Origin of the sequence: Allocatelliglobosispora scoriae, from assembly GCF_014204945.1 — a bacterium.
Classification (GTDB): Bacteria; Actinomycetota; Actinomycetes; order Mycobacteriales; family Micromonosporaceae; genus Allocatelliglobosispora; species Allocatelliglobosispora scoriae.
In genome coordinates, this window is the sequence record NZ_JACHMN010000003.1 from 807,402 (window position 1) to 865,072 (window position 57,671).

Genomic DNA, 57,671 nt, shown 5'->3' on the forward strand with positions numbered 1-57,671 from the left:
GCGGTCGGCTGGCGCAGCCGGTCACCGGAGGAGAGCACGAGCTGCCCGAAGCGGCCGAGCTGGAAGTGCTCGGTCACGATCAGCGTCTGGTCGAAGCGCACCAGCATGCTCTCGTAGCGCTCCAGGTCGTCCGCGGTGGCCCGGGGCAGGGTCACGTTGGTCGGCGCGACCGCCGCCTGGGTGCCGCAGGGCGACACACCGGCCGGCGAGGTGGTGAGCTGGGTCTGGCCCTGGAACTCCGAGACCGGACCGGTCACCTCGACCACATCGCCGTTGGCGACGAGGTTGCCGCCGTTGTCGAAGACGAAGATGCCGTCCGAGGTCGCCGGGTCGCCGTCGCCCGCGTCCTGGAGGTAGAAGCCCCGCAGCGCCGGGCTCGCCCCCTCGTAGTCGCCGACGACCGTGCCCCGGACCGTGACGGTCTGACCGGCCACCGGGCTGGTCTCGCCGGTGCCCTGGACCGAGCCGATGGTGGCGACGGCGCCGGTGCAGGCGGGCGGGGAGCCCACCGAGACGGTGGCGCTGGTCGACTTGCGCAGCACGGTCGGCTGCTCCTTGGCGATCACGCCGTCGCCGTAGAGGACGGTGTCACCGGAGTCGGTGAGCACCTGCACGGTGGACGTGTTGAGCAGCGGGTTCGGCACCTCGACGATGCTCTCCGGCTTGCCCGGAGCGGCGGCGGTGTCGAGCGAGCCGGACCGCAGCACCGGCTGGTGGGCGCTGTCGCCGTCCCAGCTGTAGAAGCGGAATTCGCCCGCGGCACCGGTCCCGGCGTCGGTCGGGCCGGCGATGATGACGTACTGGTTGGCGGCGTTGCGACGGAGCTCGCGGACGCCCTTGCCGGCCAGGTCCCAGCTGAGCGGGGTGCCGAAGGCCGCCGTGACGCCGGTGGTCGGGTTGCCCGCGACGAGCGCGGCGATGTTGGTGACCGGTACGACGATCGCCTTGCCGCCGGTGGCGAGCGGCCCCCGGAAGCCGAGCAGCAGCGTCGTGCCGTCCGGTGCGAACTCGGCGGCCTCGATGTTGAAGCCGCTGGGGCCGCCGACGCCGTCGCCCTCGGGCGCCCGGGTGGCCGCCGCGGCGAGGCCGAGCACGTTGCCGTTGGCGGTGTCCCACGCGATCAGGTCGTCGCGCAGGTGCTGGTAGCTGCCGCCGAGCGCGATCGTCGTCGCCGTCCCGGTGCCGGTCACCGTGGTGGCGAAGAGCTCCTGGCGGTTGAGGCGGGTGTTGCCCGAGGAGTTCTGCCCCTGCGAGCCGACCCAGTAGATCGTGTTGCCCGAGCGGGCCGCCGCCTCGATGTCGATCTCGCGGGTGACGTTGGCGTCGCGCAGGGCCAGCCCGGCCGCGCGCACGTCGAAGGTGGCCGCCGGGTAGCGGGAGTGGTCCCGGTCGTAGACCCGCAGCACGTTCGTCTCGTCGTCGGCCACGATCATCGCGCCGTCACCGAGGTCGACCGCGGTGCTCGCGTCGCTCGCGCCGTAGTGGTTGTGGGTTCCGGCGGGCAGCGCCGCCGAGACCGCCACCGGGAAGCTGGTGCTCGCGGTGAGGTCGCCGTCGGAGACGGTCACGGTGAGCGTGGCCTTGCCGACCCCGACCGGGTTGACCGTCAGGGTGCGGGTCGCGCCCGTGCCGGTGGTGCCGCCCGTCGCGACCGCCGCGTTGCTGGAGGTCACCGCCACGGTGAGGCTCGCGATCGGGCTCTCGGCGTCGGTGACCGTCACCGTACGCAGGGCCGGCGGGTTGTCCGGGTCGCCGATCGTCACGGCGAGGTCCTCGACCGGCGCGGGGCTGATGCCCGGTGCGGTGTTGGGCGTCGCGGAGACGGTCACGGTGGCGGTGGCGCTGTCGACCTGGCCGCCGGGTCCGGTGACCCGCACCCAGAACGAGACGGTCGAGGTGAGCGCCGGGGTGGTGTAGGACGGCGAGGTGGCGCCGCCGATCGGGTTGCCGGTGTCACCGGCACTGCCCGCGTACCACTGGTAGGTGAGCGGGCCCGTGCCCGTGGCGGTGACCGACAGGGTCGTCGTGGTCCCGGTCGGGATGGTGACGTCCTGCGGCTGCGCGGTGATCGAGGGAGCCACCGTCGCGGCCGACGGGGCGAAGGCCACGCCGCGCAGGGCGGTGTTGGCGGCGGCCGTCAGCAGCACCGTGCCGGTCGCGGCGATCGGCGCGTTGAAGGCGGCGGTGTCCTCGACCTTGACGAGCTGCGTGCCGGTGGCGCTCGTGGTGGCGTAGAGCGTGACGGTGGAGCCGGTGATCGAGCCGGTCACGCCGCGCGCGCCGCTGGCACCCGGGCGGAAGTTGCCGCGGGCGGTCCACGCCGTGCCGTCGAAGGAGTATTTGACGATGCCCCCGTTGGGGCTGCCCGAGTCGTCGGCCACGTAGAGCGTGTCCACTCCGGGCACGCCGGGGTCGCGGTCCAGAGCCGTGAAGGTGTACGGGCTGGTCACCCCCGTCACCAGCGACGGAACCTGCCCGCCGCTAATCGGCAGGCCGGACCCGACGGCGTAGACGCCGGTCGGCGCGCTGCCCGTCGAGGCGTAGAGCTGGCCACCGGCGATGCCGACGGCGCGGATGTTGGTCGGCGCCGCGCTGTTGATCTGCGTCGAGGCACCGGTGCTGCCGAGGGCGGCGAGCCGGACACCGCCGTTGGCGCCGACCGCCCAGAAGCGGGAGCCGTCGTCGCTGACGACGCCCCGGATGTTGTTGCCGCTGAACGTGTCGGTGATCGCCGTCGAGGTGTTGACGGTGGCGCTCGCATCCACCCGACCCGCGACGCGGGCGACGGTGGCGGTGCTGGTGCCGGCGACGGCTGCCGTACCGGGGTCGGTGTCGTAGCCGCCGAGCGTCAGGAAGTGGCCGTCGGCGGAGAGCGTCAGCGTCCCCTCCGAGGTCGCCGACCCGCTCAACGTCAGCCGGCGGTTGGCGCCGACGGTCGCGGTGGGCATCGGCACGGAGCGGACCAGGGTGCCGGACGGGGTGAACTCGTCCAGGAAGACCGGGGTCGCCGCGCTGCTCAGAGCGCCGCTGCCGTCACCGACCCGGAGAACCACGAGGTTGCCGGGGGTGAAGTCGGCTGCGGCTGCCGGCAGCGAGCCGAACGTCGCGGCGGCTGGGATCACCAGTATCGCCGCAAGGGAGCGGATGAGATTTCGGCGGAGCCTGTGACGCACGGGGATTACCTCCGTTGGAGGAAGGGCGGGGGCTAGGGCATGGTGAAGCCCGATCCCCGTCACGTTAGGCGTCCGGGCCCTGCCGACCAAGCGTGGCGCGGCAGGATTCAGCCGATCGCCATCAGCCGGTCAGCCATCCTTCACCCGCCCCGATCTGCGGTTTTCCCCTTACCCCCGCCCGATGTGCGCCGGTTGTGCACACATGTTGATATGCGAATATCTAGCTGATCGGCGGAGGGCTGGGGTGCCGCAGGGTGAAGGCGTGCTCGGTCGGTCCGTGCTGCTCCAGATGGGCCAGCCGATCGGCCGCCTCGGCGAGGTCGGGGATGTGGCCGACCGGGACCCACCAGAGCACGAGGTGCCCGGTGATGTTCTCGTGATCGAGCCATTCGCGGCGGCGGCGCAGATAGTCCAGGTGTCCGCTGTTGTAGGTGTAGTCGCGCAGCGACTCGACCGTCTCCCAGACCGACATGTTGACGATGACGTTGTCGCCGAAGGGCGTGACGATGTCGATCGCACCCTGCTCGGCCTCGCCGATGAGGCGCCACACGTAGCCGGGGCTCGACTCCGCGAGGTCGTTCAGCGGCGCGAGGCCGTCGAGGAAGGATCGGAACCGGGGTGAATCGATCGGGAAGCGGGCGCGGGCGATGTTGAGCTGGGCGAGGTGGTGGGCCATGCCGGTCATGTTAAAACAACACTAGTTAGTTTTAGACTTCAGGGTCACGCAGCAGCGGCCCGGTGCCGGGTCCAGGCGCGCCTCGCCGGGCCAGCCGGCGCCCTCGGTGATGCCCTCCAGCAGGGCCAGGTTCATGCCGCAGATCAACGGGGGGAACTCCCGGGCGGCCGCCGCGAAGGGGCAGTTGCGCAGCGTGATCGTGCCGTCGGGGGCGGTGCTGGGTGCGTACCCCCGCTGAGTGAGGAACTCGACCCGGTCGGCGCCGGGACCGGCCGCACGGCCCGCGACCACCCCCTGGACCCGGGCCACCGCGACCGCGACCAGGTCCGCCCCCGCGCGGTCGAGCGCCTCCGCGAGCAGGACCGAGAGATCGCCATAGGTACGCGGCGGCAGGCCGACGGCGATCTCGCCCGGCGCGATCCGGTAGTGCTTGGCCGGGCGCCCGGCACCGGGACCCGAGCGGCCCTCGGGCCGGGCGAAGCTCACCTCGACCAGGCCCACCTCGGCGAGTTTGTCCAGGTGGAAGGCGGCGAGCGTGCGCCCGATGCCGAGTGCCGCGGCGACCTCGTCCCGGCCGATCGGCCCATCGGCCCGGGTGAGCAACTCGTAGGCCCGCCGTCGGGTCGGGTCCGTCAGCGAGCCGATCGCCGCCACCTGAGCATCGTCCATGCTCGGATTCTATCGTCAACGCCTGTTATCTAAAGCACGACTGACGAGGTGGAAGAAGCGCGCGATCAGGGGATAGGGCATGAGGTCGGCGAGGCGGAGTTCGAGGCGCTCCAGATCGGCGAAGAAGGCCGGGTCGTGCTTGCGCTCGTTGTCGTTGATCAGGTCGCTCACGGCGCGGATGCCGTAATGCCCTTCGGCGCGGTGGCCCAGCGGAGCCAGCCACTCCAGGACCTGGCCGGCGGTGTAGGGCCGCAGGTTCGTCTCGAACGTGCCCGCCCGCGCCTGCTCGGCGTCGACCGCGGCGAGCCCGGCCGCCGGATCGAGCTCCATCGTCGCCTTGCGCAGCGGGATGGCGTGCTTGTTGATGGCGATGACCGAGAGCAGCCCGCCCGGGCGCAGCGCGGCCGCGGCTGTGGCGAGGGTGGCGGCGGGATCGGGCGAATACTGGATCAGGTTGTGGCACAGCACCAGGTCGAAGGTCTCCGCGCTGGTGAAGCCGTCGACATCGGCCTGCTGGACCGTGAGCCGGTCGCTCAGCCCGGCGGCGGCGAACTCCTGCTCGGCGCCGGCGAGCATCTCGGCCGAATAGTCCACGATGGACACCCGGTGCCCCGATCGGGCCAGCCGGATCGCGTCTGCTCCGTCCCCGCCGCCGAGGTCGAGCACCCGCAGCGGCGCCTCGCCGAGGTGGCGGGCGAGGTTCGCCTCCGCCTGGCCGTAGCGCAGCCGCCCCCAGGGTGCGTTGCGCAGATCCTGCCACCGGCTCATGCCGGCGTCGAACGTCTCACTCGGTTCTGGCATCACCCCAATCTATGCGGCGGCGTGAGCCTGTCCGCCCTGCCTGTGGCCCTCGCCACGGCCTTTGCGCAAGCGCGAGTACGTCCCGCCATTTGGTCAATGCATAGTCTCGTGTCAATGGATAACCCCGTGAGGTGGTTCGGATGACAGGACAGATGATCCGGATATCCGGTGGCGCGTTCCTGCAGGGGTCGCCGCCCTGGTTGCTCGACTGGCTCGACCGCCAGGACCAGACCCTGCCCCGGGAGTGGTTCGCCGATGAGACACCGCAGGTCGGCAGGTCCATCGAGCCCTACTGGCTGGACCGCTACCCCGTCACCGTCGGCGAGTTCGACGAGTTCGTCCGGGAGACCGGCTACGTCACCGACGCCGAGCGCCTCGGCTTCGGGCTCGTCTACGGCGAGGGGTCCTGGGAGGAACGGGCCGGTGCCTGCTGGCACGCGCCCGGCGGGACGGGCAGCGGTAAGGACGGCTTCACCGACCATCCCGTCGTGCACGTGTCGTGGAACGACGCCACCGCATACGCCGCGTGGGCGGGCAAACGGCTGCCGACGGAGCCGGAGTGGGAGTTCGCGGCCCGGGGCAGCGGCTTCCGGATCTGGCCGTGGGGCGACGACTGGGACCCCGGCCTCGCCAACACCGCGGAGTACTACGCCGGTGCGCTCACCTCGCTCGACGCCTGGAAGACGTGGTGGAAGGCGACCTACGCAGCCGACGGGCCGCTGCCGAGAACGACGCCCGTCGGCTCCTTCTCGGATCGCGGCGACAGCGTCTTCGGCTGCGGCGACATGGCGGGCAACGTCTACGAGTGGACGTCGACGGTCTCCGAGCTCTACGCCGAGGACGCGACCTGCGATCCGGCCGTGCGGATGGCGCTGGGCCGTTACCGGGTGATCCGCGGCGGGTCCTGGATGAACTTCCGCTATCAGGTCCGCTGCAGCGAGCGCATGCACGGCGACCCCAGCGGGTGGTCCAGCTTCGCGGTCGGCTTCCGCTGCGCCCGCGACTGAAATCATTTGGAGGTACGGTGGTAAAGATCATCTTGCCCGCAGGATGGACCGAGGGACGGCGCACTGTCTTCGAGAGCGCCGACGGCCCGCTATCCGATGTCATCAAGGCGTTCGCGGCCGCCTACCCGGCCTACCGGCACCGGGTGCTCGGCCCCGATGACGAGCCGCTCACCTATGTCAACTTCTGCGTCGACGACGACATCGTGCCCCGGCACCTGCGGGCGACGACCGTGGTCGAGGCGGGCGCCACGATCACGGTGATGCCGCCGATGGCGGGGGGCTGAGCGGTGCTCGACCGTGTCGTCTTCGAGGGGCATGGGCCGCCGGCCGTCATGCGGGTGGTGCACGAGGACCTGCTGCCCTCACCGGGCGACGACGAGGTCCTCGTCCGGGTCGCCTACGCCGGCGTCAACTTCCTCGACCTGTACCAGCGCTCGGGGGCGTACACCGTGCGATTCCCCTTCACGCCGGGGATCGAGGGCAGCGGCGTCGTCGTGGCGGCCGGTGCCGGGGTCACCGGCGTAGCGGAGGGCGACCGGGTCGCCTGGGCGGGCGCACCCGGCTCCTACGCCAGCCACTGCCTCATCCCGGCGGACCGGATCATCCCGGTCCCGGCCGGTGTCGGGCTCGCCGACGCGGCCACCGTCCTCATCCAGGGGATGACCGCGCACTTCCTCGCCGCCGACGTGGTGCCGCTGCGCGCGGGCGACATCTGCCTCGTGCACGCCGCCGCCGGTGGTGTCGGCGGGCTGCTCACCCAGTTCGCCGCGCTGCGCGGTGCGACGGTGATCGGCACGGTGTCGAGCGAGGCGAAGGTCGCGACGGCGCTCGCGGCCGGGGCCGAGCACGTCATCGACTACGGCCGGGAGGACTTCGCCGAGCGGGTCCGGGAGATCACCGGCGGTCGCGGGGTGGACGTGGTCTACGACGCGGTCGGCCAGGAGACCTTCGAACGAGGGCTGGCGAGCCTGCGTCCCCGCGGTACGTTCGTACTATATGGACAGACGGGCGGTGCCGTCGGCGCGGTCGATCCGCAGGCGCTCAACGCGAAGGGCTCGCTCTTCTTCACCAAGGCGTCGCTGAGCCACTACGACCGGACCCGTGCGGCGATGCTGGAACGGGCGGCGGAGGTCTTCGAGCACGTCATGGACGGGCGGTTGCGGCTGCGGGTCCACGGGACCTATTCGCTGGAGCAGGCGGTCGCGGCGCACGAGGCGCTGGAGGCGCGAACCGTGATCGGCAAGGTGCTCCTGCAGCCGTCCTAGACCGGCCGGACTGGTCGGCGCGACACTTCCAGGGTCGCGCCGACCAGCGTGAGCGCGCTCGCCGATGCCGATGCCGGGCTCGCGCGCCCAAGATCGTCGCAACTCTTGAAGAGTTGGTGCTAAAGCGGCGCCGGTCCCTCGTCACGCTTTGCAGCAAAGCGTGGCCTCCCATGAGGAGATGGGCACGCTTTGCTGCAAACCGTGGACCACATCCGGGCGCGCTTTAGCACCAACTCTTGAAGAGTTGCGACGATCGGTGGGCGGCCGCCCACCGCCTCGGCCTGGATGATCGCGTTGTTTCCTGGAAACTAGCCCCTCGCGCACCCTTCGAGCGCCCTGTTTCCGGGAAACAGCGCGATCATGGGGGGCAGCGGCGATGGAGCTCGGCTCAGGGGAAGGGGTAATGGCCCGGCAGAGCGAGCGCAGCAGGGCTGGTGGCGGTCAGGGTCGTGCCGTCGGAACGCCCGAGCAGCCAGGCGAGCAACGCGTGGCCCGGACCCTCGACGACGAAGGCAGCCTCGGCCCGCTCGGCGGCGGGCTGCACGCTCGCCGGAGTGGTGGTCGTGTCGACGGACCAGCCGGTCGCCAGGTCGGTGCTCCACAGCAGCCAGGTCGTGGCCGGTGCCGGACGGTCGGCGGAGGCGCGCCCGGGCAGGCCGTTGATGATGATCGGCAGGGCCGCGCTGACGAAGTTGTCGGGCCAGTCGGTCGGTGCGTAGCCCAGATCGAGGTCCACGTGATGGATCTCGAGCTCCAGCCACCGCGAGGCGACGCCCATGAAGAGGGGTCGCAGCCCGGTCAGCGCCTTGGTGGGTGCCTGCCACAGCGACGGGTCCAACCGGTGCCAGGCCTCGGCGAGACGGGCGCCCGATTCGCGCAGGTCGGCGGCGAGCTCAGCGGCACTGCGCCCCGCACCCGCCTCGATCTCCGCCGCGCGTCCGGCCGCGCCGCCCTCGTAGGCCTCGACCACCTCGCCGCGCGATGCGGCCTCGGCGGTGCGGCGCAGCGAGTCGGCGTGCCGGGCGAGGTGGTTCAGCACATGGCCCCGACTCCAGGTCGGCAGCGCGGAATCGCCGCGGACCGTCGCGTCGTCGAGCAGATCGGCATGCGCCGACAGCCGCTCGGCGGAGTCTGCCGCACCCGCGAGCAGAGCGGGGAGAAGGCCGGCCGGGCCCGGGGCTGTCGTCGTCATGGGCACTCCTCGCGGATCACGTCGGCCACGATCCGATCCTAGGCGGGTCGGATCGGATGCGACAGCCTCAGTCGCGCAGGCTCGCGATGTGACGCATCTTGTTCGTCACATCGAGGACCGCGACCGTGTAGGACTCGGCGGGCGTCGGCTCGACGGCGATCCGGCCCCGAGAGTCGGCGGCGAGGCCCGCCAGCGCGGCACGATGCGGACTCCACCGACCATGTTCGCCGCGTTCGACGATCGCGACCCGACGACCCGGCTTCGCGGCGACGGCGGCCTTCTGCCCGCCCGGGCCGGATCCGATGACAAGCACATCCACATCGCGCATGTCCCGGATCCGCGCGGGGCAGGCTAACGACGGACACCTATGGACGGGCAGAACGACGGCAGCCGGGCGGTGGCTCCCCACCCTGAAGAGGTCCGGGGGATATGGTGAGGGGCATCAACGAGCTACGGGCACGTCCTCACCATGCTTCACCGGGCCGACCTGCCCCCGGTGCGGGCGCGATCTTGCGTTTGCGCCCACTATGAGCTATTCTCGTGGTGGACTTCCCTTGGAGTTGGCAATTGCCCCCAGGAGGTTCGATCCCTACCGGGCCGCATTCTCAGCTCGCCCGTCTCGTCCGCGCCAAGGCTGCTCGCCCGCGCTGAGTGCCATTCGACGGCACCCCGCCCCGCCAGCCCGCGCACCGCACCGTGGCACTTCAACGCCCGGGCGGCCCGTAACCCACACCAGGAGCAACTCTTGACCGAACTGGCAACGCGGCCGCGCAGCGACGCCGCATCCACCCCCCGGCGCAACACGCGCGGCAACAACACCCGCCGCCCCGCCAGCCGGGCACCCCACAGCGCTCAGCCCCTCGTCGACGGCGAGGAGCTCATCTCGGTCGCCGGGATCCTCGACGTCCGCACCGATCACGGCTTCATCCGGGTCGACGGTTACGCACCGGGTCCGGACGACATCTACCTCTCGGTCTCGCACATCCGCCGTCACGACCTGCGCTCCGGTGACCTCATCACCGGCGCGGCCCGACCGGCCGGGCCCAGCGGTGACCGTCGCGACAAGCGCAACCCGCTGGTCCGGCTCGACACCGTCAACGGCAACCCGCTCGACGCGCTGCCCCGGCGAGCCGACTTCACGCAGCTGACGCCGCTCTACCCCCAGGAGCGCATCCGCCTGGAGACGACGCCGAACGTTCTCACGACCCGTGTGATCGACCTGCTGACCCCGATCGGCAAGGGCCAGCGCGCCCTGATCGTGTCGCCGCCGAAGGCGGGCAAGACGACCGTGCTGCAGGCCATCGCCCACTCGATCGCCACCAACTACCCGGACTGCCACCTGATGGCGCTGCTCATCGACGAGCGGCCCGAGGAGGTCACCGACATGCAGCGCACCGTGCGCGGCGAGGTGATCGCCTCCACCTTCGACCGGCCGCCGTCGGAGCACATCGCCGTCTCCGAGCTCGCCATCGAGCGGGCCAAGCGCATGGTCGAGCAGGGCCGCGACGTGGTCGTGCTGCTCGACTCGATCACCCGGCTGGGCCGCGCCTACAACCTGGCCGCGCCCTCCGGCGGCCGGACGCTCTCCGGCGGCATCGACTCCACCGCGCTGCAGGCGCCCAAGCGGCTCCTCGGTGCCGCCCGCAACATCGAGAACGGCGGCTCGCTCACCATCATCGCGACCGCCCTCGTCGAGACCGGCTCGGCCGGTGACAACCTCATCTTCGAGGAGTTCAAGAGCACCGGCAACGCCGAGCTGCGCCTCATGCGCGCCATGGCCGACCGGCGCATCTTCCCGGCGATCGACGTCGACTCCTCCGGCACCCGCAAGGAGGAGCTGCTGCTCGGCCCCGACGAGCTCGCCCTGATCCGGCGGCTGCGCAAGGCCCTGCAGGGGCTCGACGGCAACCAGAGCGTCGAGCAGCTCCTTGACCGGCTGCGCAAGACCGGCAGCAACGCCGAGTTCCTGATGCAGCTGTCGCGATAGGCGGCTACGCCCAGGGTTTGTCAACTACAGGTTGATGACAGGACTTACGCTGCCCGGCTAGTTTCTGCGGATGCGATGGCGCCGCGTGGTTGATGTCGGACTGGTCGCGTGGATGCTGCTGGCCGCGATCCTGCAGGTCGCGTTCCACTTCTACGTGGGCGAACACTGGATCGACATCGACACACTTGGATATGTGCTGATCGTCGCCTTTAATCTGCCGTTGCTGGTGCGCCGCCGCGCCCCGGCGGTGACGCTGCTGATGGTCTGCGTCATCTCGACGATCTACCTTGCTCTCGGCTATTACCACTCGGTCGTGACTTTCCAGCTCGCGCTGGGGATCTTCTCCGTCGCGATGTACAAGCGACGGCGTACCTCGATCTGGCTCAGCATGATCGCGTTTGGCGTCCTCGCGTTCGCCCAGCACCGTCTGCCGTTGGAGCCACGTCTGTTCGGCTATGCCGTCGTCGGTCTGATCGCGGTCATCGCCTGGGCCTACGGCGACAGCACCGGCCGTCTCGCCGATCGGGGCCGCCAGCTCTCCCGGCTCAGTGAGCAGCTCCGCCGGGAGCAGCAGGAGCGCGCCCATCGAGCCGTCTCCCAGGAGCAGCGGCGCATCGCTCGCGAGCTGCACGACGTGGTGGCACACCACATGTCGGTCATCTCCGTCCAGGCCGGCCTCGGTCGCTATGTGCTCAAGACCGATCCCGACACGGCCCGCGCCGCGCTCGAGGTCATCGCGGGGACGGCGCACGAGGCGCTGAGCGAGATGCGGCGCATGCTCGCCGTGCTGCGCGTCGCCGCCGAGGAACCGCAGTCGGACACCCCCTACGACTCCGCACCCGGGCTCTCCCGACTGCCGGAGCTCCTGGAACGCGTACGCTCGGCCGGGGCCACCGTGGACATCGAGGTTCACGGCACCGAGGTCCCGCTCCCGTCGGGGCTCGGCCTCTGCGTCTACCGCGTGATCCAGGAGTCGCTGACCAACGTGCTCAAGCACGCCGACCCGCCGGTCGCCACGGTGGCGCTGCGCTGGCAGCCGCATGAGCTGGCGGTGACCGTGACCGACAGGGGCGCCCCGCTCGCGGAGGTCGCGGCCGATGCGGTCGGCGGGGACAACGGTGGCGTGGTGCGGCACGGGCTGATCGGCATGCGTGAGCGGACCAGGATCTACGGCGGCACGCTGCACGCGGGCGAGCGGCCCGGGGGCGGCTTCCAGGTCGCCCTGACCCTTCCGCTGGAGGAGCGCGTCACATGACCGACATCATGGTGGTCGACGATCAGATCCTGATCCGGGCGGGACTCGTCGCCATGATCAAGGCCATGCCCGGCCTCACCGTCGTCGGCGAGGCCGCGACGGGCGAGGAGGCGGTCAGCGTCGCCGCCTCCGCCCAGCCGGAGGTGATCCTGATGGACATCCGGATGCCGGGTCTCAGCGGCATCGGGGCGACGGAGCGCATCCTCGCCGACGGCGGCGCCGCGCCGCCGAAGGTGCTCATCCTGACCACCTTCGACCTCGACGAGTATGTCTACGCCGCGCTGCGGGCGGGTGCGAGCGGCTTCCTGCTCAAGGACACCAGCCCGGAGCGCCTCTTCGCCGCGATCACGGCGATCGCCGGTGGCGACATGCTCTTCGCGCCGACGGTGGTGCGCCGGCTGATCGAGGCGAACGCGCCCGCCGAGCGGCCGCTGAAACCGGCGCCCGCGCTGGACGTGCTGACCGGTCGCGAGCGGGAGGTGCTGCTGCTGGTGGCGCGAGGCCTCTCCAACGCGGAGATCGCGCTGGAGCTCTTCCTCAGCGAGGCGACGGTGAAGACGCACCTCAACCGGCTGATGAGCAAGCTCGCCCTCTCCAGCCGGGCGCAGGCCGTCGTCGTCGCCTACGAGACGGGCCTGGTGACCCCCGGCAACGCCCAATCATAGATTTTCGGGCATTTCCGAGGTTTGCCGAAATCGGGGGGTGACCAGCGACCTGGGGTTTTGTAAGATCAGCCGATGATTACCCAGCTTGCGCCGCTGTGGCGGGCTCACTCGCACCCGCGGATCAAGATTGCGGTGCTCCGGGTGATCTGTGTGGTCGCCGCCGTCAGCGCCCTCACGGTCGGGGCCGAGGCACTGGCCGGCGTGCCGATGACCTTCTGGGTGCTGACCTGGGTCGCCTGCTGGGTGCCATCGATGATCCTCCTCGCGCAGTGGGTCGGGGTCGACCTGCGGGCTCGCGACCTTCGGGCCAGGGAGATCACGGAGCAGGCCTGGAGCCCGGTCTATGCCGAGATGACGCTCTTCGACGCCGAGGCGAGCATCGTCGCCGTCGCGATCGCCGACCGCCACGCGGCGGTCGCCGGGCTGGGCGAGGAGATCCGGGCCGCGACGGCTCGGGCGGCAGCCCACCATCGGGCGGGTGACTTCGCCGCTCGCAACGTGGCGATCGACGACGCGAGCGTGGCGATGGCGAGCTACGACGCCCTGCGCGCCGAGACCGAGGTGTCGACGGCGGCGATGCTCGCCTCCCTGGAGGAGCAGCGCACCAAGATCCTCAAACTCCACGACGGCGCGACGACGAGCGTGGTCCGCCAGCTGGCCCGCAACGAGGCGGTGACCGCGCCCGCCCTCGTCTCCCTCTCCCTGATGCTGGACACGCCGCAGGATCCGCCACCGAAGTCGGGGTCGACGCCGCGTTAGCACCAACTCTTGAAGAGTTGGTGCTAAAACAACTCTTCAAGAGTTGGTGCTAAACGATGTTCTGACACGCGGAGCGGAGGCGGGCGAACGCGCCGGGGGCCGCCGGGTCGCGGCCGGTGAGGTAATCGCGGATCTGGTGGGCGCACTCCGTGGGCGTCGACCTACCCGTGTCGCACTCCAGGTCGTAGTCGCCGTGCTGGTGGACGGTGGCCAACTGGGCGGCCGCCTGGCCGGGGGTGCGGTCGCCGCGGGCCAGCTCGCGCCGGGCCAGCTCCGCCGGCGGGCAGTGCACCCCGACGAAGACGACGTCGAATCCGGCCAGCACCGCCAGGCAGTCGGGGAGCCGCCAGGGCTCGCTGAGTACGTGATCGGCCACGACATCGTTGCCGGCCGCGGCCATCCCGGCGATCACCCGGTGGAAGCCCGCCCGAGTGCGCCGCAGCACCGCCGCGAGCTCGTCGGGGGAGAGCGCGGCGGTCGCGGGAACCGACCGCATCGCGCCGATCGCGTCCACGCCGATGTGGAAGAAGGGCCGGTCGAGGATCCGCAGCAGCTCCTCGGCGATGCTGGTCTTGCCGGAGCTGGAGACCCCGTTGAGCAGGATGATCACGCTGCCATCGTCGCGCCTACCCGGCCCGCCGGTCCAGCTCGGCGTGGTCGAGCTTGCCGTTGGGGAGCCGGGGCAGCTCTGCGAGGAGTAGGAACCGGGTGGGGATCGCCGCGATCGGCAGCCGTTCGAGCAGGTGGGCCCGGATCTCGGCCCGGTCGACGTCGGCCTTTGCCACCAGCGAGGCGGTCAGCCGGTTGCGGCCCGCGGGGTGGCCGACACCGACGCCTGCCTCCTCGATCCCGGGGAACGATCGCAGCGCCTGCTCGATCTCGGCCCGCTCCACCCGCACCCCGCCGAGCTTGAGCTGGTGATCGGCGCGCCCGTGGAAGAGCAGCTCACCGTCGTCGCGCCGGGAGACGAGGTCGCCGGTGCGGTAGGGGCTCGGCTCGCCCTCGGCGAGGCCCGGCCCGGCGAGGCAGAGCTCGCCGACACCGTCGAGCGACGGGTCGAGCATGACGATCTCGGTGCCCGGGATCGGCAGCCCGATCGGCACGCTCGCCGCCTCGGCGTCGGCCGGTTCGCAGCGGTGCACGGTGCTCCAGACCGTGCACTCGGTGGGGCCGTACTCGTTGTGCAGCTCCGTGTCCGGCAGCGCGGCGAAGTGGGCCGCGACCAGGTCGGGCGGGCAGACCTCGCCCGCCACGATCACCGTGCGCAGCGACGCGAACTGCTCGGCGAGGCCGCCCCGCAGCGCCACGCCGTAGAGCGACGGCACCAGCAGCGCGTGCGAGGGCCGGTGCTCGGCGGCGAAGCGCCCGGCAGCGGCGAGGTCGGAGGGGCGCTCGCTGGGGATGACGATCGTGCCGCCGCACGCGAGCGTCCAGTAGATCCCGGCGACCGAGCTGTCGAAGGAGATCGATGAGCAGAGCAGGAAGCCGGTCACCGGCTCGCGATAGTGGGAAAGCCTCGCGGCCGTGGAGTAGGCGAGCGCCCGTGCCGAGATCGTGACCGGCTTGGGGTGCCCGGTGGAGCCGCTCGTGAAGCAGGTGTATGCGAGCCTTCCCCGGCGTACCCCCATGCGGGTTGGGGGTTGGTCTGCGGAGATGGGCGTCAGCGGCGCGCGCAGCCGGACCGTGAGGCCGGGCTCGCGGACCGTGACGCGCGCCCCGCTCGCCTCGGCCATGAGCTGCTGGCGCTCGTCCGGGAACGCGGCGTCGACCGCGACGTAGCGGGCGCCCGCGCGCAGGACACCGAGCATCCCGACGATCGCCCAGCGCGACAGGTGGGCGTGGACCAGCACCGGTTCGTCGGCCGCGACCCCCGCCGCCAGCAGCGCGGCGGCGAGCCCGACCGAGAGCCGGTCGAGCTCCTGATAGGACAGAACCCCCGCCCGGTCCGCGACGGCCGGGGCGTCGCCGGCGAGTCGCGGTTCCAGCAGGTCGAGAACATGCTCCGGGTACGCCGTCACGCCGCCCCGCCACCGTCCGCCAGCTCGGCCAGGACCATCAGATATCGCTCGATGTGCTCGTCGATCCACTCCGGACTGTAGAGATGGGAGTCGAAGGTGACGTATCCGTTGACCGTCTCGTCGAGCCGCATCGACCAGGCGAGTGACGCGGGCGCGGGGAGCCCCGGCTGCCGGTCCTCCGCGATGGGTTCGAGCACCAGCGTCGGATCGCTGCTCACCGGCCCGATCGGCGATGTCGGGATCACCTGGAACGCCGGGTAGGTCGCCTCGATGACCGGCCTCGGCCGGAACGCCACCTTCGCCAGCCCCGGCGCCTCGCCGAGCACCCGCAGCAGCGGGATGTCATGCGCGTAGGCCTCGCGGCAGGTGCGGTCGGCCCGGCGCAGCGTCTCGCGCAGGTCGGCCGGGTCGTCGCGGGTGACCCGCAGCCAGAGCACATTGATCATCAGCCCGACCGTGTACCACTCCGAGGGCTGCCGGCCCGACGTGATGATCGGCACCACGACATCGCGCTGATCAGGGTAGATCGTCGCCACGAAGGCGGTGAAGAGCATCGTGGCCGGGGTGGTGCGGCTGCGGCGGGCCGCCGTGACCAGCCTCGGCCACAGCTCGGCCGGGATCCGGAACCGGATCGTCGACTGTGGACCGGGCGGTGCCGGCGTCGGCACCGGCAGCATGAGCTGCTCGGTCCCGACGAGCCGCTCCCGCCAGTAGGGCAGCGCCCGGGAGATCGTCGCCTGCCAGTCGTCGGAGAAGTCGTCCTCGGCGACGGACGCATACTGCATGACATCGGCCTCGAAGGGCTCGCCGCCCCGGCTGCGCCCCGTGTAGGCGTCGACGAGGTCCCGGGCGAGCAGCGGCAGCGACCACCCGTCCGCGGCGATGTGGTGGGCCACGATGACGAGGATCGACTCGCCGCCGGTGCAGCGGCCGAGCCGCACCCAGAGCAGCGGCGGCTCGCCGGATGGGTAGTCGTCCTCGCTCGCCCTCGCCAGGAAGGCGTCGACATCGTCGATCTCCTCCACGATGAGCCGTCCCGGCATCGGCGGCAGCACCCGCAGCCCGTCGGCGGTGACGATCGTGCGCAGCGCGTCGTGCCGCGCCACCACATCGCCGACGGCCTGCCGCAGCACCTCCAGATCGATCTCGTGCCGCACCGTGAAGGCGACCCGGACCAGGAACCTCGGGCCCAGCACGCTGCCGGGGGTGCCCTGCTCCAGCCGGAGGACGAGCTGCTGGGCATAGGTGAGCGGGGCCTGCGTGATCGTCGTCATCTAGCGTCTCCTCGGTCGGCCGGCCACGGCCAGCCTGGTGAAGCCGGACAGGAAGGTGGAGCGCACCCGGACCGGCTCGCCGACCACGTCGACCTCGTCGAACATGGCGAAGAGCTCGGTGAAGAGCAGCCGCAGCGCGAGCCGGGCGTGGTGCGAGCCGATGCAGTAGTGGTGCCCGCCGCCGAAGGCGAGGTGCCGGTTGGGCGAGCGGACCGGATCGAAGACATCAGGATCGACGAAGATCGCCGGATCGCGATTGGCCGCGCCGATCCACGCCACCACCGGATCGCCCGCCGGGATCGCCACCCCGGAGAGGGTGACCGGGCCGGTCGCGTGCCGCATGAAGTGGCTCGCCGGGGAGGCCCAGCGCAGCGCCTCCTCGACTCCGCTCGCGAGCGCGTCGGGATCGTCGGCGAAACGACGCCAGGCGGGTGTGCCCGCGGTCGCCAGCACCGCGGCCGTCGGCACGTTGGGCAGGGTCACGCTCGCGCCGAGCAGCAGGCTGTAGCAGTTGGAGACCGTCTCGGCCGGATCCATCACGGTGAGCATCAGGCTCACGAGATCGTCGCCCGGTGCCCGACCGCGCGCCCGGACCAGCTCCAGGAAGTAGGCGAAGAGCTCGCGGTGCGCCCGCGCCAGCGTCGCCGCCGGACCGTCGGCGAGCTGGAACTCGGGATCCTCCTCGGCGCTCGCCGCCATCACCAGCTGGACCAGCCTCGGCCAGTCCCCGGTCGGCAGGTCCAGCAGCGACCCGATCAGCGCCAGCGGCAGACCGCGCATCGCCACCGCGAGGTCGAAGGCGTCGCCGTCGGCACCGGGCGCCAGCAGCTCGCGGACCGCCAGCTGGATCCGGCGCGTCGACGCACCCGCCGCCCGCGAGCCCATCACCCGCTGCAGCGGCAGCCGCATCCGGTCGTGCGCCGGGGGATCGGTCGCCGCGAGCTGCCGCCCGCTCGCCGGATCGGGCTTGCCGAGCAGGTTGAGCAGGGTGCCGCGCTCGGAGGTGAAGGCCGCGTGGTCGCGCAGGACGCGCTCGACGTCGGCGTAGCCGGTGACCGACCAGAATCCGCTCGGGTGCCGGTGCACGGGCGAATGCTGCCGCAGCTCCCGCCATGCCTCGTGCTGGCCGCCCGCCGCGAAGACCGCGGGGTCGGCGAGGTCCGCGGTCACGCGCCCGTCGGCCTTGCCTCTGCCGGCTTGCGGGCCTCGGCGATCGCCTGGGCCATCTCCACGATCGTGGGTGAGAGGAAGAGGGTCCAGGCCGGGATCTCGACGCCGAACTCGCGGTCCATCGTCAGCAGCAGCTCGGCCGCGAAGAGCGAGTCGCCGCCCAGCTCGAAGAAGTCGTCGTGGACGCCGACGGGGAAGACGCCGAGCTGAGCGGACCAGAGTTCGGCGAGCCGCGCCTCGGTCTCGTCGCCGGGTGCGGCGTACTCGGTGTCGATCTCGAGATCATGTCGAGCCGTGACGGTTGCCATGTCCATCCCCCCGGTGGTGTGCTCCATCTCCGCCGAGTCAAGCAGCGCAAATGGGGCACGGCAAGGGAATCGGGCACAGTTACCGCGAGGGTTTACCCGTCCTACAGCGACGGGTGGACGGGGTTCGGTGGCGTTATCTATGGCGTAGTCGGTCCGGGGTGACGATACTCAGCAGCCATGGAGATAGGTCGCGCGGAGCTCGGCCGGGACCTGGTGCACGCGCTGCGCACCGGGCCGTTCTCCGCCGCGCTCCACCTCGCCATCGAGGACCGGGGCCTCCGGCTGGAGGAGATCCAGGCACGGCTCGCCGCGGCGGGCGTCAACGTCAGCGTCACCACCCTGAGCTACTGGCGGCGCGGGCGCAGCCGTCCCGAACGACCCGATTCGCTCAAGGCGGTGCACCTGCTGGAGGAGATCCTCGCGCTGCCCGCCGAGTCGCTCCTCGCCCAGCTCGGACCGCGTCGCCCGCGGGGGCGCTGGCTCGACCAGCCGCCGCCCGGCACCATCGACATCGACCGGCTCTTCAACGACAGCGGCAGCGTCGCCAAGATGGTCGGCGAGCTCGACCGCTGGATGTACCACGAGCTGACCCGCCTCAGCCTGCACGACATCTACCTCGTCGGCGGTTCGCGGCAGGAGATCAGCCTCACCTGCCGCCAGGTGCTGCGGGCCAACACCGACCGGGTGTCGCGGACCGTCGCCATCTTCAGCACCGACGACCTCGACGCCTTCACCCAGATCAACGCCCTGCGCAACTGCCGGCTCGGCCGGGTCCGCACCGACCCCAGCTCCGGCCTGATCGCCGCGGAGATCATCTTTGACCGGATGCTCGCGCAGGGCGACACGGTCGTCCTGGAGTACGAGTTCCTCAGCGCCTCGCTCACCGCGACGGACCGCTATTACCGGGGCTTCTCCACGCCGGTGAGCGAGTTCGTGCTGGAGGTGCAGTTCGACCGTGACGCGGTGCCCGCCCGCTGCTACCGATATGAGCGGCGCGGCATCAACGCGCCGGACCAGGGATTGCGTGAGGTGTGGATCGGTTCCATGCACGGTGCCCACCTCATCGCCTCGGACGTGCCGCCCGGGATCGTCGGCATGCGCTGGGAATGGGAGTGAGCGGTCCACCCGTGACCGCCCACTCCCTTCCCCCTGGGGAGGTCAGCTCGCGTTGACCGTCACATCGTCGATGACGAAGCTCGTCTGCAGGTTGGAGTCCTCGACGCCGTTGAACTTCAGCGTCACGGCCTGCCCGGCGTACGCGCCGAGGTTGATGGTCTTCTGCGCGTAACCGCTGTTCTTGTCCAGGTTGGAGTAGGTCGCGATCGACGTGCCGTTGGCCGTCACGGTCAGCTTGTCGTAGATCACGCTCTCCGTCTCGGCGGTCGTGATCCGGATCCAGAAGCTCAGCGAGGTGTTGCTGCAACCGGACGGGATCGTGACCGACTGGGTGATGTTGTCGACCTGCACCCGGCCGCCGCCGTTGAGCCAGGCGTTACGCGAGCCGGTGCGGGCCGGGTACTGCGACCACTGGCCGATGACGTTGGCGGTCGCCGTCCACGGCGAGGTGCCGCTCTCGAAGCCCGAGTTGCCGATGAGCTGCGCCGCGGTGCAGCCGCCACCGGTCGAGACGGTCCAGGTGAACTGCGCCGAGCCGGTCTTGCTCGCCGAGTCGGTCACGGTGACCGTCACATTGTAGGTGCCGGCGGTGCTCGCGGTGCCGGTGACCTTGCCGGTCGAGGAACCGATCGACAGGCCCGTGGGCAGGCCCGAGGCGCTCCAGGTGTACGGCGAGGTGCCGCCCGACGCCTGCAGCTGCAGGTTGGCCGTGCCGCCGACCGCGGTGCTCTGGTTGCCGGGGTTCGTGACGGCCGGGTTGCCCGGGGTGCCGCCACCGATGAAACCGGTGTAGAGCAGCACGTTCGGGGACCCGCTGCCCGGGCTCGTGATCTTGCCCGTGGTGCCGTTGGTGACCAGCGCGTCGCGTACCTGCGCGGGGGTGGCATTGGGGTTGGCCCCGAGGTAGAGCGCAGCCGCACCGGCGACGTGCGGCGACGCCATCGACGTGCCGGTCATCGTGGCGCTGCCGGTGTTGCTGGAGTAGGACGCCGAGACGATGCTCGTGCCCGGCGCGAAGATGTCGAGGCAGGAGCCGTAGTTGCTGCTGCTGTTCTTCGCGTCGGAGCTGTTGGAGTTGCCGACGGTGATCGCCGCCGAGACGCCCTGCGGGCTGTAGTAGCACGCGTCGTCGCCCGAGTTGCCCGCCGCCTGGACGAACTGCACGCCCGAGGAGATGAGGTTCGACACGGCGCTGTCCATCGCCTGGCTGCTGCAGCGGCTCGTGCAGCCGATGCTGTAGTTGGCGACGGCCGGCTTCTGCGCGTTGCTGCGGACCCAGTTGATGCCCGCGATCAGGTCGTCGTTGGTGCCGCTGCCCTGGCAGTCCAGGACGCGGACCGAGACGACGCTCGCCTTCTTGGCGATGCCGTAGCTGGTGCCGACGGCGGTGCCCGCGGTGTGCGTGCCGTGACCGTGGCAGTCGGCGGGGTTGCTGTCGCCGTCGACGATGTCCGTGCCCTGCTTGACGCGGCCGCTGAAGTCGACGTGGCTCGCGTTGAGACCGGTGTCGAGAACGTAGACCGTCACACCCTGACCGGGGTTGGTCGGATAGGTGAAGGCCTGGTTCAGCGGCAGGTTGCGCTGGTCGACGCGGTCGTCGCCCCAGTTCGGCGGGTTGTTCTGGGTGTCCTGCACGCTGATCCGCTGCACCTGCTCCACATAGGAGACGGCCGGATCGGCGGCGAGCAGCTTCGCCTGCGCCGCCGAGGTGCTCAGCGAGAAGCCGCGCAGGCCGCTGCTGAAGACGTGCCGGGTCTGGCCGCCGAACTTGCCGGAGAGCTGCTGCGCCTTCGCGCTGATGGCGGTCCCGGTGAAGCCTGCCGTCTCCTTGAGCACCACGATGTAGCGGCCCGGGACGGCGTTGGGGCTGTCGGTGTAGAGGATCGCTCCCTCGGGTGCGGCCTGTGCCGCCGCGCCGAGGCCCCATGTTCCGGCCAGCGCGATGAACACTGCGGCGCTGGCTGCCGAAAGTCGTTGTAGCACGATGATCTCCTCCCAGATGCCGGGTCCGTGGCCGGGCCCCTATGGCGCCGACCCCGGAGGGCTGCGCCGAACCTAGGAGGAGATGGAGTGCGGGCGACAGAGTCGTAAACAGAGGTCGAACATTCGTAACATCAAAACTGTTTATTGGCTTCGGCCAGCGCGCCGAGGTTCTCGGTGCCGCCACCGGCGGGGATCCGCTTCGCCGGTGACTGTCCGTTAGACGACCTGCGTAACCGCTTGCGGGGCAACGAACGTACCCTCGTAGCCCGGGGGTACGCGTGTCGTTGCGAGGGACCAGTCTGTGCTGTGCCCCGATGGAGGAGGGGCCGGAGCGCATGGCCATGGACAGCGCCGCCGACGGCGATGACGAGCCGAGCGACGAGCTGGAGATCATTCCCGCACCGGCGGCACTTGCCCCAGCCCTTCCCGCCGGGCGGCACCGCCTCACCCCGCCGTCCCAGGAGCTCGCGCTCGTGGAGAGCTGGACCGGCGAGATCATCGAGCTGGAAGACCCGCCGAGCAAGGCGAACACCAGGGTCATCATCGGCGCGACCGTCGCGGTCACCGTGGTCCTCGCCGCCGGGCTCACCATCCGGGCCGGTGGCGGTCCGAGCTGGTCACAGCCCGCATCGAGCCCGTCGCCGACGCCGGTGCAGTGGCAGCCCGGCCCGGTGATCGAGGCAGCCGCCGCGGCGTCCCCGGTCCGGTCCGGCCCGCCCAGCCCGACGGTTCGCGTGTCCAGCCCGACCGCCACGCCGACCGCCACGCCGCAGACTCTCGGCGGCTCGCCCGCGGTGCCCAGCGCCAGCGCGAGCCCGAGCCCCGGTCCCAGCCCGAGTCCGGTGTGGACGGCGAGCACCTTCACGCCGACGCTCGTGCTCGACGAGGGCGACTCGGTGAGCAGCAACCGGACCCGGCTGCTGCTGCAGAACAACGGCGACCTGGTCGTCGTCGACGAGAACGGCACGATCCGGTGGCGCTCCGGGACGGACGGGCGGGGCGAGCGCGCGGTCTTCCAGGGCGACGGGCACCTCGTCGTCTATGACCGGCGAGACCGGGCGGTGTGGGCATCGGGGACGGCCGGGCACAGCGGTGCGGTGCTCGTCCTCGCCGCCGACGGCGACGTGCGGATCGTCGACGGCGGCACGGTGCTCTGGTCCGCCGGCACCGCCCACTGACGTGCTCGCGTGCTCGCGTGCTCGCGTGCTCGCGTGAGAGATCACGTCTGCTTCGGTGAAGCAGACGTGATCAAGGACCAAGATTGCGTCGAATTCCCGGAACCAGACGTGATCACCGAGCCGCCGCCCCCTGCCATCGGCGCACCAAGATCGCCGCAACTCTTCAAGAGTTGGTCCTAAAACGGGCCGCCGCCGCCGCTGTCAGCGCAGCGTGGCCTGGGCGATCGCGCCGATCTCCGGACCCGCCGCGGCCACCAGCGACCCGTCCGGTGCCCAGATCGCCGAGCCACCGGCGGCGGAGTCGAACCCGCCACCGGTGCCGCCCGCGAAGCTCGCCACCACCACCCAGACCCGGTGATCCGCGACGATCCGCCGAGCCCGCTCGGGCTGGATCTCGGCATCGGCCGCCTGCTCCAGCACCCCCGCGACATAGGCGTCGATCCCCAGCGCGGCAGTCGCGGCAGCGTGCTGCGCGACGCCGGTGTCCTTGCAGATCGCCAGCCCCAGCCGCCAGCCGTCGACATCGAGCACGGCCGGCTCGTGACCCGGGACGAACCGGACCTCCTCGGCCGATCCGAGCCACAGCTTCCGATAGGCGACCGTGGCACCCGCACCCGAGACGGCGAGCATCCCGATGTGCGGTCCGTCGACCGGCGCACCGGCGAGGGCCAGCGTTCCGGTCTCGGCACACGCCTCGACGAGCGGCGTGAGCCGTGGATCGTCGGGCCGGATCGTCGGGGCGTCCAGTTCGTAACCGGTCAGCGACAGCTCCGGGAAGACCACGACCCGGGCGCCCGCCGACCGGACCACCTCGGCGTGGATCAGCGCGTTGGCGGCGATGTCGAAGGCGACGCAGCGGGGCTGCGCCGCAGCGATGGTGAGGGGTGCACGCATCTCAGGCCGCCACGAGCAGGTTCCGCGCCGCGACTGCCTTCAACGACAGGGTTCGGTAGCCGACCTCCTCGAAGAGGACGGTGATGCGGTCGTTCTCCTCGCGCATGACGATGCCCGGACCCCACTCGGCGTGGCGTACCCGGGACTGCACGGCGAAACCCGTGTCGATCCCGGCCCGTGCGGTGGCGGTGCCGTCCTCGCAGGAGTCGCACGATCCGCACAGCCCCGGCAGCTCCTCGCCGAAGTAGCCGAGCAGGAAGTGCCGCCGGCAGTCCTCGGTCTCGGCGTAGCCGCGCATCATCTCCACCCGGGTCAGCTCGATCGTCCGCATCTTCTCCGCCTCCGCGGCCGCCGCGGCGACCGCCTCGGCCGGGTCGGTGGACTCGTCGGTCCAGCTCAAGCCGTCGGCGCCGCTGGTGATCGCACCGGCCTGCTGGAGCAGGTTGGCCGAGCGGGTGACCCGGGCCCGGGTCACGTCGAGCGCCTCGGCGATGTCGTCGATGCGGATCGGGCCGCTCGCGTCGCGGATCGCCCCGGCGACGCCGGTGAGCAGCTCGGAGTCGACGGTGCCGGAGGAGAAGAAGCGCGGCAGCCGCAGGTCCTCGGGGCGGAAGTAGAGCACCGCGGTGGCGGGTTCGCCGTCGCGGCCGGCGCGGCCGATCTGCTGGTAGTACGAGTCCAACGACTCGGCGGGGGCCGCGTGCACCACGAAGTGGACGTCGGGCTTGTCGATGCCCATGCCGAAGGCGGAGGTCGCCACGACGATGACTCGATCGGAGGCGAGGAACGCGTCGTGCACCGCCGCCCGCTCGGCCGGTGCCAGTCCGGCGTGGTACGCGTACGCCTCCTCGCCGACCTGGCGGAGGGCTTCGGCGTACTCATCCGTCTCTGCCCTGGTCTGGACGTAGAGTAGGCCGGGCGGATCCAGCGCGACGATCCGCTCGATGATCTCGCGGCGCTTCTCGCGGGCGGTGACCTCGCGCGACACCTCGAGCCGGATGTTGGGCCGGTCGAAGCCCTTCACGACCTGCACCGGGTCGCGCATCCCCAGCCGCTCGACGATGTCGGCCCGCACCGGCGGCGACGCGGTGGCGGTCAGCGCCAGCACCGCCGGGTGGCCGAGGCGCTCGATCACCTCGCCGAGGCGCAGGTAGTCCGGCCGGAAGTCGTGGCCCCAGGACGAGACGCAGTGGGCCTCGTCGACGACGAAGAGCGACGGCTTCGCCTCGGCGAGCTCGGCGATCACCTCGTCCTTCGCGAGCTGCTCCGGTGCGAGGAAGATGAACTCGGCATCGCCGGACTGCAGGGCCTCGAAGGCCTCGCTGTTGGCCCGGGCCGACCGCGACGAGTTGACGACGTGCGCGCCCGCGGCACCCCGCTCGATCAGGCCCTTGACCTGGTCGCGCTGGAGCGCGATCAGCGGCGAGACGACGATCGTCGTGCCGTTGAGCAGCACGGCGGGGACCTGGTAGATCGCCGACTTGCCCGAGCCGGTCGGCGAGACGACGAGGGTGTCCCGCCCGGCCATCACGTGCGCCATCGACTCGGCCTGCGCCGGTCGCAGCGTCTCCCAGCCGAAGAGCCTTGCCGCGGCTTCCCGCAACCGTTCGAGATCGCCGGTGGTCGCGGCGCCGGTTTTGTTCGCACTCATCGCGATATTCTTTCACGCGAGGTCCGCGCGGCTCGGCGTCACCGGCGCGGTCGATGCCATCCGCCTCATGACCAGCGGGAGTACGCCAAAGATCCGCTCTGACGTAGGGTTCCGGGATGCACGTGCAGGTATGCGTCGCCGCCGCCGGACTCTGGACCTCGCCCCAGGCCGCCCGCCAACTCGACGAACTCGTCCTCGGCCACCCCGCCGACCTGTCGGCGTGGGCCGCCGCGCAGGGACCGGCCGAGCGGCGCCAGCTGTGGGGCCGCCTCGACACCCAGGTCCTGCTCGGCGAGACCGTCATCGTCGACCAGATCGACGATGGCTGGGCCCGGGTCATCGTCCCCGACCAGCCGTCCCGCCGCGATCATCGCGGCTACCCCGGTTACCTGCCGCTGGCCCAGCTCGCCGAGGCGGCCACGCCGACGGGGGAGCGGGTCGTGGTGACGGTTCCGGTCACCGAGGTGCTCGCCGGTCCCGGCGGTGCCGTGCTGATCCCCGACGTGAGCTACGCGACGGTGCTGCCGTCGTTCCTCCGGGAGGCCGGCGGTGTCTGGGTGGCCCTGCCCGGCGGCGGTCGGGGCTGGCTCCCCGATGCGGCGGTCGCGCCGTATGCCGAGGGCGGCCCCCTGCCGACGGCGAAGGAGCTGCTCGGCGAGGGGCGGCAGTTCCTCGGGCTGATGTATCTCGCGGGCGGCCTGGCGAGCGGTTCCGGGCTGGACTGCAGCGGGCTGATCCACGCGCTCTACCGCCGGTTCGGGCTGGTCGTGCCGCGTGACGCCGCCGACATGGCGGGGGTGGGCGACGAGGTGCCGCTGGAGAAGCTGGCGCCCGGCGACCTGATGTTCTTCCGCAAGCCGGACACCGGGTTCGTCTATCACGTCGGGATCTGCGCCGAGGTGATCGACGGATGGCCGTCGATGCTGCAGGCGTCCCAGACCGACTGGGACACGATCGACACCCCGATCACCGAGCTTCGGCACGGCCACCTCCACAGCGCCCGCCGCCTGCGCAGCTGAGCGCCGAAGATCGCCGCAACTCTTGAAGAGTTGTTGCTTCAGGCCGCCAGGCCTTAACAACAACTCTTCAAGAGTTGCGGCGATCTTCACCCTTGCTCAGATCGTGATCGGGTGGAGCCAGCCGGCCGGGTCGGCGGTGCGGCCGTGCTGGACATCGAGGAGCGCCGCCCGCAGCCGCCGTGTCACCGCTCCCATCGTGCCGGTGCCGATCATGAAGTCGCCGTCCCGGTCGCGTACCCGGCCGACGGGGGTGACCACCGCTGCGGTGCCGCAGGCGAAGGTCTCGGTGATCGCGCCGGAGAGGCACTGGTCCCGCCACTCGTCGACGGTGATCCGCTCCTCGCTCACCGCGTAGCCCTCCCGGGCGGCGATCGTGAGCAGGCTGTTGCGGGTCATGCCGGGCAGCAGCGTTCCGGTCAGCTCCGGGGTGACGAGGCGGGCGTCGGCGCCGCTGCCGCGGACGAAGAAGAGGTTCATCCCGCCCATCTCCTCGATGAACCGGTGCTCGGCGGCGTCGAGCCAGACGACCTGCTGGCAGCCCGCCTCCTGGGCCTGGCGCTGGGCGAGCAGCGACGGACCGTAGTTGGCTGCGCACTTGACGTTGCCGGTGCCGCCGGGGACGGCCCGGGTGAAGTCGCGGCTGACCAGGACGGAGACGGGGTCGACCTGATCGCCGAAGAACCCGCCCGCGAGGAACGCCATCATCAGGAACGTGTACTCGTTGGAGGCGCGGAGCATGAGCTGCGCCTCGCTGGCGTAGAGCAGCGGCCGGAGATAGAGGGTGTGCTGCGGGTTGTCGAGCAGCCAGTCCGCGTCGGCCCGGACGACCTCCTCGACCGCCGAGAGGAACATCGACGCGGGCACCTCGGGCATGGCGAGCCGGGCCGCCGAGCGGGCGAAGCGAGCCGCGTTGTCGCGGGGCCGAAACGCCGCGATCGAGCCGTCTGCCTGCACGAACGCCTTAAGCCCTTCGAAGACGACCTGCGCGTAGTGCAGCCCGATCATGCCGGGGTGCATCGAGAGGTTGACGAGCGGGCCGAGCTGCGGCACGGTCCAGCCGTCCGCGCGCGTCCAGTGCGCGGTCACCATGTGGTCGGTGAAGGCGTCGCCGTGCCCGGGGTTCGCCATGACCTTGCTGGGGCGGGTGTCGACAAGGGTGGTCATCAGATCCTCCTGTTAGGACGAGTGTGGTCAGCCGAGCGGGGCGAAGTAGTAGGTGTCGCGACGGGAGAAGAGCCCGTCGGCGCCGACCTCGAAGAAGTCGGCGAAGCGCAGCGTCATCGACGTGCCGCCGTGCAGGGTGCCCGCGAACTCGCCGTGCACCGCGACGTGGGTGCCGGTGTCGAGCACCGCCGTGAAGGCGTGGGCGCCGCCGGAGAACTTTCGCCCGCCCCGATAGAAGGCGGCCATCTCGGCGTGGCCGACCATCGCCGGGTATCCGGGCCGGCGATAGACGGCGTCGGGCTGGAAGAGGGCGACGAGCCCCTCCACGTCGTTGTTGTCGACGCACTCGTAGTAGCGGCGGACCATCGCCTCGCCGTGAGTCATCGTCTTGGTGGCGATGTTGCCTGGTGCGATCATCGGGTTCCTCCACTGTGTGCGAATTCGGGGGTGCGCAGCCGTTCGGCGAGCACCGGCGCGATCCGGGCGAGCGGCCCGGCCTGCACCATCTCGCCGTGGCGGCAGGCGATCTCGTGCACCTCGACGAGGCCGCCGACGTGCTGCCGCCAGATCCCGGGGTCGGGCTTGTCGCCCAGGTCGCCGGTGGCGGCGAAGAAGAGCAGGTCGCCGTCGACGGTGCCGGTGTCGAAGGCGCTCATGGCGTTGCCGTTGCCCGCGAAGACCGCGGGCAGCGCGGCGATCCCGGCGGCACCGAGCACCGCGAAGGGACTCTGCGGCGCCGACGCGATCCGGGTGAACTCGGCGAGCTCCACCGGCCCGCTGTCGATGCCGACCGAGGCGAGCAGCGCGCCGAGCGACGCCGGGTCGTCGGCGGCGAGCGGCGCGACCGACGGGTCGGTCACGGCCGGGTAGCCGTCGAGGATCGCGAGCAGCTCCACCCGCTCGTCCTCGGCCTGCAGGGCCGCCGCCAGCGCGTGCGCGACGACACCCCCGAAGGACCAACCCATCAGCCGGTACGGGCCCGAGGGCTGGACGGATCGAATCTCGGCGAGGTAGTGCCGGACCAGCTCCGCCATCCCCGCCGCAGGCTCGCCCGGGTGGGTGAACCCGCGTGCCTGGAGCCCGTAGACGGGCTGGTCCGGACCGAGGTGGCGCAGGAGTCCTGAGTAGACCCAGGCGATCCCCGAGGCCGGGTGCACGCAGAACAGCGGTGCCCGGGTGCCCGTCGTACGCAGTGGCAGCAGCACCGCCAGCGCGTCGTCGTCGACGATCCCCGCGTCGAGCTGCTCGGCGAGGGCGGCGGGGGTGGGTGCGGTGAAGATCGTCCGGATGCTGAGCGAGGAGCCGGTCGCCAGCCGGATCCGGCTGATCATGCGGGTGGCGAGCAGCGAGTGGCCGCCGAGATCGAAGAAGTTGTCGTCGATCGAGACCCGGTCCAGCCCCAGCGTCTCCGCGAAGATCTCGGTGAGCAGCTGCTCGCGCGGGTTGCGCGGCGCCCGGCCGGCCCCACCCGCGGTCCAGACCGGCTCGGGCAGCGACGTGCGGTCGAGCTTGCCGTTGAGGGTGAGCGGCAGCTCGTCGACGATGACGAACGCGGCCGGGATCAGGTAGTCCGGCAGCACGGTCGCGGCGTGCCGTCGCAGCTCGTGGGCATCGACTCCGTCGGCGGCGACGTACGCGGCGAGCCGTTTCGCCTCGCCGAGCGCGATCACCACCACGACGGTCTGGCGTACCCGGGGATGGGTGGAGACCGCCGCCTCGATCTCGCCGAGCTCGATCCGGATGCCCCGGATCTTGACCTGGTGGTCGGTCCGCCCGACGAAGGCGAGCTGCCCGTCGGCGAGCCACCGGACGATGTCGCCGGTGCGGTACATCCGGTCGCCGGGCGGTCCGAACGGGTTGGCGACGAAGCGCCCGGCGGTGAGCTCGGCCCGGTTGAGGTAACCGGCGGCGGTGCCGGATCCGGCGAGGTAGAGCTCGCCCTCCACCCCCACCGGCACCGGCCGCAGCCCCGCGTCGAGCACGAGCGCCGACGAGTTGCCGACGGGCCGCCCGATCGGGGGCAGCCCCGCCCCGCCGACCGCGACCTCGGCGCCGGAGGCGACGACGGTGAACTCGGTCGGACCGTAGAGGTTCATGAGCCGGAAGGGCAGCTCCCGGTCCGGGGTGCGCCGCAGCACGTCACCGGCGGTGAAGAGCCAGCGCAGCGAGGTCCGCAGCAGCCGGTCGTCGTCGAGGAGCAGCTCCAGCCGGGGCGTCGGCAGGAAGCAGGCGGTGAGCCGGGAGCAGGCGATCCAGTCCAGCAGCGCATCCGCGTCGTCGAGGATCTGCTGGCCCGGCAGGTGCACCGAGGCACCGGCGCAGAGATAAGGCCACAGCTCCCAGACCGTGGCGTCGAAGCCCTGCGACGCGACCTGGCTGGTGCGGTCGTCCGGGGTGATGCCGTAGCGCCGGGCGTGGTCGAGGCACATGTCGGTGAGGCTGCGGTGGCGGACCACGACCCCCTTGGGCGTCCCGGTCGAGCCGGAGGTGTGGATGACGTAGGCGACGCCGTCCGGGGACGCCACCGACGGCAGGAGGCGGATCGGCGCGGTGCCGAGCTCGTCGAGGCAGACGATCCAGGCGTCGGTCGGCGGCAGCAGCCCGGCGAGTGCCGAGGTGGTGACGATGACCGGCATCGCGGTGTCCGCCATCAGGAACTCCAGCCGCCCGGCCGGATAGGTCGGGTCCAGCGGCACATACGCCGCACCGGCCTGGAGGATGCCGAGCATCCCCGCGACCATCCCGGCGCCGCGCTCCAGACAGAGGCCGACCAGCGTCGACGGGCGTACGCCGAGGCTCGTCAGCTTCTGCGCCAGGCGCTGCGCCCGCTCCTCCAACTCCCAGTAGGTGAGCGTGCCGTCGGCGCCCGCCACCGCGAGCGCCTCCGGTCGGGTGGCCGCATGCTCGGCGATGAGGTCGCAGACGGTCCGCTCGGCGTCGAACGGGATCCGCTCACCCTGCCACTCGTGCAGCACCCGGCTGAGCTCGTCGTCCGCGAGCAGCTCGATCTCGCCGAGCCGGGTCTGCGGCGCCGTGGCGACGACCGAGAGCAGCCGGATCAGCCGCTCGGCGAGCACCTCCACGGTGGAGCGGTCGAAGAGGTCGGTGGCGAACTCGAACGAGGCGTGGATCCCGGCCGGAGCACCGTCCGCACCCGTCGCCTCGGACAGGACCATGGTGAGGTCGAATTTCGCCCCGCCGTGGCCGATCGGCTCGAAGTCGACATCGAGCCCCGGCAGGGCGAAAGTGCCGCCGCTGCCGAGGTTCTGCAGCACCAGCATCACCTGGAAGAGCGGGTGCCGCGCCAGCGACCGCATCGGCCGCAGCTCCTCGACGAGCTGGTCGAAGGGGAGGTCCTGGTGCGACAGCGCGGCGAGGTCGGTCTCCCGGACCCGGGCCAGCAGCTCGGTGAAGGCCGGGTCGCCGGAGGTGTCGGTCCGCAGCACCAGCGTGTTGACGAAGAAGCCGACGAGGTCGTCGAGCTCCGCGTCGGTGCGCCCGGCGACGACCGAGCCGATCGGGATGTCGGTGCCCGCGCCGAGCCGGGTGAGCAGCGTGGCGACGGCCGCCTGGAGCAGCATGTAGAGCGTCACCTGCTGCCCGCGGGCCAGCTCGCCGAGCCTGGCGTGCAGCTCGGCCGGGATGGCCGCCTCGACCGTGTCGCCCGCGTGCGTGGGCAGCGGTGGCCGGGGCCGGTCCGTGGGCAGGTTGAGCTGGTCGGGCAGCCCGTCGAGCTGGCCGCGCCAATAGTCGAGCTGCTCGGTGAAGACCGACTCCGGGTCCTCGGGGCTACCCATCATCTCGTGCTGCCAGAGGGTGTAGTCGGCGTACCGCACCGGCAGCGGGGTGAAGGACGGTGCCCGGCCGGCGAGGCGGGCCTCGTAGGCGGTGCCGAGGTCGCCCAGCAGCGGCCCCATCGACCAGCCGTCGGCCGAGATGTGGTGCATCGTCAGCACGAGCACGTGGTCGTCGGGGGCGAGGGTCAGCACGTCCGCCCGCAGCGGCCGGTCGGTGGCGAGGTCGAAGACCCATCCCGAGGCGCGGGTGATCGCCGCTGCGAGACCGTCCTCGGTGCAGGCCGACTCGGTCCAGACCGGTGCCGCTTCGGCGGCGTCGAGCACCACCTGCACCGGGGCGCCGTCGACCTCGGGGAAGACGGTCCGCAGCGCCTCCTGCCGGGTGACGACATCGTGCAGGGCCGCCCGCAGCGCCGGACCGTTCCAGGTGCCGCGCAGCCGCAGCGCCGTCGCCATGCCGTATGCCGCGTTCGGCTCGACCTGGTGCAGGAACCACAGCCGCCGCTGGGCGTGCGACAGCGGCAGCAGCTCCGGGGTGTCCTGCCGGACCAGGCGGGGCCGCACCCGGCGGCCGGTCCGGTCGAGCCGGCCGACGAGCCCGGCCGGGGTGGGCGTCCGGAAGATGTCCCGCACGTCGAGTTCGGCGTGCAGCGATTCGCGTACGCGATTGATGAGCCGCACCGCGAGCAGCGAGTGGCCGCCGAGGGCGAAGAAGTTGTCGTCGGCGCCGACCCGGTCGATCCCGAGCAGGTCCCGGAAGAGTCCACAGAGGATCTCCTCCTGCGGCGTGCGAGCCGCCCGCCCGACGGTCGCGACGGGAGCGGGCAGTGCCCTCGTGTCGACCTTGCCCGACGGCGAGAGCGGCACCGCGTCGATCGGCACGTAGACCTGCGGTACGAGGTGGTCGGGGAGCCGGGCTGCCAGATATTCGCGCAGCTCCGCCTCGTCCACCGGCCCGCCGACCGGGTAGGCGACGAGCCGCCGGTCACCGGGCACGTCCTCGCGGACGATGACGACGGCACCGGCGAGTCCGGGGTGCCCGGCGAGCGTCGCCTCGATCTCGCCCGGCTCGATCCGGACCCCGTGCAGCTTCACCTGGTGATCGGTGCGGCCCAGGTAGACGAGGTTGCCGTCGGGACGCCGCCGGACCAGGTCGCCGGTGCGGTAGAGGCGCCCGCCGCTGGAGTAGGGGTCGGCGACGAACCGCGCGGCGGTGAGGCCGGGGCGCCGGTGGTATCCCCGGGCGAGCTGGACCCCGCCGAGGTAGAGCTCGCCGGCCTGGCCCACCGGCACCGGGTGCAGTCGGCCGTCGAGGACGTAGGCACGGACGTTGGGGTGCGGTGCGCCGATCGGGATCGGGCCGCCGCCGTCGTCACAGCGGAACTGCGTGACATCGATCGCCGCCTCGGTCGGCCCGTAGGCGTTGAAGAGCTGCGCGTGCCCGAGGGCGGCGGTGAACCGGGCGAGCAGGTCGGTGGTGAGCTGCTCGCCGCCGACGATCACCTGGCGCAGCGACGTGCAGGACGCCGCCGCGGGTTCGCGGAGGAACGCGTCGAGGATCGCCGGGACGAAGGTGGCGATCGTGACCTGCTCGGCCCGGATCAGCTCGGCGATGTAGGCGGGTTCGCGCTGCCCACCGGGGCGGGCCAGGACCAGGGCGGCACCGGCGGTGAGTGCGGTGAAGATCTCCAGCACCGACACGTCGAAGCCTGCCGCGGTCTTGTGCAGCATCCGGTCGGCGGCGGTGACGGCGTTCTCGGCCCGCCGCCAGGCCAGGTCGTTGCCGATGGCGCGGTGCGGGACGAGCGCGCCCTTGGGCAGCCCGGTCGACCCGGAGGTGTAGATCAGGTAGGCGCCGTCGTCGGGCCCGGCCGGTCGGACCGGTGCCGTCGCGCCACCCGGTGCGTCGATGAGCAGCACCGACCGCCGCCCGGCCGCACTCGGAGCGAGGCCGGACGAAGGGCAGGCATCGTCGAGCGGAACCGGTCGTGTCAGGGTGAGATCGCTCGCTGCGGCGTCGTCGGCGAGCAGCGCCGACCGCCCGCCGCCGAAACTCGGGGCGAGAGCGGTCGTCGTGAGCACGCAGGACGGGTCGGCGTCGTCGAGCATGAACGCCAGCCGCTCCGCCGGGTAGTCCGGGTCCAGCGGCAGCCAGGCGGCACCGGCGTAGAGCACCGCGACGATCCCGACGATGAAGTCGACCCCGCGCGGGATCGCGACCGCCACGATCGTCTCCGGCCCGGCGCCCGCAGCGGCGAGGCGCCCGGCCCACTCGCGGGCCGAGGCGTCGAGCTCGCCGTAGCTGACCCGGCGACCCGCCTCGATCAGCGCGATCGCGTCGGGCTGCTCGGCTGCCCGGGCCGCGACCAGCTCGGCGAGGGTGGCGGCGGGCACGTCGGCCCCGGTGTCGGTGAGCTCGACCAGCAGGTGCCGCCGTTCGGCGGGGGAGAGCAGGTCGGCGTCGCCGACAGGCCGGTCCACATCGCCGAGGACCGCCGCCGCGAAGAGTTCGAACCGCTCCGCGAGCGCCGCCACGGTGTCGTGGTCGAACATGTCGGTCGCGAACTCCCAGTAGGCGTCGAGCCCCGCCGGCGCTCCGGCCTCGTCGCGCCGGTCCAGGAAGCCGACGCTCAGGTCGAACTTCGCCGTGCCGGTCTCGACCGCCTGCAGCTCGGCTCCCTCGCCGAGCTCGGCGCTGAGCGCCTCGTTGCCGTGCAGCATGACCATCGTCTGGATGAGCGGGTGGCGGCCGAGCACGCGGGCCGGGTTGAGCTCCTCGACGATGCGCTCGAAGGGCACGTCCTGGTGGGAGAAGGCGTCGATGGTGCCGGTCCGGACCCGCCGCAGCAGCTCCCGCAGCGAGGGCGCGCCACCGAGGTCGGTCCGCAGCACCAGGGTGTTGACGAAGAAGCCGACGAGGTCGTCCATGGCCGGGTCGCTGCGCCCCGCGACGGGGGTGCCCAGGACGATGTCCTCGCCGCCGCCGACCCGGCTGAGCAGCGCCGCCGTGAGTGCCTGGAGGGTCATGAAGAGGGTGACCTGCTCGGTGCGGCTCACCTCCAGCAGCCGTGCGTGCAGCGCCGGGGAGAGGCGCCGCACGACGCTGCCGCCGAGGCCGTCGCGGTCCAGCGGGCGCGGGCGGTCGGCCGGCAGCTCGATCTCCTCGGGCAGCCCGGCGAGCGTCTCCCGCCAGAAGGCGAGCTGGTCGGAGGCGTCCGTGGAACCGTCGAGGAGGTCGCGCTGCCAGAGCGTGTAGTCGGCGTACTGGACGGGGAGCGGCTGCCACTGCGGCTCGCCGCCCGCGGCCCGGGCGGCGTAGGCGTCGGTGAGGTCGCGGATCAGCGGCGCCATCGACCAGCCGTCGGCCGCGATGTGGTGCAGCACCAGGCAGAGCCGGTGCTCCTGCGGCGTGACGGTGACGAGGCGGGCGCGGATCGGCAGCTCGGTGGCGAGGTCGAAGACGTGGCCGGCCGACTCCCGGACCACTGCGTCCAGTGTGGACTCATCGGCCCGGCCGCAGGTCATCGTCGGGCGGGCGTCGGGCAGGACGACCTGCACCGGCTCGCCGTCGAGCTCCGGATAGACGGTGCGCAGCACCTCGTGGCGGGCGGCGAGGTCGCCGAGGGCGTCGTGCAGCGCGACGACATCGACGTCGCCCCGCAACCGCAGCGTGAACGCCACGTTGTAGGCGTTGCTCGGCTCGACCCGGTGCAGGAACCACAACCGGCGCTGGGCGAACGACAGCGGCAACGGGTCCGGGCGGGTGGCGGTGGCGAGCAGCGGCTTTCGGCGTACCCCCTGGGTGGTTTCGAGGTGTGCGGCGAGCGCGCCCGGCGTGGGGTGCGTGAAGAGCGCCTTGACGCTCAGCTCGCGGTCGAAGCGCTCGCGGGCGCGGCCGATGAGCCGCGCCGCGAGCAGCGAGTGGCCGCCGAGGGCGAAGAAGTCGTCGTCGATGCCGACGCCGGCGACGCCGAGGATGTCGCGGTAGAGGTCGCAGAGGATCTCCTCGCGCGGTGTGCGCGGCGCCCGCCCGGCCGCGGTGAGCGTCGGCGGGGGCAGCGCGCGGCGGTCCAGCTTGCCGTTGGCGGTGCGCGGCAGCGCTTCCAGCGCCACGAACGCGGCGGGCACCAGGTAGTCGGGGAGCGCGGCCGCGACGTGCCGCCGCAGCTCGGCAGTGTCAATATCAAGATCACCAGTGGGTACGGCGTAAGCCACCAACCTCCGGTCCCCGGGCCTGTCCTCGCGCACGACGACCGCGACCTGCCCGACACCGGGGTGCCGTCCGATGACGGTCTCCACCTCGCCCGGCTCGATCCGGAATCCGCGGATCTTGACCTGGTCGTCGACCCGCCCGCAGAACTCCAGCACCCCGTCGGGACGCCATTTGACGAGGTCGCCGGTGCGGTACATCCGCCCTGGCGTGAAGGGGTTCGCCACGAAGCGCGCGGCGGTGAGCCCGGTCTGGCCCAGGTATCCGTCGGCGAGGCCGAGCCCGGCCATGTAGAGCTCGCCGACGACGCCGATCGGGGCGAGGCCGAGGTGCTCGTCGAGGACGTAGACCTGCTTGCCGTGCAGGGGGCCGCCGACCGGGATCGATCGGCCCGCGCAGTCCTCGGCGGTCACGGCGCGGAAGACCGTGAAGATCATGCTCTCGACGGGGGAGTAGCCGTTGACGAGCCGCAGCGACGGGTTGAGCTCCAGCAGCCGGCCGAGGTGGGCGACGCTCGCGGCCTCGCCGCCGGTCATCACCTGGCGGACCGTGTCGAAGACGGCCGGGTGCTCGTCGATCAGGTAGTTGAGCAGGCTCGCCGACGCGTGCAGCGTCGTCACACCGTGCTCCTCGACGAGGCCGGCGATGACCGCGGGCTCCGGACTCTGACCGGGCTGCAGGATGCAGGTGCCGCCGAAGAGCAGCGCGGTGAAGAGCTCCAGCGCGAAGGCGTCCCACGAGACCGGGGAGCACTGCAGGACGACCTCTAGCGGTCCGAAGTGGACGAACTCCTGCCCGGCGAAGGTCGCGACCAGCGACCGGTGCGAGGCGACGACGCCCTTGGGCCGGCCCGTGGAGCCGGAGGTGAACATGACGCAGACCGCGTCGGCGGGGGTGACGTCCACCGCGGGTGCGGTCTCCGGCCTGCCGTCGGCGCCCGCGATGTCGAGCCACGCCCAGGCCTCGTGCGCTTGATAGGCATCCATCTCGGACCGCCGGCTGAGTACGGACATGCCGCCCTCGGCCACGATCGAGGTGAGCCGCTCGACGGGGTGGTTCGTGTCGAGCAGGGAGTAGGCGGCGCCCGTCTTGATCACGCCGAGCACCGCGACGATCAGCTCCGCGCCGCGATCGAGGTAGACGCCGACGATCTGCCCGCGCCGGACCCCGCTGTCGAGCAGGTGGTGCGCGAGCCGGTTGGCCCGCGCGTCCAGCTCGGCATAGCTGACCCGCAGCTCCCCATCGATGAGCGCCACCGCTTCCGGTGTGGCGGCAGCCTGCCGGGCGACCACCTCGTGTACGACGCCCCACGATCCCGCCTCCCCAGCCCGCCGCAACTCTTCAAGAGTTGGTGCTAAAACGGCCCCGGTCCCGAAGGCGTCGGCGGCCCCGGCAGCGGTGGCCGCTCCTGGCTGTCCGGCCGTTGACCAAGATCGCCGCAACTCTTCAAGAGTTGTGCCGATCATGGCCTCTGCCTGCGGTGATGGGATCGGGTGGGTGCCGCTCCAGGTCTCCAGGAGCAGCTCGCGCTCGGCGGCCGGGAGCAGGTCGACGGTGCTGAGGCGCTGATCGGGGGCCGTGACCAGCGCGGTCAGCATCACCTCGAAGAAGGCGAGCAGCCGCTCGATCGTGGTCCGGTCGAAGAGGTCGGTGGCGTACTCGAAGGAGACGACCATGCCGTCCGGGGCGCCGTCGGCCGTGCGGATCTCGGAGACCGCGACGGTCAGGTCGAACTTCGCCGAGGTCGCGGGCACCGGCACGATCTCCAGCTGGACGCCGGAACCGTCCTCCGCCGCCTCGTCGGCACTCTGCGCGGCCTGGCTCTGCAGGGCGTACATGACCTGGAAGATCGGGTGTCGGGACAGCGACCGGGGCGGGTTGAGCGCCTCGACGATCCGCTCGAACGGCAGATCCTGATGCGCGAAGGCGGCGAGGTCGGTATCCCGGATCCGGTCGATCAGCTCCGCGAAGGTCGGGTCGCCCGACGTGTCCGTCCGCAGCACGACGGTGTTGATGAAGAAGCCGACGAGCTCCTCCAGCGCCTCGTCGTTGCGGCCCGCGATCGGGGTGCCGACGGGGATGTCGGTGCCGCCGCCGAGCCGGGTGAGCAGGCCGGTCAGCGCGGCCTGCACCACCATGAAGAGGGTCACCTGCCGCTGCGCCGCGATCGCGACGAGCCCGGCGTGCAGGTCGGCGCCGACGATGACCGAGGCGAGGTCGCCCCGCTCGCTCGGCTCGGCCGGCCGGGACCGGTCCGTCGGCAGCGGCAGCTCCTCGACGACACCGGCGAGGGTCTTGCGCCAGTAGTCGAGCTGCCGGGACACGACGCTGTCCGGGTCGTCCTCGCTGCCCAGCACGTCGCGCTGCCAGAGGGTGTAGTCGGCGTACTGGACGGGGAGCTCCTCCCACTGCGGTGCCGCACCGGCGATCCGGGCGGCGTAGGCGGTGCTCAGGTCGCCGACGAGCGGCCCGAGCGACCAGCCGTCGGCCGCGATGTGGTGCAGCAGCAGGCAGAGCCGGTGCTCTGCCTGCCCGGACACCGTGATCAGGTGCGCCCGGATCGGGATCTCCCGAGCCAGGTCGAAGACGTGCGCGGCGTGCGCGTCGATCGCCGCGTCGAGCTCCGCCCCGGCGACGGCGGCCCGCGTCAGCACGGGCCGCCGGTCGTCGTGGACCAGCTGCTCGGGCTCGCCGTCGACCTCGGGGAAGGTGGTCCGCAGCACCTCGTGCCGCCCCACCACGTCACCGAGCGCCGCTTCGAGCACGTCGGCGTCGACGGCTCCCCGGATCCGCAGGGTGAACCCCACGTTGTACGCCGTACCCGGGTCCACCTGGTGCAGGAACCACAGCCGGCGCTGGGCGAAGGAGAGGGGGATCATCGCGCGGTCTCCGTCCGGACCCGGGCGCGCAGGGCAGGCCGCGCCTTGTCTGCGTTGTCGAGCTGCTCGACCAGGTTGGCCACGGTCCGGGCGCTGAACACCGCCTGGATGGTGAGCTCGACGGCGAACGCCTTGCGTACCTTGCTGATCAGCCTCGTCACGAGCAGCGAGTGCCCGCCGAGGGTGAAGAAGTCGTCGTCGATGCCGACGTTGGGCACGCCGAGGATCTCGGTGTAGAGGTCGCAGAGGGTCTGCTCCCGCTCGTTGCGCGGCCGCCGGCTCGTCGCCGAGGCGGTGACGGTCGGCGCGGGCAGGGCCTTGCGGTCGAGCTTGCCGTTGGCGGTCCGCGGCAGCGCGTCGAGGACGACGAGGGCCGACGGCACCATGTAGTCCGGGAGCAGCTGGGACGCGTACTGGCGGATGGTTTCGGTCGCCACGGCCGCGCCGGTGGCGGGCACGAGGTAGCCGACGAGGCGCTTGTCGCCGGGCCGGTCCTCGCGCACGATCACCGCGACCTGGCCGACGGTCTCGTGGCGGCCGATGACGGTCTCCACCTCGCCCGGCTCGACCCGGAAGCCCCGGATCTTGACCTGGTCGTCCACCCGCCCGCAGAACTCCAGCACCCCGTCCGGTCGCCACTTCACCAGGTCGCCGGTGCGGTACATCCGGTCGCTGGTCTCACCGAACGGGTTCGCGACGAACCGCGACGAGGTGAGGCCGCTCTGGCCGAGGTAGCCGTTGGCGAGGCCGACCCCGGCCATGTAGAGCTCGCCGACGATGCCGATCGGCACCACGTCGAGGTGCTCGTCGAGGACGTAGACCTGCTTGCCGTGCAGGGGCCCGCCGACCGGGATCGACCGGCCCGCGCAGTCGTCCTTCGTCACCGGGTGGTAGACGGTGAAGATCATGCACTCGACGGGGGAGTAGCCGTTGACGAGCCGGATCGCCGGGTTCGCCCCGAGCAGCTTGGTGAGGTGGGCGACGCTCGCCGCCTCGCCGCCGGTCATCACCTGGCGTACGCCGCCGAAGGCACCCGGGTACTCGTCGACGAGGAAGTTGAGCAGGCTCGCCGAGACGTGGATCGTCGTGACCGCGTGCTTCCTGATCAGGTCGACGATCACGGCGGGCTCGGGGCTCTGGCCGGGCTGCAGGACGCAGGTCCCGCCGAAGAAGAGCGCGGTGAACAGCTCCAGTGCGAAGGCGTCCCACGAGACCGGGGAGCACTGCAGCACGACCTCATCCGGTCCGAAGTGGACATACTCCTGGCCGACGAAGGTCGCCACGAGCGATCGGTGCGACGCGACCACGCCCTTGGGCCGCCCGGTGGAGCCGGAGGTGAACATGACGCAGACCGCGTCGGCCGGGGTCACCGCCACGTCGGGGGCGATCGGGGACTGCTGCGCGACACCGGGATCGGTGACGTCGATCCAGTTCCAGCGGTCGGTCGCCTTTCCCGCCTCGATCTCCGCCGGACGGCTCAGCACCGTCGTGGCGCCGACGCTCGAAAGCACCGTCGCGAGCCGCTCGACGGGGTATTTCGTGTCGAGCAGCGTGTAGGCGGCGCCCGCCTTCAGCGCGGCGAGGACCGTGACGACGAGCTCGACGCCCCGGTCGAGGTAGACCCCGACCAGCTCCCCGCGCGTCACCCCCTCGGCGACGAGCTGGTGCGCGAGCCGGTTGGCGCGGGCATCCAGCTCGGCATAGGTGACCTGCGCGGTCCCGTCGATCAGCGCCACCGCACCCGGTGTCGTGGCGGCCTGCCGGGCGAAGACCTCGTGCGCGGTCGCCTCGGCGGTGACGGGTGCGGTGGCGCCGCTCCACTCGCCGACGAGCAGCTCGCGCTCGGCGGGCGGCAGCAGGTCCACCTCGCTGAGGCGGCCGGCGGGGTCGGCGACCATCGCCTTGACCAGCAGCTCCGTGCACCGGGCGACAAGCTCGACCGTCCTGCGCTCGTAGAGGTCGGTGGCGAACTCGAAGGAGCCGGTGATCCCGGCGAGCTCGCCCTGCGGGTTGCGGATCTCGGAGAAGGCGACGGTGAGGTCGAACTTCGCCGTCCGCGTGTCGGCGAGCCGGCTCGTCACCGAAAGGTCCGGCAGTGACAGCGACGCCTCGTCGTTGTTCTGCAGGACCAGCATCACCTGGAAGAGGGGGTGGCGGGCGAGCGAGCGCATCGGGTTGAGCGCCTCGACGATCCGCTCGAAGGGCAGGTCCTGGTGGGCATAGGCGGCGAGGTCGGTCTCGCGTACCCGGCCGAGCAGGTCGCGGAAGGTCGGGTCGCCGGAGGTGCTGGTCCGCAGCACCAGGGTGTTGACGAAGAAGCCGACCAGGTCCTCCAGCGCGTCGTCGACGCGACCGGCGACCGGGGAGCCGAAGACGATGTCCTGCCCGGCGCCGAGGCGGCTCAGGACCCCCGACAGAGCGGCCTGCAGGATCATGAAGAGGGTGACCTGCTCGCGCCGGGCCAGGTCGTGCAGGGCGGCGTGGGTGGCGACGTCGAACTGCAGCCCGACCACCTCGCCCCGGTAACTCGGGGTCGCCGGTCGCGGCCGGTCCGGTGCGAGCGTGACCTCCTCGGGCAGCGCGTCGAGCGCCTTGGTCCAGTAGTCGAGCTGGCGCGACGCCATGCTCTCCGGCTCGGACGCGTCGCCGAGCAGCTCGCGCTGCCACATGGTGTAGTCGGCGTACTGGACGGCGAGCGGCTCCCACTGCGGCGCCACACCACCGGACCGCGCCGTGTACGCCGTCGCGATGTCGCGCAGCAGCGGGCTCATCGACCAGCCGTCGCTGACGATGTGGTGCATCACGACGAGCAGCACGTGCTCCTCGGGGGCGCTGCGCAGCAGGGTGACCCGGATCGGCAGCTCCTCGGTGAGGTCGAAGACGTACCGCGAGGCGTCCAGCACCATGGTGTCGACCTCGTCGGCCGGGCAGTCCACCTCGATCCAGACGGGTCGGCCGCCATCGATGATCTTCTGGTACGGCTCGTCGTCGCGCTCGGGGAAGACCGTGCGCAGGGCCTCGTGCCGCTCGACCACGTCGTCGATGGCGGCTCGCAGGGCGGCGGTGTCGATACGGCCACGCAGGTTGACAGCGACCGGCACGTTGTAGGCCGGGCTGTGCTCGAGGCGGCTCAGGAACCAGAGCCGCTGCTGCGCGAAGGACAAGGGGATCATGGAAACTCCTTGAGTCCGAAGGGTTGGACGCAGCACCGGTCGGGCATCCCGGCTGGCCACGAGGTGGGTGGCGAGGACGGCGACGGTGGGGGCGGCGAACAGGTCACGGAGGGTCAGTTCCGTGCCGAAGGCGGCGCGGACGCGGTTGATGAGGCGGGCGGCGAGCAGGGAGTGCCCGCCGCAGTGGAAGAAGTGGTCGTCGATGCCGACCTCGGCGAGGCCCAGGACCTCGGCGAAGATGGTGCAGAGCAGGCCCTCGGGCTCGGTGCGGGGTGCTCGTCGCTCGCCGGTTCCGGTGAACTCCGGCGCGGGCAGCGCGGCCCGGTCGACCTTGCCGTTGGCGGTCAGCGGCAGCGCGTCGAGCAGCACGAACGCCGAGGGGACGAGGTGGTCGGGGAGCCTGGTCTCCACATAGGAGCGCAGGTCCGCCGCGGTGAGGTGGGGGCTCACGGCGTACCCGATGAGGCGCTTGTCGCCCGGGCGGTCCTCCCGCGCGATCACCTTGACCGCGACGACGCCGGGGTGCGACGCGATCACCGCTTCGATCTCGCCGGGCTCGACCCGGAATCCGCGGATCTTGACCTGGTCGTCGGCGCGGCCGAGGAACTCCAGCACGCCGTCGGCGCGCCGGGAGGCGAGGTCACCGGTGCGGTACATCCGGGTGCCGTCGGCGGCGGCGACGAACCGGGTCGCGGTGAGTCCGGCCTGGCCGAGGTAACCGCGCGCCAGGCCGTCGCCGGTGATGTAGAGCTCGCCCGGCTGCCCCGGCCCGACCGGCCGCAGCTCGTCGTCGAGCAGGTGCACGCCGGTGTCGTTGAGCGGCAGGCCGATCGGCAGGGTCACCGCGTCGAGATCGGCCATCGTGACCTGGTGGCAGCTCGCCACGACCATGCTCTCGACCGGGCCGTAACCGTTGACGATCCGCAGGTGAGGGTGCTCGCGCCGGATGCGGTGCAGCTGTGCCAGGACCGGCACGTCGCCGCCGGTGATCACCTGGCGGAGCAGCCCGAAGATCTCCGGGTGCAGGTCCGCCAGCAGCGCGAACATGCCCGCCGAGAGGAAGAGGCTGGTCACGCCGTGGTCCTTGACCAGCTCCGCGATGAGTGCTGCGTCGGGGCTCTGCCCGGGCTGCAGCACGCAGGCCGCGCCGTGCAGCAGCGCCGGATAGAGCTCCAGCGCGCACGCGTCCCAGGAGATCGGCGCCGCCTGCAGAAACACCAGGTCCGGCCCGAACTCCAGGAAGTCCTGGCCGAGGAAGGTCCGCAGGATCGAGCGATGATCCCCGATGGAGCCCTTCGGCCGCCCGGTCGACCCCGACGTGAACATCACGCACGCCGCGTCGGCGGGGTCGACCGGCACGTCCGGCGCCGTCGTCGGCTCTCCTGCAAGATCAAAAACATCCACCAGGGGGTACGCCTGGACGTGCGCGCTCAGCTCGCCGGTCGTCAGCACCACCCGCGGCTTCGCCTCGTCGAGCAGCCCCGTGATCCGGCTGACCGGGTAGGCGAGGTCGGCCGGCACATACGCCGCACCGGCCTTCATCGTGGCCAGCATGCCGATCACCAGCTCCGGCCCGCGCGGGACATAGAGCGCCACGAGATCACCCCGCCGCACCCCCTCTGCGATGAGCAGGTTCGCGAGCTGGTTGGCCTTGGCGTCCAGCTCGCCGTAGGTGAGGCGTCGCTCGCCGGCGATCAGCGCTGTCGCGCCCGGCTTCCGTGCCGCCTGACGTGCGAACTCGGCGTGCACTGTGCTCTCGGACGGATTTGTCGCGGTCATTGTCATCACCCCGATCCACCATTCGTCAGGTCGGTCAGCAGATCAGGCAGCCTGTGCGGCGGCGATCAGGCTGGCGGGACGGAGGTCGGTCCAGTGCGCCTCGACGTACTCCAGGCACGCGGCCCGGGTGTCGGTCTCGTGGACGACGGTCCAGCCGGCCGGTACGGCGATGCCGACGGGCCAGAGCGAGTGCTGGTTCTCGGCGTTGACGAGAACGGTGAAGAGCCCGTCCTCGTTGTCGAAGGGATTAGCCACGGTGACCATCTCCAATGCCTCAGCGTTTCGTGATTACGCGAAGGCTATGGCCGCTGAAGTGCGCAAACCGGCGCTAGCACCGGCACTTGACCGGCAGCTTCACCGCGCCCCCCGGTCACGTTTTGCAGCAAAGCGTGGCCATTTCGCGCGTCCAGGCCACGCTTCGCTGCAAAGCGTGCCCGTCGGGCCCCGCGCGCTCGGCGCGGCTGGACCGGATAGCGTCGCGCCGCAAGATCGCCGCAACTCTTCAAGAGTTGGTGTTATCGGGGCGGACTGGAGCGCGTGATCGCGTTGTTTCCCGGAACGTGGGCCCTCACACGCAGGAGGAGGGGCCTAAAACGGGGAAACAACGCGATCATGGAGGGCGTTCGTGCTCGTCCGGCCCCGCTCCGGGCCGCAGGGCCCGCTATCGACCCGCCAGATCTGGTGCGGGCGGGCGGATGTGGCGCGGGGCGGATCTCGCGCGGGCGGATTCGGCCGGGCGGAGCAAGATCGCCGCAACTCTTGAAGAGTTGGTGCTATCGCCGCGCGAGATGCCATCTCTTCACGGTCACCCCAGGCCTTGAGGCCGGGCCCCTCGGTGAGCACTCCCGCTCTCGTCACGCTTTGCAGCAAGGCGTGGCTTCATCGCGCGAAATGGCCACGCTTTGCTGCAAAGCGTGGCAGTCGGCACGAGCTCGTCCCGCGGTGCAGCCTGACCCGCGCGATAACACCAACTCTTCAAGAGTTGCGACGATCTTGGGGCGCGCCGGGCACCCGGGCGAGGCGCGCCGGGCGAGGCGCGCTGGGGTGGGCGGAACGCAAGATCGCGTTGTTTCCCTGTTTCTGGCCCCTCCGGTGCGGGAGGTGGGGCCAGAAACAGGGAAACAACGCGATCAGCGCATTCCAGCGCGCTACGCGGGCACTGCGGCAGCGGGCTCCGTGGGGAGGTCGCGGCTCCGCTTGATCGGACCGATCAAGCGCAACCACTTCGCCGCCGCGAGCGCGCCGAGCATGATCCACAGGCCCGTGGTGATGCCCAGGGTGCTGCCGAGCAGGCCGCCGATGAGGGCGCCGATCGGCATGCTGCCATAGACGATCACCATCGCCGACGTGCTGACCCGGCCCTGCATCTGCGGCGGGCAGTAGCGCATCCGGAACGTGCCGCTGATGATGCCGCAGGCCACCATGCCCGCGGCCGGTACGCCCATCCCGACGGCGAAGAACAGCATCCCGAAGCCGTCGGTGGTGAGCGGGATCAGCAGTCCGAAGGGTGCCGTGGTGATGGCGAGGACGATCAGCGCCCGTGCCGTGCCGAGCTTCCGCGACACCCGGTTGGCGATCAGCGCACCGGCGAGGCCGCCGAGGCTGTCGGCGATGAGCAGCGCGCCGACGAAGCCGGCCGGGATCGCGACCACCTTGATCAGGAAGACCACGAGCAGGGCGAGCGCGCCGGAGAGCAGCAGGTTCTCCACCCCGGCGCAGAGCGCGATGATCCGCAGGTAAGGATCGCGCACCAGGAACCGGATGCCGTCGGCGATGTCCTGGCGGATCGTCTTTCGAGGCGCGTCCGCCGATCGCACCTGACGCGGCTCGCGATGCCTGATCGAGCCGAGGCAGACCACCGCGACCAGGTAGGTGATCGCGTCGACGAGGATGCCGCCGACCGCGCCGAAGACCGCAGCGATGACACCGCCGACACCGGAGCCGCCCATGAAGGCGACCTGGGCGCTGCCGTGCAGCTTCGCGTTCGCCTCGCCGAGGTCCTCGCCGTCCACGAGCGACGGCAGATAGGCGCCGTAGGCGGGGGAGAAGAAGACCGCGCCGATGCCGGAGGCGAGCGCGACGAAGAGCAGGTAGCCCATCGAGAGCAGCCCGAGCCAGTAGACGATCGGTACGCTGACGAGCAGTACGAGCGCCGACGCGTTGCACGTGATCATGACTGTCCGCCGGGGCCAGCGGTCCACCCAGGCGCCGGCGGGCAGGCCGAAGACGAGCCACGGTACCCAGGAGAGCGCGGTGAGCACGCCCATCCCGAGCGGGCCCGCATCCAGGACGGTGACGGCGACGAGCGGCAGGGCGACGCCGGTGATGGCGCTGCCGAATTTACTCGTCGTCTCACCCGCCCAGAGCAGCCGGAAGTCCCGGTTGCGCAGGACACCCCGCCGGGGCGGTTCGGCCGAGGCGGGCACTGCCAGTGCGGGCGCTGCCGGTGCGGGCTCGATGCCCGCCTCCTCGGCGATCAGGTCGGGTTCAGCGGTGATACTCACGGCTCAGCTCTCCTTCCGGCACGGGTGACGTCGCCGCCCGCGCGGGCAGCCAGACATCCTCGGGTCCGAGGGCGTCGGTGGTGTATTTGCCGAGCGCGCTGATGATGAGGCGCAGCTCGAAATCGAGGCAGGTCAGCAGCCGGGTGAGGCCGGCTGCGGGGTCCTCGTCGGCGGCGAGCAGTGCGGCCCGGCCGAGCCCGGCCGCCCGTGCGCCGAGGGCGAGGGTCTTCGCCACCCGAGCGCCGTCCCACATCCGTCCGGAGGCGAGCAGGCACCCGTCGGGCCGGCCGATGCGGTGCAGGCACTCGCCGAGCGGCAGGCCCACGTGGTCCAGAAAGGACAGTGGTGCCCAGCCGGAGCCGCCTTCGGCGCCGTCGACGGTGACCGCCGACGCCCCCGCTGCCCAGGCGACCGCTGCCGCCTGCGCGATGTCGCGGCCCGGGTGCAGCTTCACCCAGATCCGGGCACGCGGGAAGTTGTTGCGCATCAACCGGATCTGCTGGCGCAGGATCTCGTCGGTGAAGGTGCCGGGCGCGCTGCACCGCAGCACCCGCCCGGCCTCGGTACCGTAGATCGGATCGATCGCGTACTGCTCGGCGACGCTCGCCCCGGTCTCGGTGCTGACGACCGTCATGCCCCCGAGGCCCGGCTTGGCGCCCTGGCCGACCTTCAGCTCGAAGGCGAGCCTGCCCGTCTCCAGCAGCTTCGTCGCGGTCGGGTCGCTGTAGACGAGGTTCCAGACCTCGGCGTCGGCGTCCTCCGTGCTCTGCTGCACGACCACGCCGCCCAGGCCGTCGGGCACCGCCGCCGCGTAGCGCTGCACCCGACCCAGCAGGCTCCGTTCGCCGTCGCCCTCCATCCGGCCGTAACCGTTCATCGGCACCACGTTCTCGCCGATCACCATGGGTACGCCCAACCGCCCCGCCTGCTCGCTCACCGCCAGCCCGAGGTTGGAGCTCGCCACCTGCGTCGACCCGAAAGCGGAGACGTAGGCGGGCAGTGGGGAGACGAAGCCGCCGATCGAGGTGGTCAGGTCGACGTCGCCGTACATCGGCTCGCGGGCGAGATCGATGAGCCGCTCCAGGCGCTGCGGCATGAAGACCGGTGGCACCAGTCGAGCATTGTCGATCTCGTCGGCGGCGGCACGGGCCGGATCGGCGCCGAGCAGGCTCGTCCCGTACCCCTCGGGATCGGGGAAGGCCGCGGCGGCGCCGAGCCGGGCGCGCCGGCGGACCTGTGCCTCCGGGAAGGTCGCGGCTCGCAGCGCGCTCACGGGGACACCCGGCCGGGGAGCTTGGGATAGGCGTTCGCCTGCCACGCGGAGTCCAGGCCGCAGATGTAGCGGGTCAGGCGCTCCAGGCCGATGCCGAAGCCGGAGCTGCCCTTGATGCCCTCGCGGACGAGGTCGAGGTACCAGCCGTACTTCGCCGGGTTCTCGCCGGTCTCGCGGATGCGGGCGACGATCTGGCGGTACTCGTACTCCCGCTCGCTGCCGCTGCACAGCTCGCCGTAGCCCTCGGGGGCGATGAGGTCGAAGTTGCGCAGCGTCCCGGGCATCGCCGGGTTCTCCCGGTCATAGAAGCCGCGCGATCCCTTGGGGTAGTCGGTGATGAAGAACGGCCGCTCGTACTCGGCGGAGAGGATGCGCTCGCCCTCCCAGTCGATCTCGGCGTCGTGGCTCTGGTCGTGGCCGAGATCGTGCAGCTCCTGGGTCGCCTCGCGGTGGGTCATCCGGCCGAAGCCGCCGCTGAGCAGGGCGTCGAAGGCGCGCGGGTCGCGGCCGAGGAAGACGAGCTCGGCGGGCATCCGCTCGGTGACCCGGCGGACGATGTGGCTGACGAGTCCCTGCGCCACGAGCAGGATCTCCTCCCGCGTCGCGTGGGCGCACTCGACGTCGATCTGGTGGAATTCGGCGAGGTGCCGCGAGGTGGAGGAGGTCTCCAGCGGTTCCAGGCGGACGTTGGGCGCGATGTAGAAGATCTTGTCGAAGGCGAGCAGGGAGGCCTGCTTGTAGAGGATCGCGCTCGTCATCAGCTTGTAGCGATGGCCGTAGAAGTCGATGTCGACCTGCTTGGCGCCGCGTGCACCGGGGTCGGTGACCGGCCCGATGATCGGCGGCAGCATCTCGACGAAGCCGTCGCCGCCGAGGTAATCGCGGGCGGCGGCGGTGATCTCGTTCTGCACCCGCAGCACGGTCCGGGTGACCGGTGAGGTGAGGTGCTCGCGGGGGCCCGGCGGGAGGGAAGCCGCGACCGCCTCGTGGATCTGCATCTGCGTCATGGATCTGCTCCTTCTCAAGGGATACGGTCGTAAGTACGTTCTACATAGGACAGAGAGTTGATCAGCTCGACGGAGGTCATCGGGCGGGCCGAGACGACATCGGCGGAGGCGCGGATCGGCAGCGAACCGATCCGCTTCCACCGCAGGTTGCCCGCCGCGTCGAGATATCCCCGGGTCTCGCCGGCGTTGTCCGGGTGCAGGCAGTAGGGCACGTCGAGGTAGCCCCGGGCGAAGGCGCCGACGAGCGCGGCGCCGATGTCGGTGGAGAGCTCCAGCGTCGCGTCGACGATCGACCGCGCCTGGTCGTAGACGCCCGTGTCCTGCGGCGGCCGGGTCGCCCGCAGCTCCTGCCGGGCGATGGTGGCGGCGTACTCCAGCGCGGTGACGTTCTCCGCGACGGTCGGGATCCGGAATGCCTCGGCGGTCGTCTTCACGATCAGCCGGGCTGCCCCGCCGCGGACCGCGAGCCGGGCCGACTCGGCGAGCAGCCGCAGCGCCCCGGCTTCCGTCCGTGGGAAGACCCCCATGTAGGTGTAGATCACGACGTGCGACCGGGCCTGCGGCAGCAGCTCGCCGATGAGGCGGTGCAGCGCGGCCACGGACTCCTCGTCCTGGGCCGGGTTGGTCTGCTGGGCATAGCTGAAGGAGATGCTGCGCAGCCCGTGCTGCCAGAAGAAGAGTCCTTCCAGGACACTCAGCGCGATGAGCAGCGCGGGCGGGCAGAGCTGGCCCATCATGCAGCCCCCGAACGTCTCCAGGTGCGGCTCGCGCTCGGCGGTCCGGGCGTCGGCGAGCGCCTCGCAGGTGCGGGCCCAGTTGTGGACGGCCTGCGCCAGCGGGGTGCGGCTGTAGGGCAGGCAGTAGGAGACCGGACCGCCCTCGGTCGCGTCGAGACCTGCCCCGAGCAGGGCGGCGATGATGTGCCGGGGGTCGGCGGACCCGTGGCGCACCTGGATCGGGAAGTCGGGCGCCGCGATGCCGTCGATCATCGCCCCGGTGACCGAGGGGCCGTGCCCGACGATCGGGAAGCCGTTGAGGGCGTCGCCCCGGTGCAGCGCCAGGCGTACCGACTCGTGGTCGTTGACCCGGGTGTAGCTGTCCAGGGTGATGGTCCCGGCGGTCGCGGCCCGGGCCGCCCGGGTGGCGGCGAGCCCGGCCCGCATGCGCGCCGGGTCGGCGAAGCCCATCCGGGGCTGCACGACGAGCCCGCCACGGGCGGCGAGCCGGGCGACGGCGTCACCGAAGGACATCACGCACCGACCGGCGTGAGCTCGTCGACCAGCGTGGGGGTGGCTCCGATCAGCTCGCGCGGCGACGGCACGGGCAGCGCCGCCACGAACGCGCGGAACTCGGCGATCGCCGCCGAGCCCGTGAAGACACCGTCGAAGCCGGCCGCGAGCAGCTCAGCCGTGACGCCGCCGTCGGCACCGGCCGCGACGTCGAGCTTGCCGCCGATGACGACCGGCGTCGCGGCGAGCTCCGGGCAGCCGCGGATGGCGCGGATGACGCGGGCGCCGTCATGGCGGCCGTGCCCGTTGACGCTGCTCATGACGATCAGGTCCGGCCGCTGGTCGAGGCAGGACTCGACGATCACCTCGTCGGGGGTGCAGGCGCCGAGGTTGACGACCCGGTGCCCCAGCTCCTCCAGGACGAGCTGGAGATAGACGAGGTTCCAGGTGTGCGAGTCGGAGGACATGCTCGTCACGACGATGTTCAGGGACGGGCTCTCGACGAGCCGCGCCAATTCATCGAACTTCATCAGTTTACCCTTCGCATTCGTGGTGCGTGGGAGGGAGTGCGTTGGCGCGACGCTATGCGTGCCGGAGGCTCGCGATCGGTGGTTGCTCCGGCAGTAGGGCGGCAGTTTTGCGGGCGTCGGTGACGAGGCTGAGCACCGTGAAGCGCGCCTCGCGCCCGCCGTCCTCGCTCGCCGCGCGCAGCAGGCCGCGCAAGCACAATCGCCGGACGAGCCGGGCCGCCGTCCCCGGACCGAGCCCGGTCACGCCGGCCACTGCGGCGATCGAGAATGGACTGTCCACTGTGGCAACCGCATCGAGCAGGGCGAGCTCCTCCGGGGGCAAGCCGCCGACCGCCGCCCGGATCACCGACCGCAGCTCGGGCGCCTCATCCGCGACCACCGCGAACGGGTCGGACTCGATGCGGTCCAGCAGCGCCGACGGTTCGTAGAAGAGGAACCACGCCGCTGCGGCCGCCAGCGCCGACGGCAGCCCGTCCAGCCGCCGGCAGATCGCCGCCACCTGCGCCGCGTTCCCCGCATCCAGGTCGAAATCCGGCCGCTCCCGCCGCACGTGCCGCAGCAGCAACCGCACCGACGCCGCGTCCCGCAACAAATCAAGATCAAGACCATCCGCCGGTACGCCGAGCGGCCCCACCGGCAGCAGCCACGCCCCGCCGGGGTCCAGCGGGCTCCGCGAGGTCACCAGGATCCGCAGCCCTCGGCAGGCCCGCAACAGGCTCCCCACCGCCTCGACATCCAGGGCGCTCGTGTCCCGGCCGTCGTAGCCGTCGCAGACGAGAATCGTGTCCCGGTCGCGTACCAGTGCGCTGAGCTGGTCCGAAGCCCCGATCTTTGCGGTGGCGGACGTCTCGGCGCTCAACGCCGTCCGGATCATCGCCGAGACCGTGTCGTCCCGCGATCCCGCGTAGGCCGACCACAACACCGGCAGCCGATCGGCAGCGTGCCAGGATGCCACCGCCTCCAGTGCCAACCGGGTCTTGCCCACCCCGGCGAGCCCGATCAGCCCGATGAGCCGCTGCCCGCCGGCGAGTGCCTCGTCGAGCGCGGCCAACTCGGCCGAGCGTCCGATGAGGCCGTCGAAGACCGCGGGCGGCGGTGCCGGTGGCTCGTGCAGCCAGGACCGGTCGTCGTCGAGCTGGATCGCCGCCGCCTGGAAATCGGCGCGGGCCCGGCCGGTCAGGCCGAGCGCATCGCAGATCAGGCGGACGGTGTCGTGCCGAGGCCGGGCCACCCGCCCGATCTCCAGGTCGCGGATCGCCCGCACGCTCACCGTGGACAGATCGGCGAGTTGCTGCTGGGTGACCCCTCGGCGCTTGCGCCAGGTCTTCAGCACGCCACCGAAGTGCAGTGGCACGGACAGCGTGGTCATGTCGCTCCTCATCGGAGTGTCGCTTCGTTGAGCCCCCGCGGTGCGAGGATTTCGCACCCATCTCGAAGCTTCGATACACCGCTATCGCGGGGCTATCGCGCGGCCTTGTCCGGAGCGCGAATCGGCTGGTGGCAAGGGATGTCGCGGTGATAATCCGCCGATGGGAGAGATCCATAACTTCAGAAACATAGCCAGCGAAACCGCTGGTGAAGACACTGAAGGAGCTTCCGATGCGCCGCATGGTCACGCTTGTCGCCACCGCAGTCAGCACTCTCGCGCTCGGCACGGCAGTCGCCGCGCTCGCCGCCCCCAGCCCGCCGATCGAGCTGGCCTCCACTGTGGTCCACCAGCTCGACACCCCCTGGGGCGACGGTGCGTTCCGCCTGCTGGACACGCCGTGGGGTGATGGTGCGATCCGTTTGCTGGACACCCCCTGGGGTGACGGCGCCATCCGCTTGCTGGACACCCCGTGGGGTGATGGTGCGATCCGTTTGCTGGACACCCCCTGGGGTGACGGCGCGTTCCGCCTGCTCGACACCCCCTGGGGTGACGGCGCTGTGGCGAAGTGATCCTGCTGCTCCGCGTGGGCTGAGGCCCCCGAAGCTAAGTCGGCAATCGTCGATGCCATGCCGTAGCTGACCTACCGCACGTCGCGCCCGCGATCCACCCGATGCGGCCGTTCTGAGATTTCTACCCGTCGAGCCGGTGTTCGGCTCCGGGCCCCAGCATCCCGGCAATGTAGTCGTCCAGAGATCACGTCTGCTTCAGGGAAACAGGCGTGATCTCGCTCCATGATTACGTCTGATCCGCCGAACCAGACGTGATCTTCAGATGCCCCTCCGCGGGTGCCGGCGCAAGCGGCGCCCTAGCAGCCAAGATCACACCTTCTTGGGGGAAATCAGTGTGATCACGAGCCTTGATCACACCGATTTCCCCCAAGAAGGTGTGATCACCGACGCCCACCGGGCAACGATGACGGCACGCCGCCGAAATAGGACCAACTCTTGAAGAGTTGCGGCGATCTTGGTGCGGCGCCGCGAGCCGGGGTGCAGCCGAGCCGGGTTGCCGCGAGCCCCGATTCCGTGAGCCGGGTGCCGTGGGCCCCGGTTCCGTGGGCCCGGTTCGGGAGTGTGGTTGCGCGACTCTGGTGTAAGCGCTGGTGATCGTGTCGCGGGAAGCGGTCACGTTTTGCAGCAAAGCGTGGCCATTTCCGCGCCGGAAGCCACGCTTTGCTGCAAAACGTGACCGGGGGCTAGACCGGGTCGAGGCTCGGGTCCAGGGCCAGCTTGGCCAGCTCGGCGCGGATGTCGGCGACGCCCTGGCGGTCGAGGACCTGCTGGCGGACCGCGAGTGCCTCGCGCAGCAGGCGTTGCGCCTCCCGACCCCGGCCCAGTCGGGCGTTGATCACGCCGAGCCGGTGCAGGATCCGGCCGTGGCCGACGACGTCGCCGGCTGATTGGACGAGTTCGAGTACGTCGGCGAGGAGGTCCTCGGCGTCCTCGTGGCGGCCCTGCGACATCAGCAGGCCGCTGAGGCGGTAGCGGACCTGCGACTCGACCCGGCGGGTGCCGATGCCCCGGGACAGGGCGAGTGCCCGGTGCAGGTAGGCGGCGGCGGGTTCCAGGGACTGGGCGGCGAGTTCGAGCTGTGCCATCTGGCTCAGCACGTGTGCCTGCCCGATCGGGTCGCCGATGGTGGCGAAGTCCGCCAGCGACTCCTGGTAGCCCGCCATCGCCCGGGTGCCCTCACGCCGCAGCTGGTGCAGCAGGGCCAGGTTGCGCCGGGCGAGGGCGGTGCCCGCTACGTCGCCGAGCTCGGCGAATCCGGCGAGCGCCGGGACGATCACCTGCTCGGCCTCGTCGAGACGGGACCGGCTCAGGTGCAGCGAACCGAGGGAGCAGAGCAGCGCGGCGGTGCCCCGGTGGTTGGCGGCGGACTGCGCGGCGGCGAGCGCCTGGGTGTGCGTACGCTCCCAGTCCTCGTAGTAGCAGCGGGTTTCGAAGAGCGCGACGAGCGCGACGGCGAGCGACCAGGCGAGCTCGTCGGCGCCTGCCTTCGCGGCCTGGGCCACCGCGGCGCAGAGGTTGGCCCGTTCGGCCTCGAGCCAGCGCAGCGGGTCGGTGAGCACTTGCGTGACATAGCTGTGCGGCGGCGGCGAGAGCGGCGCACCGCCGAGGACCACGGTGTAGTCACCGCCGTAGATGCGCCGGTGCGCTTCCTGCGCCAGCGAGAGCCAGCCGCCCGCGACCCGGGTCAGCTCGTCCATGCGCGCCTGCGGTGACTCGTCGAGTTCGAGCTGCTCGCGGGCGAAGAGCCGGATGATCTCGTGGAACTTGTAGCGCGGGCTGCCGTTGAGATCGACCGCCGCGATCTCCAGGAGCTGCACGTCGACGAGGACCTCGAGCAGGTCGGACGCGCGGAAGAGATCGATCTCCAGCAGCGATGACCCGGCCCAGACCGGCAGCGTGACCGCGTCGAGGCCCGACAGCATCCGCAGCATCCGGCGCGCGTCGGGTTCGAGGCCGTCGTAGGAGAGCGCCAGGCTGGCGCGCACCATCAGCGAGCCGTGTGCGAGCTCGTCGAGGCGGCGCCGCTCGTCGGCGAGGCGCTCCCGCATCCACGCGAGTGACCAGTGTGGACGTGCGGCGAGCCGGGCGGCGACGACCCGCAGCGCCAGCGGCAGCCCGCCGACGAGCCGGATCAGGGCGTCCGCGGCGGCGGGTTCGGCGGCGAGCCGCGCCTCGCCGATCACCGCGCCGAGCAGCCGCAACGACTGCTCGTCGTCCATCACCTCGACCTCGACGATCGTGGCCCAGGGCTGGCCGGTGAGCCTGGTCCGGGTCGTCACGACGACACCGCAGGAGGGCGCGGCGGGCAGCAGGGCGCTGATCTGGGTGTCGCTGTGCGCGTCGTCGAGGATGATCAGCATCCGGCGGCCGGCGAGCAGGCCGCGGAAGGTCTCCGTACGCGCGTCGAGCCCGTCCGGGATCGCCTCGCCGGGCAGGCCGAGGTTGCGCAGGAAGCAGTCGAGCACGTCGACCGGTGAGGCGGGCTCGGTCCGCGTACCGCTGAGGTCGGCGTAGAGCTGCCCGTCGGGGAAGGCGTCGCGGACGCGGTGTGCCACGTGCAGCGCGAGCGAGGTCTTGCCGACACCCGGCTTGCCGGTGAGGATCGCGACCGGCGCGTCCCGGCGGTCGGCGCCGGTGAGCTGGGCTTCGAGGAGTTCGACGAGGTCACCGCGCCCGGTGAAGTCGCTGAGGTCGGGTGGGAGCAGCCGCGGCGTGACCTCCTGGGCGGCGGGGGCCGCGATCGGGGTCGGTGCGGTCACCGCGACCGGGGTCTCGGGGCGCAGCCCGGCGTCTCCGGCGAGGATCGCGCGCTCCAGCCGCCGCAGTTCCTCGCCCGGCTCCAGGCCGAGCTGGTCGACGAGCACCTGGCGGCCGTCGCGGTAGGCGCGCAGCGCGTCGGCCTGCCGCCCGGCCCGGTAGAGGGCGAGCATGAGCTGGCCGCGCAGCCGCTCGCGCAGCGGATGCTCGGTGACGAGCGGGCCGATGTCGTCGATGACCCGGTGGTGCCGTCCGAGGACGAGCTCCAGCTCGGTGTAGGTCTCGATCGCGCTGAGCCGCTTCTCGTCGAGCTGGGCGGCCTTCGCCTGCAGCACCCGGCTCTGGGTGCCGCTGAGGGCGAAGCCGCGCCACAGGTCCAGCGCGCGGCGGATCCGCTGGGACGCCTCCTCGCGGCGACCCTCCCGGGCGAGCACGTCGGACTCCGCGACGAGCTCGGCGAAGAGGTGCGCGTCGACCTGGTCGCGGGCCACCCGCAGGATGTAGCCGGGTGACCGGGTGACGATGGAGACGTCCTGGCCGAGGGGGGCGAGGTGCTGGCGCAGCCCGGAGACGCAGATCTGCACCTGGGTACGCGCGGTCGCGGGCGGGTCGTCGTACCAGATGGCGTCGATGAGCTGATCGACACGGACCACTCGGTTGGCCTCGATGAGCAGCGCGCCGAGGACGATCTCGTGCCGACCGGGTGGCAGCGGCGCGAGGTCGACGGCGCTGGTCTGCACCTCCAGCGGACCGAGGATGCGGAAGACGGGATCGGACACCGGTCATCCCACCCTTCGATTATCGCGACGATAGCAGTGCGATAGCGGCAGCGAAACGGCGCCGATGACGATGGCACGACCAGACAGTGACAAATAGCCATACCGGCATCGAATGGAGGACCACGGTGGATCCCGGCATGTCTCCACACCGGACGGCGAGCGCCGCTGTCTCCGCGATCGGCCACGATCACGCGCAGCTCAGCTACGCCTATCTCAACAGCGGCGACATCGACGGTTACGCCTCGCTCTTCCACGCCGACGCGGTGGTACGCCGTCCCGACGCCGGCATCATCCGGGGCCGCGACGAGCTGGAGCGCGACCGGACCGCCGCCTCGCGAACCCGCGACGGCCACTACGTCGTCCAGCACGTCTTCGCCTCCGGCGGGCGGGTCGCGGTGACCGGCCGCTTCGTGCTCGACGCACCGCGGGCGACGGGGGACGGTGTCGAGTTCGCCGACATCTTCACCGTCGACGAGTCGGGCCTCCTGCTGGCCCAGTCCACCTACTTCTTCGTGCCGCCGACCGGACCGCCGACTGCTGCTTCGGCACGCTAGGGCGTGTCCTATCGTGTGCGGTCATGGAACTTCGTGGGCAGGTCGTCGAGTTCGTCCGTACGCAGATCGCCATCGGCGAGGATCCCTATGACGAGATCGTGGACGACACCGTCGACTACCTGACCGGCGAGGCCGACTCCGACGAGATCCGCCGCCTCGCCGAGGAGGTCGCCGACGCCGAGTTCGCGTCGTTCCTCGTCGAGCAGCGGGGCTGGCCCGAGGTGACCGACAGCGACCGCTTGACGGCCGCCTTCGCCGAGCTGGACCGGGTCGGCATCGTCGCCCGGGAGAACTTCGCCTGCTGCCAGAACTGCGGCCACAGCGAGATCGGCGAGGAGTTCCCCGAGGGCGAGGCGCCGTTCGGCTACGTCTTCTATCACCAGCAGGACGCCGAGCGCGGCGCCAACGGCGAGGGCGTCTACCTCGCCTATGACGGCAAGGACCAGACCGAGGTGGGTGCGAGCGTGGTGCGGGTGCTGCAATCGCACGGGCTGCGACCGCAGTGGGACGGCTCGCCCACCCAGCGGATCCACCTGCCGCTGCAGTGGCGCCGCCGTCGGACCGGGGAGCTGGCGGTGCACCCCGGCGCTGCCTGACAGCCGGTTAGTGTGAGTGCCATGTACTCCGCTCAACCGCTGACCGACCGTGCCGTGCTCCGCCCGCTGCTGCCGTGGCACGCCGACGAGTTCCTCGCCCACCTGGACCGGGCACGGGAGCACATCGCGCCCTGGGTGGGGCAGAGCTTCGTCGCCGTCGACCTGGAGTCGGCCACCGCCGTGCTGCAGCGTTACGCCGACGGCCACGCCAAGCACGGCGGCGGCATCCACGGCATCTGGCTCGACGGCACCCTCGTCGGCGGCGTCATGGTGGTCCACCTCGACACCGCCACCGGCATCTGCGAGCTCGGCTGCTGGCTGGAGCCCGCCGCGGTGGGGCGCGGGCTGATCACCAAGGCGGCCGCGAAGCTGCTCGACTGGGTCGTCCGCGAGCGCGGCGTCCAGCGTGTCGAGTGGCAGACCGTCGCGGGGAACGAGCCGAGCAACCGGGTGGCCCAGCGTCTCGGCATGCGGCTCGACGGCGTCATGCGCTCCGCGGTTCCGGGCCGGTCCGGGTCGACCGAGCGGAAGGACCTGCAGATCTGGTCGATCCTCGCGGACGAGTGGTTCGCCCGCACGCCGCAGGCGGAGCCGGACCGGGCGGCGATCGACGCGCTGGCCGCCGCCTTCTTCGGCGCCTTCGGCAACCTCGGCGGTGCGGCGCCCGACGTGGCGTCGCTGCGGGACCTCTTCCTGCCCACGGGGGTGGTCGTCAAGGCCGGTCCCGACCAGCAGATCTATGACCTGGACGGGTTCATCGAGCCCCGGCAGGCGCTGCTCACCGGCGGCGAGCTGGTCGAGTTCCACGAGTGGGAGACGAGCGAGCAGACCGTGATCAGCGGCGATGTGGCGCAGCGGTTCAGCCGTTACGCCAAGGCCGGTGTGCTGCGCGGCGAGCCCTTCACCGGCACGGGCGCCAAGAGCATGCAGTGCGTCCGCACCCCGGCCGGGTGGCGCATCGTCGCGGTGACGTGGAGCGACGACACGCCCTAGCGGGCGTGAAAGACAAGATCACCATCCACATAGGTACGCAGAACGCGCGCGTCGGCGATCGTATCGACGGGTTCGGTGAGGATGTCCCGGTCGAGCACGACGAGATCGGCGAGGTTTCCGGGCGCGATGGTGCCCGTACCCCCGAGGTTGTTGACGTGTGCGGACCCGGCGGTATAGGCGGTGAGCGCCTCCAGCGGGGTGAGCCTCTCGCCGGGCAGGAAGGGTTCCGGATCGTGATCGGGGTCGCGGGCCGGGAGGGTCCGGTTGACCGCGACGTGGATGCCCCAGAGCGGATCGGGGCGGCTCACCGGCCAGTCGCTGCCCGCCGCGAGCCGGGCACCGGCGCGGCGCAGGCCGGCGAAGCTGTACTGATGAGCCGCCCGGCCCGGCCCCAGGATCGGCAGGGTCAGCTCGGTCATCTGCGGTTCGTTCGTGGCCCAGAGCGGCTG

Annotated in this window: 39 protein-coding genes and 2 pseudogenes (2 of these 41 cut by a window edge); 14 read left to right on the top strand and 27 right to left on the bottom strand. The window is 71.5% G+C overall.

What is annotated here, in order from left to right:
• The 4 genes from F4553_RS41980 to F4553_RS30175 form a co-directional block, all read right to left on the bottom strand.
• On the bottom strand, positions 1 to 3,122 hold the 5' portion of the coding sequence (locus F4553_RS41980) for an ExeM/NucH family extracellular endonuclease (protein ID WP_312875444.1). It extends 2,686 nt beyond the left edge of the window; 3,122 of the gene's 5,808 nt are visible here — the first part of the coding sequence; its start codon is at positions 3,120 to 3,122; the stop codon falls past the left edge of the window.
• 271 nt (positions 3,123 to 3,393) lie between these two features.
• Positions 3,394 to 3,849, bottom strand: a complete 456-nt coding sequence (locus tag F4553_RS30165; protein ID WP_221470536.1) for a DUF3291 domain-containing protein — start codon at positions 3,847 to 3,849, stop codon at positions 3,394 to 3,396.
• A gap of 21 nt (positions 3,850 to 3,870) precedes the next feature.
• Positions 3,871 to 4,518 (bottom strand): helix-turn-helix transcriptional regulator, encoded by a 648-nt coding sequence (locus F4553_RS30170; protein ID WP_184842741.1) that lies wholly within the window; start codon positions 4,516 to 4,518, stop codon positions 3,871 to 3,873.
• 15 nt (positions 4,519 to 4,533) lie between these two features.
• The gene (locus F4553_RS30175) at positions 4,534 to 5,319 is read right to left on the bottom strand and encodes a methyltransferase domain-containing protein (protein WP_221470537.1); all 786 of its coding nucleotides are present in this window, start codon (positions 5,317 to 5,319) and stop codon (positions 4,534 to 4,536) included.
• 140 nt (positions 5,320 to 5,459) lie between these two features.
• Here F4553_RS30175 and F4553_RS30180 point away from each other — a divergent pair, with 140 nt between their 5' ends.
• The 3 genes from F4553_RS30180 to F4553_RS30190 are packed head-to-tail and all read left to right on the top strand — an operon-like array spanning position 5,460 to position 7,591.
• Positions 5,460 to 6,326, top strand: a complete 867-nt coding sequence (locus F4553_RS30180; RefSeq protein WP_184842744.1) for a formylglycine-generating enzyme family protein — start codon at positions 5,460 to 5,462, stop codon at positions 6,324 to 6,326.
• A gap of 17 nt (positions 6,327 to 6,343) precedes the next feature.
• Positions 6,344 to 6,610 (top strand): MoaD/ThiS family protein, encoded by a 267-nt coding sequence (locus tag F4553_RS30185; RefSeq protein WP_184842747.1) that lies wholly within the window; start codon positions 6,344 to 6,346, stop codon positions 6,608 to 6,610.
• A gap of 3 nt (positions 6,611 to 6,613) precedes the next feature.
• Positions 6,614 to 7,591 (top strand): quinone oxidoreductase family protein, encoded by a 978-nt coding sequence (locus F4553_RS30190; RefSeq protein WP_312875445.1) that lies wholly within the window; start codon positions 6,614 to 6,616, stop codon positions 7,589 to 7,591.
• Positions 7,592 to 7,979: 388 nt separating this feature from the next.
• Here F4553_RS30190 and F4553_RS30195 read toward each other — a convergent pair whose 3' ends face one another.
• A complete protein-coding gene (locus F4553_RS30195; protein ID WP_184842750.1) occupies positions 7,980 to 8,783 on the bottom strand; it encodes a maleylpyruvate isomerase family mycothiol-dependent enzyme in 804 nt (267 codons plus the stop codon).
• A gap of 67 nt (positions 8,784 to 8,850) precedes the next feature.
• Positions 8,851 to 9,111 carry an FAD-binding protein gene (locus tag F4553_RS40285; protein ID WP_221470538.1) on the bottom strand — a complete coding sequence of 87 codons (261 nt, stop codon included), beginning with the start codon at positions 9,109 to 9,111 and terminating at the stop codon, positions 8,851 to 8,853.
• 468 nt (positions 9,112 to 9,579) lie between these two features.
• Here F4553_RS40285 and rho point away from each other — a divergent pair.
• The 4 genes and pseudogenes from rho to F4553_RS30220 form a co-directional block, all read left to right on the top strand.
• Positions 9,580 to 10,770, top strand: a pseudogene (gene rho / locus F4553_RS30205) (transcription termination factor Rho); the annotation flags it as partial.
• A 70-nt stretch (positions 10,771 to 10,840) separates the two neighbouring features.
• Positions 10,841 to 12,025, top strand: a complete 1,185-nt coding sequence (locus F4553_RS30210) for a sensor histidine kinase (RefSeq protein ID WP_184842755.1) — start codon at positions 10,841 to 10,843, stop codon at positions 12,023 to 12,025.
• Positions 12,022 to 12,690 (top strand): response regulator, encoded by a 669-nt coding sequence (locus tag F4553_RS30215; protein WP_184842759.1) that lies wholly within the window; start codon positions 12,022 to 12,024, stop codon positions 12,688 to 12,690. Before F4553_RS30210 ends, F4553_RS30215 begins: the two co-directional genes overlap by 4 nt.
• 72 nt (positions 12,691 to 12,762) lie before the next feature.
• The gene (locus F4553_RS30220) at positions 12,763 to 13,449 is read left to right on the top strand and encodes a hypothetical protein (protein ID WP_184842761.1); all 687 of its coding nucleotides are present in this window, start codon (positions 12,763 to 12,765) and stop codon (positions 13,447 to 13,449) included.
• Positions 13,450 to 13,498: 49 nt separating this feature from the next.
• On the opposite strand, the gene F4553_RS30225 is transcribed toward F4553_RS30220, so the two are convergent.
• From F4553_RS30225 to F4553_RS30245, 5 genes are read right to left on the bottom strand one after another with little or no spacing between them, the layout of a single operon-like run.
• A complete protein-coding gene (locus F4553_RS30225; RefSeq protein WP_184842764.1) occupies positions 13,499 to 14,059 on the bottom strand; it encodes a chloramphenicol phosphotransferase CPT family protein in 561 nt (186 codons plus the stop codon).
• 16 nt (positions 14,060 to 14,075) lie between these two features.
• On the bottom strand, positions 14,076 to 15,467 hold the full coding sequence (locus F4553_RS30230; protein WP_184842766.1) for an amino acid adenylation domain-containing protein: 1,392 nt from the start codon (positions 15,465 to 15,467) through the stop codon (positions 14,076 to 14,078).
• On the bottom strand, positions 15,464 to 16,741 hold the full coding sequence (locus F4553_RS30235; protein ID WP_184842769.1) for a condensation domain-containing protein: 1,278 nt from the start codon (positions 16,739 to 16,741) through the stop codon (positions 15,464 to 15,466). Before F4553_RS30235 ends, F4553_RS30230 begins: the two co-directional genes overlap by 4 nt.
• On the bottom strand, positions 16,742 to 17,911 hold the full coding sequence (locus F4553_RS42595) for a cytochrome P450 (protein WP_184842772.1): 1,170 nt from the start codon (positions 17,909 to 17,911) through the stop codon (positions 16,742 to 16,744).
• Positions 17,908 to 18,219, bottom strand: coding sequence for an acyl carrier protein (locus F4553_RS30245; RefSeq protein WP_246467522.1), 312 nt, complete (start codon positions 18,217 to 18,219; stop codon positions 17,908 to 17,910). The genes F4553_RS42595 and F4553_RS30245 overlap by 4 nt, the downstream gene beginning before the upstream one ends.
• A gap of 177 nt (positions 18,220 to 18,396) precedes the next feature.
• Between F4553_RS30245 and F4553_RS30250 the strand changes: the two genes are divergently transcribed.
• Entirely contained in the window at positions 18,397 to 19,335 is a 939-nt protein-coding gene (locus F4553_RS30250) for a hypothetical protein (protein WP_184842778.1), read from the top strand.
• Positions 19,336 to 19,377: 42 nt separating this feature from the next.
• On the opposite strand, the gene F4553_RS30255 is transcribed toward F4553_RS30250, so the two are convergent.
• Positions 19,378 to 21,318 (bottom strand): S8 family serine peptidase, encoded by a 1,941-nt coding sequence (locus F4553_RS30255; protein ID WP_221470539.1) that lies wholly within the window; start codon positions 21,316 to 21,318, stop codon positions 19,378 to 19,380.
• A gap of 335 nt (positions 21,319 to 21,653) precedes the next feature.
• Here F4553_RS30255 and F4553_RS30260 point away from each other — a divergent pair, with 335 nt between their 5' ends.
• On the top strand, positions 21,654 to 22,496 hold the full coding sequence (locus F4553_RS30260; RefSeq protein ID WP_184842780.1) for a hypothetical protein: 843 nt from the start codon (positions 21,654 to 21,656) through the stop codon (positions 22,494 to 22,496).
• A gap of 201 nt (positions 22,497 to 22,697) precedes the next feature.
• Here the strand turns inward: F4553_RS30260 and F4553_RS30265 are convergent, their stop codons facing one another.
• Entirely contained in the window at positions 22,698 to 23,390 is a 693-nt protein-coding gene (locus tag F4553_RS30265) for a carbon-nitrogen hydrolase family protein (RefSeq protein ID WP_184842783.1), read from the bottom strand.
• A gap of 1 nt (position 23,391) precedes the next feature.
• On the bottom strand, positions 23,392 to 25,041 hold the full coding sequence (locus F4553_RS30270; RefSeq protein ID WP_184842786.1) for a RecQ family ATP-dependent DNA helicase: 1,650 nt from the start codon (positions 25,039 to 25,041) through the stop codon (positions 23,392 to 23,394).
• 116 nt (positions 25,042 to 25,157) lie between these two features.
• Between F4553_RS30270 and F4553_RS30275 the strand changes: the two genes are divergently transcribed.
• Positions 25,158 to 26,060 (top strand): C40 family peptidase, encoded by a 903-nt coding sequence (locus F4553_RS30275; protein WP_184842789.1) that lies wholly within the window; start codon positions 25,158 to 25,160, stop codon positions 26,058 to 26,060.
• Positions 26,061 to 26,156: 96 nt separating this feature from the next.
• On the opposite strand, the gene F4553_RS30280 is transcribed toward F4553_RS30275, so the two are convergent.
• The 11 genes from F4553_RS30280 to F4553_RS30330 all read right to left on the bottom strand — a co-directional run bounded on the left by F4553_RS30280 (position 26,157) and on the right by F4553_RS30330 (position 50,974).
• Entirely contained in the window at positions 26,157 to 27,224 is a 1,068-nt protein-coding gene (locus F4553_RS30280) for a branched-chain amino acid aminotransferase (protein ID WP_184842792.1), read from the bottom strand.
• 27 nt (positions 27,225 to 27,251) lie between these two features.
• On the bottom strand, positions 27,252 to 27,641 hold the full coding sequence (locus F4553_RS30285; RefSeq protein WP_246467524.1) for a nuclear transport factor 2 family protein: 390 nt from the start codon (positions 27,639 to 27,641) through the stop codon (positions 27,252 to 27,254).
• Positions 27,638 to 38,110 (bottom strand): non-ribosomal peptide synthetase, encoded by a 10,473-nt coding sequence (locus F4553_RS30290; RefSeq protein WP_184842795.1) that lies wholly within the window; start codon positions 38,108 to 38,110, stop codon positions 27,638 to 27,640. The genes F4553_RS30285 and F4553_RS30290 overlap by 4 nt, the downstream gene beginning before the upstream one ends.
• Positions 38,107 to 43,062 carry a non-ribosomal peptide synthetase gene (locus F4553_RS30295; protein WP_184842798.1) on the bottom strand — a complete coding sequence of 1,652 codons (4,956 nt, stop codon included), beginning with the start codon at positions 43,060 to 43,062 and terminating at the stop codon, positions 38,107 to 38,109. Before F4553_RS30295 ends, F4553_RS30290 begins: the two co-directional genes overlap by 4 nt.
• 42 nt (positions 43,063 to 43,104) lie before the next feature.
• Complete coding sequence (locus F4553_RS30300) at positions 43,105 to 43,317, bottom strand: MbtH family protein (protein WP_312875446.1); 213 nt, start codon at positions 43,315 to 43,317, stop codon at positions 43,105 to 43,107.
• 893 nt (positions 43,318 to 44,210) lie between these two features.
• Complete coding sequence (locus F4553_RS30305) at positions 44,211 to 45,566, bottom strand: MFS transporter (protein ID WP_184842803.1); 1,356 nt, start codon at positions 45,564 to 45,566, stop codon at positions 44,211 to 44,213.
• The gene (locus F4553_RS30310) at positions 45,550 to 46,839 is read right to left on the bottom strand and encodes a glutamate synthase-related protein (RefSeq protein ID WP_184842806.1); all 1,290 of its coding nucleotides are present in this window, start codon (positions 46,837 to 46,839) and stop codon (positions 45,550 to 45,552) included. Before F4553_RS30310 ends, F4553_RS30305 begins: the two co-directional genes overlap by 17 nt.
• Entirely contained in the window at positions 46,836 to 47,846 is a 1,011-nt protein-coding gene (locus tag F4553_RS30315) for an asparagine synthetase A (protein ID WP_221470540.1), read from the bottom strand. The genes F4553_RS30310 and F4553_RS30315 overlap by 4 nt, the downstream gene beginning before the upstream one ends.
• Positions 47,847 to 47,860: 14 nt before the next feature.
• A complete protein-coding gene (locus F4553_RS30320; RefSeq protein ID WP_184842809.1) occupies positions 47,861 to 49,096 on the bottom strand; it encodes a methylaspartate mutase in 1,236 nt (411 codons plus the stop codon).
• Positions 49,096 to 49,605 (bottom strand): cobalamin B12-binding domain-containing protein, encoded by a 510-nt coding sequence (locus F4553_RS30325; RefSeq protein WP_184842812.1) that lies wholly within the window; start codon positions 49,603 to 49,605, stop codon positions 49,096 to 49,098. Before F4553_RS30325 ends, F4553_RS30320 begins: the two co-directional genes overlap by 1 nt.
• Before the next feature lie 52 nt (positions 49,606 to 49,657).
• A complete protein-coding gene (locus F4553_RS30330; protein ID WP_184842815.1) occupies positions 49,658 to 50,974 on the bottom strand; it encodes a helix-turn-helix domain-containing protein in 1,317 nt (438 codons plus the stop codon).
• Positions 50,975 to 51,213: 239 nt separating this feature from the next.
• Between F4553_RS30330 and F4553_RS30335 the strand changes: the two genes are divergently transcribed.
• Positions 51,214 to 51,543 (top strand): hypothetical protein, encoded by a 330-nt coding sequence (locus F4553_RS30335; RefSeq protein WP_221470541.1) that lies wholly within the window; start codon positions 51,214 to 51,216, stop codon positions 51,541 to 51,543.
• A gap of 683 nt (positions 51,544 to 52,226) precedes the next feature.
• On the opposite strand, the gene F4553_RS30340 is transcribed toward F4553_RS30335, so the two are convergent.
• Positions 52,227 to 55,079: an AfsR/SARP family transcriptional regulator gene (locus F4553_RS30340; protein WP_184842821.1), complete on the bottom strand. Its 2,853-nt coding sequence runs from the start codon at positions 55,077 to 55,079 to the stop codon at positions 52,227 to 52,229.
• 137 nt (positions 55,080 to 55,216) lie between these two features.
• Between F4553_RS30340 and F4553_RS30345 the strand changes: the two genes are divergently transcribed.
• From F4553_RS30345 to F4553_RS41340, 3 genes and pseudogenes are all read left to right on the top strand, one after another.
• A complete protein-coding gene (locus F4553_RS30345) occupies positions 55,217 to 55,633 on the top strand; it encodes a nuclear transport factor 2 family protein (RefSeq protein WP_184842823.1) in 417 nt (138 codons plus the stop codon).
• Between the two features lie 23 nt (positions 55,634 to 55,656).
• The gene (locus F4553_RS30350) at positions 55,657 to 56,229 is read left to right on the top strand and encodes a DUF6891 domain-containing protein (protein ID WP_184842825.1); all 573 of its coding nucleotides are present in this window, start codon (positions 55,657 to 55,659) and stop codon (positions 56,227 to 56,229) included.
• Positions 56,230 to 56,250: 21 nt separating this feature from the next.
• A pseudogene (locus F4553_RS41340) lies at positions 56,251 to 56,805 on the top strand (GNAT family N-acetyltransferase); the annotation flags it as partial.
• A gap of 413 nt (positions 56,806 to 57,218) precedes the next feature.
• Here F4553_RS41340 and F4553_RS30360 read toward each other — a convergent pair.
• Positions 57,219 to 57,671, bottom strand: the 3' end of a protein-coding gene (locus F4553_RS30360) for an amidohydrolase (protein WP_184842831.1). Its footprint extends 1,176 nt past the window's final position; 453 of the gene's 1,629 nt are visible here — the last part of the coding sequence; the start codon falls outside the window, past its right edge — the gene reads right to left on this strand; the stop codon is at positions 57,219 to 57,221.

Coding starts and splice junctions, on each gene's coding strand:
- F4553_RS30180 (WP_184842744.1), top strand. CDS start 5,460: ATGACAGGACAGATGATCCGGATATCCGGTGGCGCGTTCCTGCAGGGG.
- F4553_RS30315 (WP_221470540.1), bottom strand. CDS start 47,846: ATGACGCAGATGCAGATCCACGAGGCGGTCGCGGCTTCCCTCCCGCCG.
- F4553_RS30170 (WP_184842741.1), bottom strand. CDS start 4,518: ATGGACGATGCTCAGGTGGCGGCGATCGGCTCGCTGACGGACCCGACC.
- F4553_RS30260 (WP_184842780.1), top strand. CDS start 21,654: ATGGCCATGGACAGCGCCGCCGACGGCGATGACGAGCCGAGCGACGAG.
- F4553_RS30270 (WP_184842786.1), bottom strand. CDS start 25,041: ATGAGTGCGAACAAAACCGGCGCCGCGACCACCGGCGATCTCGAACGG.
- F4553_RS30320 (WP_184842809.1), bottom strand. CDS start 49,096: ATGTCCTTCGGTGACGCCGTCGCCCGGCTCGCCGCCCGTGGCGGGCTC.
- F4553_RS30325 (WP_184842812.1), bottom strand. CDS start 49,605: ATGAAGTTCGATGAATTGGCGCGGCTCGTCGAGAGCCCGTCCCTGAAC.
- F4553_RS40285 (WP_221470538.1), bottom strand. CDS start 9,111: ATGCGCGATGTGGATGTGCTTGTCATCGGATCCGGCCCGGGCGGGCAG.
- F4553_RS30215 (WP_184842759.1), top strand. CDS start 12,022: ATGACCGACATCATGGTGGTCGACGATCAGATCCTGATCCGGGCGGGA.
- F4553_RS30295 (WP_184842798.1), bottom strand. CDS start 43,062: ATGACCGCGACAAATCCGTCCGAGAGCACAGTGCACGCCGAGTTCGCA.
- F4553_RS30210 (WP_184842755.1), top strand. CDS start 10,841: ATGCGATGGCGCCGCGTGGTTGATGTCGGACTGGTCGCGTGGATGCTG.
- F4553_RS30280 (WP_184842792.1), bottom strand. CDS start 27,224: ATGACCACCCTTGTCGACACCCGCCCCAGCAAGGTCATGGCGAACCCC.
- F4553_RS30285 (WP_246467524.1), bottom strand. CDS start 27,641: ATGATCGCACCAGGCAACATCGCCACCAAGACGATGACTCACGGCGAG.
- F4553_RS30265 (WP_184842783.1), bottom strand. CDS start 23,390: ATGCGTGCACCCCTCACCATCGCTGCGGCGCAGCCCCGCTGCGTCGCC.
- F4553_RS30165 (WP_221470536.1), bottom strand. CDS start 3,849: ATGGCCCACCACCTCGCCCAGCTCAACATCGCCCGCGCCCGCTTCCCG.
- F4553_RS30275 (WP_184842789.1), top strand. CDS start 25,158: ATGCACGTGCAGGTATGCGTCGCCGCCGCCGGACTCTGGACCTCGCCC.
- F4553_RS30335 (WP_221470541.1), top strand. CDS start 51,214: ATGGTCACGCTTGTCGCCACCGCAGTCAGCACTCTCGCGCTCGGCACG.
- F4553_RS30250 (WP_184842778.1), top strand. CDS start 18,397: ATGGAGATAGGTCGCGCGGAGCTCGGCCGGGACCTGGTGCACGCGCTG.
- F4553_RS30345 (WP_184842823.1), top strand. CDS start 55,217: ATGTCTCCACACCGGACGGCGAGCGCCGCTGTCTCCGCGATCGGCCAC.
- F4553_RS30350 (WP_184842825.1), top strand. CDS start 55,657: ATGGAACTTCGTGGGCAGGTCGTCGAGTTCGTCCGTACGCAGATCGCC.
- F4553_RS30245 (WP_246467522.1), bottom strand. CDS start 18,219: ATGGCAACCGTCACGGCTCGACATGATCTCGAGATCGACACCGAGTAC.
- F4553_RS30175 (WP_221470537.1), bottom strand. CDS start 5,319: ATGCCAGAACCGAGTGAGACGTTCGACGCCGGCATGAGCCGGTGGCAG.
- F4553_RS30195 (WP_184842750.1), bottom strand. CDS start 8,783: ATGACGACGACAGCCCCGGGCCCGGCCGGCCTTCTCCCCGCTCTGCTC.
- F4553_RS30235 (WP_184842769.1), bottom strand. CDS start 16,741: ATGACGACGATCACGCAGGCCCCGCTCACCTATGCCCAGCAGCTCGTC.
- F4553_RS30220 (WP_184842761.1), top strand. CDS start 12,763: ATGATTACCCAGCTTGCGCCGCTGTGGCGGGCTCACTCGCACCCGCGG.
- F4553_RS30290 (WP_184842795.1), bottom strand. CDS start 38,110: ATGATCCCCCTCTCCTTCGCCCAGCGCCGGCTGTGGTTCCTGCACCAG.
- F4553_RS30330 (WP_184842815.1), bottom strand. CDS start 50,974: ATGACCACGCTGTCCGTGCCACTGCACTTCGGTGGCGTGCTGAAGACC.